Annotated in this window: 44 protein-coding genes (2 of these 44 cut by a window edge); 22 read left to right on the top strand and 22 right to left on the bottom strand. The window is 67.9% G+C overall.

The features are described 5' to 3' along the window. The 3 genes in view from NR810_RS27330 to NR810_RS27320 are tightly spaced (at most 36 nt apart) and all read right to left on the bottom strand, a layout consistent with a single transcriptional unit that may run on beyond the window. A protein-coding gene (locus tag NR810_RS27330; RefSeq protein WP_257456657.1) for a zinc-ribbon domain-containing protein crosses the window boundary here: on the bottom strand, nt 1-1,935 show its 5' portion. Its footprint begins 243 nt before the window's first position; the window shows 1,935 of its 2,178 coding nt (coding positions 1-1,935); the start codon lies at nt 1,933-1,935; the stop codon falls past the left edge of the window. 36 nt (nt 1,936-1,971) lie between these two features. Beyond that, nucleotides 1,972-2,355 carry a ComEA family DNA-binding protein gene (locus tag NR810_RS27325; RefSeq protein WP_257456655.1) on the bottom strand — a complete coding sequence of 128 codons (384 nt, stop codon included), beginning with the start codon at nt 2,353-2,355 and terminating at the stop codon, nt 1,972-1,974. Between the two features lie 3 nt (nt 2,356-2,358). Continuing rightward, nucleotides 2,359-3,588 carry an aspartate kinase gene (locus NR810_RS27320; RefSeq protein WP_257456637.1) on the bottom strand — a complete coding sequence of 410 codons (1,230 nt, stop codon included), beginning with the start codon at nt 3,586-3,588 and terminating at the stop codon, nt 2,359-2,361. Between the two features lie 161 nt (nt 3,589-3,749). Between NR810_RS27320 and hutH the strand changes: the two genes are divergently transcribed. Next, complete coding sequence (gene hutH, locus NR810_RS27315) at nt 3,750-5,276, top strand: histidine ammonia-lyase (RefSeq protein WP_257456635.1); 1,527 nt, start codon at nt 3,750-3,752, stop codon at nt 5,274-5,276. A 23-nt stretch (nt 5,277-5,299) separates the two neighbouring features. Here the strand turns inward: hutH and agmC are convergent, their stop codons facing one another. Then, entirely contained in the window at nt 5,300-7,051 is a 1,752-nt protein-coding gene (gene agmC / locus NR810_RS52220) for an adventurous gliding motility protein AgmC (RefSeq protein ID WP_306818542.1), read from the bottom strand. 172 nt (nt 7,052-7,223) lie between these two features. Between agmC and NR810_RS27305 the strand changes: the two genes are divergently transcribed. Both NR810_RS27305 and NR810_RS27300 read left to right on the top strand, forming a co-directional pair. Continuing rightward, entirely contained in the window at nt 7,224-7,358 is a 135-nt protein-coding gene (locus tag NR810_RS27305; RefSeq protein ID WP_257456632.1) for a hypothetical protein, read from the top strand. A gap of 1 nt (nt 7,359) precedes the next feature. Then, entirely contained in the window at nt 7,360-8,628 is a 1,269-nt protein-coding gene (locus NR810_RS27300; RefSeq protein WP_257456629.1) for a DnaA N-terminal domain-containing protein, read from the top strand. A gap of 8 nt (nt 8,629-8,636) precedes the next feature. Here the strand turns inward: NR810_RS27300 and NR810_RS27295 are convergent, their stop codons facing one another. From NR810_RS27295 to NR810_RS27280, 4 genes are all read right to left on the bottom strand, one after another. Beyond that, nucleotides 8,637-9,584: a threonine/serine dehydratase gene (locus NR810_RS27295; protein ID WP_257456627.1), complete on the bottom strand. Its 948-nt coding sequence runs from the start codon at nt 9,582-9,584 to the stop codon at nt 8,637-8,639. A 3-nt stretch (nt 9,585-9,587) separates the two neighbouring features. After that, nucleotides 9,588-10,814: a cytochrome P450 family protein gene (locus NR810_RS27290; protein ID WP_257456624.1), complete on the bottom strand. Its 1,227-nt coding sequence runs from the start codon at nt 10,812-10,814 to the stop codon at nt 9,588-9,590. 77 nt (nt 10,815-10,891) lie between these two features. Continuing rightward, nucleotides 10,892-12,550: a M14 family zinc carboxypeptidase gene (locus NR810_RS27285; protein WP_257456622.1), complete on the bottom strand. Its 1,659-nt coding sequence runs from the start codon at nt 12,548-12,550 to the stop codon at nt 10,892-10,894. Nucleotides 12,551-12,624: 74 nt separating this feature from the next. Further along, nucleotides 12,625-13,635 carry a zinc-dependent alcohol dehydrogenase family protein gene (locus NR810_RS27280; protein ID WP_257456618.1) on the bottom strand — a complete coding sequence of 337 codons (1,011 nt, stop codon included), beginning with the start codon at nt 13,633-13,635 and terminating at the stop codon, nt 12,625-12,627. A 155-nt stretch (nt 13,636-13,790) separates the two neighbouring features. Between NR810_RS27280 and NR810_RS27275 the strand changes: the two genes are divergently transcribed. Then, nucleotides 13,791-14,405: a TetR/AcrR family transcriptional regulator gene (locus NR810_RS27275; protein ID WP_257456616.1), complete on the top strand. Its 615-nt coding sequence runs from the start codon at nt 13,791-13,793 to the stop codon at nt 14,403-14,405. A 59-nt stretch (nt 14,406-14,464) separates the two neighbouring features. Continuing rightward, nucleotides 14,465-15,325, top strand: coding sequence for an SDR family oxidoreductase (locus tag NR810_RS27270; RefSeq protein WP_257456613.1), 861 nt, complete (start codon nt 14,465-14,467; stop codon nt 15,323-15,325). A gap of 229 nt (nt 15,326-15,554) precedes the next feature. Here the strand turns inward: NR810_RS27270 and NR810_RS27265 are convergent, their stop codons facing one another. Together NR810_RS27265 and NR810_RS27260 are read right to left on the bottom strand one after the other, a co-directional pair. Further along, on the bottom strand, nt 15,555-17,846 hold the full coding sequence (locus NR810_RS27265) for a Kelch repeat-containing protein (RefSeq protein ID WP_257456612.1): 2,292 nt from the start codon (nt 17,844-17,846) through the stop codon (nt 15,555-15,557). Nucleotides 17,847-18,200: 354 nt separating this feature from the next. Next, on the bottom strand, nt 18,201-19,034 hold the full coding sequence (locus NR810_RS27260) for an SIR2 family NAD-dependent protein deacylase (RefSeq protein WP_257456610.1): 834 nt from the start codon (nt 19,032-19,034) through the stop codon (nt 18,201-18,203). Nucleotides 19,035-19,384: 350 nt separating this feature from the next. Here NR810_RS27260 and NR810_RS27255 point away from each other — a divergent pair, with 350 nt between their 5' ends. Then, nucleotides 19,385-20,557 (top strand): hypothetical protein, encoded by a 1,173-nt coding sequence (locus NR810_RS27255; RefSeq protein ID WP_257456609.1) that lies wholly within the window; start codon nt 19,385-19,387, stop codon nt 20,555-20,557. Between the two features lie 19 nt (nt 20,558-20,576). Here NR810_RS27255 and nagA read toward each other — a convergent pair whose 3' ends face one another. Genes nagA through NR810_RS27240 form a run of 3 tightly spaced genes read right to left on the bottom strand, consistent with a single transcriptional unit; the run spans nt 20,577 to nt 23,597 of the window. Beyond that, the gene (gene nagA, locus NR810_RS27250; protein WP_257456608.1) at nt 20,577-21,740 is read right to left on the bottom strand and encodes an N-acetylglucosamine-6-phosphate deacetylase; all 1,164 of its coding nucleotides are present in this window, start codon (nt 21,738-21,740) and stop codon (nt 20,577-20,579) included. Continuing rightward, nucleotides 21,740-22,810, bottom strand: a complete 1,071-nt coding sequence (locus tag NR810_RS27245) for an SIS domain-containing protein (protein ID WP_257456599.1) — start codon at nt 22,808-22,810, stop codon at nt 21,740-21,742. The genes nagA and NR810_RS27245 overlap by 1 nt, the downstream gene beginning before the upstream one ends. Before the next feature lie 4 nt (nt 22,811-22,814). Beyond that, entirely contained in the window at nt 22,815-23,597 is a 783-nt protein-coding gene (locus tag NR810_RS27240) for a GntR family transcriptional regulator (RefSeq protein ID WP_257456598.1), read from the bottom strand. Between the two features lie 273 nt (nt 23,598-23,870). On the opposite strand from NR810_RS27240, the gene NR810_RS27235 reads away from it, so the two are divergent. From NR810_RS27235 to NR810_RS27205, 7 genes are all read left to right on the top strand, one after another. Beyond that, on the top strand, nt 23,871-24,776 hold the full coding sequence (locus tag NR810_RS27235; protein ID WP_257456596.1) for an N-acetylmuramic acid 6-phosphate etherase: 906 nt from the start codon (nt 23,871-23,873) through the stop codon (nt 24,774-24,776). Then, nucleotides 24,776-27,313: a phosphoenolpyruvate--protein phosphotransferase gene (gene ptsP / locus NR810_RS27230; protein WP_257456594.1), complete on the top strand. Its 2,538-nt coding sequence runs from the start codon at nt 24,776-24,778 to the stop codon at nt 27,311-27,313. Before NR810_RS27235 ends, ptsP begins: the two co-directional genes overlap by 1 nt. A gap of 32 nt (nt 27,314-27,345) precedes the next feature. Then, nucleotides 27,346-29,088 (top strand): N-acetylglucosamine-specific PTS transporter subunit IIBC, encoded by a 1,743-nt coding sequence (gene nagE, locus NR810_RS27225; protein ID WP_257456592.1) that lies wholly within the window; start codon nt 27,346-27,348, stop codon nt 29,086-29,088. Nucleotides 29,089-29,219: 131 nt separating this feature from the next. Beyond that, on the top strand, nt 29,220-30,605 hold the full coding sequence (locus tag NR810_RS27220) for a carbohydrate porin (protein WP_257456591.1): 1,386 nt from the start codon (nt 29,220-29,222) through the stop codon (nt 30,603-30,605). 54 nt (nt 30,606-30,659) lie between these two features. After that, nucleotides 30,660-33,398, top strand: coding sequence for a family 20 glycosylhydrolase (locus NR810_RS27215; protein ID WP_257456590.1), 2,739 nt, complete (start codon nt 30,660-30,662; stop codon nt 33,396-33,398). A gap of 341 nt (nt 33,399-33,739) precedes the next feature. Further along, on the top strand, nt 33,740-35,773 hold the full coding sequence (locus tag NR810_RS27210; protein WP_257456588.1) for a glycosyl hydrolase family 18 protein: 2,034 nt from the start codon (nt 33,740-33,742) through the stop codon (nt 35,771-35,773). 269 nt (nt 35,774-36,042) lie between these two features. Then, entirely contained in the window at nt 36,043-36,609 is a 567-nt protein-coding gene (locus tag NR810_RS27205; RefSeq protein WP_257456714.1) for an RNA polymerase sigma factor, read from the top strand. A 211-nt stretch (nt 36,610-36,820) separates the two neighbouring features. Here the strand turns inward: NR810_RS27205 and NR810_RS27200 are convergent, their stop codons facing one another. The 8 genes from NR810_RS27200 to NR810_RS27165 form a co-directional block, all read right to left on the bottom strand. Further along, on the bottom strand, nt 36,821-38,665 hold the full coding sequence (locus tag NR810_RS27200; protein ID WP_257456587.1) for a glycosyl hydrolase family 18 protein: 1,845 nt from the start codon (nt 38,663-38,665) through the stop codon (nt 36,821-36,823). 113 nt (nt 38,666-38,778) lie between these two features. Beyond that, nucleotides 38,779-39,390, bottom strand: a complete 612-nt coding sequence (locus NR810_RS27195) for an HAD family hydrolase (RefSeq protein WP_257456586.1) — start codon at nt 39,388-39,390, stop codon at nt 38,779-38,781. Between the two features lie 67 nt (nt 39,391-39,457). After that, entirely contained in the window at nt 39,458-40,693 is a 1,236-nt protein-coding gene (locus NR810_RS27190) for a sugar ABC transporter permease (protein ID WP_257456585.1), read from the bottom strand. Beyond that, complete coding sequence (locus NR810_RS27185; protein WP_257456584.1) at nt 40,690-41,478, bottom strand: ATP-binding cassette domain-containing protein; 789 nt, start codon at nt 41,476-41,478, stop codon at nt 40,690-40,692. Before NR810_RS27185 ends, NR810_RS27190 begins: the two co-directional genes overlap by 4 nt. An 18-nt stretch (nt 41,479-41,496) precedes the next feature. Continuing rightward, nucleotides 41,497-42,627: an ABC transporter substrate-binding protein gene (locus NR810_RS27180; RefSeq protein ID WP_257456576.1), complete on the bottom strand. Its 1,131-nt coding sequence runs from the start codon at nt 42,625-42,627 to the stop codon at nt 41,497-41,499. Nucleotides 42,628-42,829: 202 nt separating this feature from the next. Continuing rightward, nucleotides 42,830-44,263, bottom strand: coding sequence for a glycosyl hydrolase family 18 protein (locus tag NR810_RS27175; RefSeq protein WP_257456575.1), 1,434 nt, complete (start codon nt 44,261-44,263; stop codon nt 42,830-42,832). A 112-nt stretch (nt 44,264-44,375) separates the two neighbouring features. After that, on the bottom strand, nt 44,376-46,190 hold the full coding sequence (locus NR810_RS27170) for an RICIN domain-containing protein (RefSeq protein WP_407653840.1): 1,815 nt from the start codon (nt 46,188-46,190) through the stop codon (nt 44,376-44,378). A gap of 201 nt (nt 46,191-46,391) precedes the next feature. Then, nucleotides 46,392-47,849, bottom strand: coding sequence for a beta-1,3-glucanase family protein (locus NR810_RS27165; protein ID WP_257456571.1), 1,458 nt, complete (start codon nt 47,847-47,849; stop codon nt 46,392-46,394). 242 nt (nt 47,850-48,091) lie between these two features. On the opposite strand from NR810_RS27165, the gene NR810_RS27160 reads away from it, so the two are divergent. The 7 genes from NR810_RS27160 (at nt 48,092) to NR810_RS27130 (ending at nt 55,402) form a co-directional block, all read left to right on the top strand. Then, nucleotides 48,092-48,646 (top strand): hypothetical protein, encoded by a 555-nt coding sequence (locus NR810_RS27160; protein ID WP_257456569.1) that lies wholly within the window; start codon nt 48,092-48,094, stop codon nt 48,644-48,646. A gap of 137 nt (nt 48,647-48,783) precedes the next feature. Continuing rightward, nucleotides 48,784-48,948 (top strand): hypothetical protein, encoded by a 165-nt coding sequence (locus NR810_RS27155; RefSeq protein WP_257456566.1) that lies wholly within the window; start codon nt 48,784-48,786, stop codon nt 48,946-48,948. 78 nt (nt 48,949-49,026) lie between these two features. Beyond that, nucleotides 49,027-51,186, top strand: a complete 2,160-nt coding sequence (gene ppk1 / locus NR810_RS27150; protein WP_257456563.1) for a polyphosphate kinase 1 — start codon at nt 49,027-49,029, stop codon at nt 51,184-51,186. A 135-nt stretch (nt 51,187-51,321) separates the two neighbouring features. Beyond that, on the top strand, nt 51,322-52,236 hold the full coding sequence (locus NR810_RS27145) for a hypothetical protein (RefSeq protein ID WP_257456554.1): 915 nt from the start codon (nt 51,322-51,324) through the stop codon (nt 52,234-52,236). 49 nt (nt 52,237-52,285) lie between these two features. Next, nucleotides 52,286-52,783 (top strand): type IV pilin protein, encoded by a 498-nt coding sequence (locus NR810_RS52215; RefSeq protein ID WP_306818541.1) that lies wholly within the window; start codon nt 52,286-52,288, stop codon nt 52,781-52,783. A gap of 95 nt (nt 52,784-52,878) precedes the next feature. Next, entirely contained in the window at nt 52,879-53,580 is a 702-nt protein-coding gene (locus NR810_RS27135) for a YebC/PmpR family DNA-binding transcriptional regulator (protein WP_257456552.1), read from the top strand. A 22-nt stretch (nt 53,581-53,602) separates the two neighbouring features. Beyond that, nucleotides 53,603-55,402, top strand: coding sequence for a tyrosinase family protein (locus tag NR810_RS27130; RefSeq protein WP_257456550.1), 1,800 nt, complete (start codon nt 53,603-53,605; stop codon nt 55,400-55,402). Nucleotides 55,403-55,414: 12 nt separating this feature from the next. Here NR810_RS27130 and NR810_RS27125 read toward each other — a convergent pair whose 3' ends face one another. Continuing rightward, the gene (locus tag NR810_RS27125) at nt 55,415-55,981 is read right to left on the bottom strand and encodes a hypothetical protein (protein WP_257456549.1); all 567 of its coding nucleotides are present in this window, start codon (nt 55,979-55,981) and stop codon (nt 55,415-55,417) included. Nucleotides 55,982-56,026: 45 nt separating this feature from the next. On the opposite strand from NR810_RS27125, the gene NR810_RS27120 reads away from it, so the two are divergent. Next, a complete protein-coding gene (locus tag NR810_RS27120) occupies nt 56,027-57,262 on the top strand; it encodes an MFS transporter (RefSeq protein WP_257456548.1) in 1,236 nt (411 codons plus the stop codon). Between the two features lie 70 nt (nt 57,263-57,332). Beyond that, nucleotides 57,333-57,671, top strand: partial view of an SgcJ/EcaC family oxidoreductase gene (locus NR810_RS27115; protein ID WP_257456546.1) — the 5' portion only. The gene runs 210 nt beyond the window's last position; 339 of the gene's 549 nt are visible here — the first part of the coding sequence; the start codon lies at nt 57,333-57,335; its stop codon lies beyond the right edge, outside the window.

The following is a 57,671-nucleotide window of genomic DNA, read 5'->3' as shown; positions in this document are numbered from 1 at the left end:
GGCAATCCGCGCCCCCAGCACGTAGGCCCTCAGGAAGGTCTTGTCCGACTCCCTCATGTGCTCCAGCGCGGCAACGGTCTCGGACACCTGGTTCGGCGAGGCGGTGGGGTTGTTGAGCACATACACGGCCAGCGCCAGCGTGCTCCAATCCTGCTGCCCTGTCTGGGCCAGCTGCACGGCCAGGTTGAGCGTCTCGTTCACGCTCATGGCGCCACTCAACATGGCTCGGGCCCGGAGGCGCAACAGCGCAACCTCCTTCTCCTCCTCCTTGCTCTTCTCGGGAGCCCCCGACAACCGCTTCAACACCTGCGCGGCCTCCTTCGCCAGGTGGGTGCCGCGCTCCTCGAGCGGAGTCAGCTCCCGCTGCGTGGCGGCCAGCTCGTCACGCATCGTGTTGACCCGGCTCTGCCAGTCGGCCGGACTCTGGGCCTCCGTGAGGGTGCGGATCTGCTCCTGCAGACGCGCCATCTTCGCCTGGAGCGTGGCCACCAGCACGCGCGTATCGTCCACGTACGTGGCGAGCGCGATTCCCTCCTCGGCCAGGAGCTCGATGCTGTCGGGGTGCGCTCCCGCCAGGGACTTCAGCCGGGAGAATGCCTCTTGCTGGGAGGCCATGTCGTCCCGCCGCAGCATCGCCACCGCCTCGTCCCTGGCCACCAGCGCCGCGTGCGGCACGGCCTTGGACTTCGAGCGCCAGGCCGGCGAGGTGAGGAACGCCGTCAGCGCGAGCACCAGCACGCCCGCCGCGATGAGCAGACCCTTCCCCCCTCGTCCCGACCTGGGGCGCTTGCGGCGATCCCCCGCTTCGATGCTCTCCACGGCCTCGTCGAGCAGTGCCGGTGGCAGCTCGAGCGGCTTGGACAGCGTCGAGCCGGACGCGCCCTGCAACGAAGACAACTCCGGCGGCAGCTCGAGCGGCTGGGACACGGTGGGCGGCAGGCCCCGCGATGGAGGCGGCTCCTCGAGCGACTCGAGAGAAACTCCCGTCTCCTCCTCCAGCAACTCCGCGATCGGCCGCATCGGAGTCCTCGGGATCGGCACCTCGTCGGGGAGCTCGATCGTCGTCGACGCCGACACGCCCACCACCGGGGCGGGCTCGGGCCGCACGGGGGCGGAGGACTCCTGCACGGTCCGCGGTGTCAGGCCCGGAGGCTGCGAGGTGGGCCCCACCGCCGTCTGCCCGGGCCTGCCGAAGGGCTGGGTCATCTCGGGCCCCGGAGCCGCACCGGGAACGGGCTGCGGCCCACGCGCACCGCCCGACTGAGAGCCGGGAACCGGAACGCCGCCAAACGCCTGGGTCGTGGACGCGGTCGACGGAGTCCCCGCCGGAGCCTGCCCCATGGACGGCACCTGCTGCGGCACGGCTCCAAAGACCTGCGTCGTCGACGTGGCGGGCGCGGCACCGGCCTGGGGCCTGGCGACAGGAGCCATCTGCGGCGCGGCGGAGCCGAAAGGCGGCGTACCCGACGCGGAGGGCGGCCTGGACGACTGGCTCTGCGCCCCCGCCGGTTGAGGCACCGCTCCGAATACCTGCGTCCCCGTGGCAACGGGTGGCCCCCCGGCCTGCTGGGGCTTGTTGGCCACGGGCGGCGGCTTGCTGGCCACGGGCGCCACGGGCGGCACCTGGGGCACCGCTCCGAACACCTGCGTCGTCTGGGCCGACGGTTGCTGGGCGCCCCTGTTCGCGCCATAGAGCAGCGTGGAGCCCAGACCCGGGTTCGCCTGGGGCGCGGCGGGACGCGGCGCGGCCTGAGCGGGTGCGGCCTGCGGCACCGGGCTCCCGAACACCTGCGTCGTCTGGGGCGTCGCCTGCTCCGGTGGTGCGGCGATGAAGACATGGCTACAGCGGGTGCACTGTACCGGCACTCCCCCAGGCGGAAGCAGCCTGGGGTCGAGCGCATATTGCATGGAGCACTGAGGGCAGGCGATCTGCACAGACGGTGCTTATCACACGCCTCGGGGCCCTGGCTCCTACCGTAGCTCCGTTGTCGCCTGGAGGGTCCCCAACCGGGCAGCACCCACCCCGGGCACGTCCGCCACCTCGGTCCAGGACACGAATCGCCCCCGCACCTCGCGCTCCCGCACCAGACGCCGGGCCAGCGAGCGCCCTACCCCGGGTACCCCCGCGAGCTCGGACTCGGTGACGACGTTGAGATCCAACTTCTGGCCCAGCATCAGGCGCTGCGGGGCGGAGAGCGCATCCCCCTCTCCGCACACCGCCACCCCTTCTACCACACGCACCGCGCCGGGCTCACAGCCCAACGCGGGCGAGGACTCCGGCCAGCGCACACGAGCCACCACGCCCAGGCCCAACAGCCCGAGCGAGGCCACCGCGAGCGCACCGGTCCGGTTCATGGCTCAGCTCGCCGCGGGAGCCTTGTCCAGACCGAACGCCGTGTGCAGCGCCCGGACGGCCAGCTCCGTGTACTTCGACTGGATGAGGCAGGACACCTTGATCTCCGACGTGGAGATGAGCTGGATGTTGATGCCCTCGCTCGCGAGCACCTGGAACATCTTCGCCGCCACGCCCGAGTGGTTGCGCATGCCCACGCCCACGATGGACACCTTGGCCACATCGCCATCCGTCTCCAGCCCGCCCGCGTGGATCTCCTTCGACACCCGCTCCACGATCTCCTTGGCCTTGACCAGATCCGTCTTGCCCACCGTGAAGGACAGATCCGTACGGCCATCGCGCGAGGCCGTCTGGACGATCAGATCCACCACGATGTTCTGCGCGTCGAGCGCACCGAAGATCTTCGCGGCCACACCCGGCGTATCCGGCACGCCGCTGATGGCGAGCTTCGCCTCGTTCTTGTCGTAGGCGATGCCGCTGACAACCACGTTCTCCATCGACTTGTCCTCCTCGCACACGAGAGTGCCCGGGTCGTCCGTGAAGGAGGACTTCACCCAGAGCGGCACCTTGTACTTCATCGCGAACTCAACCGAACGAATCTGCAGCACCTTGGCGCCCACGCTCGCCAGGTCGAGCATCTCCTCGTAGGAGATGCGATCCAGCTTGCGCGCCGCGGGGCACACGTTGGGATCCGTCGTATAGACGCCATCCACGTCCGTGTAGATCTCACAGGCATCCGCCTTGAGTGCCGCGGCCAGCGCCACCGCCGTGGTGTCCGAACCGCCGCGCCCCAGCGTGGTGACGTTGCCCTGCTCGTCCTGTCCCTGGAAGCCAGCCACCACCACGATGTGTTTCTGTTTGAGCGCCTCGAGGATCTTCTCGGCGTCGATGCGTTTGATGCGCGCCTTGGAGAAGACGTTGTCGGTGACGATCTGGACCTGGTAGCCGAGGAAGCTGGTGGCCTGGCCTCCCTGCGCCTGGATGGCCATGGCCACGAGGCCGATGGACACCTGTTCGCCGGTTGCCACCACCACATCCTGCTCACGCTCGCTCGGTCGATCCGTGATCTGGGAGACAAGCTTCAAAAGGCGGTTGGTCTCTCCCGACATCGCGGAGACGACCACCACCACGTCGTGTCCGGCGGCCTGGGCCGCGATGCAGCGGCGGGCCACGTTCTTGATCCGCTCGATGTCGCCGACCGAGGTGCCGCCGTACTTCTGGACGATCAATGCCACGTTGGCTGGTTCCTCCTGGAACGGTGCGTCACCGTAGTGAGGTGCCCCCCCGCTGTCAAAAGCTCTTGGACACTCCCGGAGCGGACGGGCTGCGCTCGGCCACCTGTTGAGATATACGGTGCCGCCTCTGGCTGTACCGCCGCATTCTTTGGAGCTCCCACATGTATCGTCCCCGCCTTCTGATCGATGGTGACACCCTCCGGTTGGAGGAGATCCTCCAGGTCGCCCAAAACGAGGTGCTCGTGGAGCTCTCCCCCGAGGCCCAGGCCTGCGTTCGCGCCTCGCGCGAGCTGGTGGATCGTGTCGCTGCCGGGGATACCCCCTCCTACGGCATCAACACCGGCTTCGGCACCCTGGCCGAGGTGCGCATCGACAAGAAGGACCTGCGCGAGCTGCAGCGCAACCTCATCCTGTCCCACGCGGCCGGCGTGGGCTCGCCCATGCCCATCCCCGAGGCCCGCGCCCTGCTGCTGCTGCGCTGCAACGTGCTCGCCAAGGGCTTCTCCGGCATCCGCCTGGAGACACTGCAGCTGGCGTTGGACATGCTCAACAAGGACGTGGTGCCCGTGGTGCCCGAGCGCGGCAGCGTGGGCGCCTCCGGAGACCTGGCCCCGCTGGCCCACCTGGCGCTCGTCTTCATCGGCGAGGGCGAGGCCTTCTACCAGGGACACCGCATGCCGGCCCGTCAGGCGCTCGAGCGCGCCGGGCTGACCCCGGTGGTGCTGGAGGCCAAGGAGGGCCTGGCGCTCGTCAATGGCACCCAGGCCATGTGCGCCGTGGGCACCCTGCTCCAGCTGCGCGCGGAGATGCTCTCCCTCGTGGCGGACATCGCCGGCTCCATGACGCTGGAGGGCCTGCTCGGCAGCCACAAGCCCTTCATCCCGGAGATCCAGGACGTGCGCCCCCATGAGGGCCAGAAGGCCTGCGCCGCCCACCTGCGAAAGCTGCTCGCGGGCAGCGATCTGGTCGAGACGCACGTCAACTGCAGCAAGGTGCAGGACCCCTACTCCCTGCGCTGCATGCCCCAGGTGCACGGCGCCGCGCGCGAGGGGCTCGCGTTCGCCCGGCGCATCCTCGAGGTCGAGGTCAACAGCGCCACCGACAACCCGCTCGTCTTCGTCGACAGCGGCCGCATCGTCTCGGGCGGCAACTTCCACGGCCAGCCCATCTCGCTCGCCATGGACGTGACCGCCATGGCCCTCACCCAGCTGTCCTCCATCAGCGAGCGCCGCGTGGAGCAGCTCGTCAACCCCGCGCTGTCCAACCTGCCCCCGTTCCTCGCGAAGAACTCGGGCCTCAACTCGGGCTTCATGATCGCCCAGGTGACGAGCGCCGCCCTGGTCGCCGAGTCGCGCGTGCTCTGCCACCCCGCCTCGGTGGACTCCATCCCCTCCTCCGCCGGCCGCGAGGACCACGTCTCCATGGGCATGACCGCCGCCCTCAAGGGCCGTCAGGTGGCGGACTTCACCCGCACGTGCCTCGCCATCGAAATCCTCGTGGCCAGCCAGGCCCTGGATTACCGGCTGCCGGTGAAGGCCGGCCGCGGGCCTCGCGCCGCGCACGAGCTGGTGCGCAGCCGCGTGCCCACCATGGAGAAGGACCGCGAGCTCCACCGCGACATCGAGGCCGTCTGCCAGCTCATCGACTCCGGCGAGCTGATGCGCGTCGTGCGCGCCGCCACGGCGTAGGACTCCACGGGCCCGGGGAGGCGCTAGCGCCTCCCCGCTGGCATCGTCTGCTTCTTCCTGGCAACGAGGCGGGCTCCCAGCAGCACGCCCCATCCGGCCCACAGGCCCATGCCTGGAGATGCCCCGCATCCACAACCCACCTGCAACACCAGGGGCAATCCCCCGTCTCCCTCCTGGGGCACGACCTCGAAACGGATGGGCGCGGAGACAGGACTCCGCACCCCGAGCGTCTCCGCCGAGGCGTGCAACTCGTGAGACCCCAACGTCAGCTCCGCGGGGGCCTCGTATGAGAATGTGCCATCCGCGGACGGCGTGAGCCGCGCATAGGGCGCTCCGTCGAGGAAGAGATGGACGTACTGAGCACCCGGCTCGGCCGACCCCGTGATGCGGGGTCTCGGGTGCACCCCGGTGGCGCCGTCCACCGGAGACGTCAACGCGGGCGAGGCGGGTACCCGGAACGGGCTTTCGACGACCTGCCCGACACCTGGCGCGGTCCCTTCTCCCACGCTGACGGGACCCGCTCCATGCGCGTTGCCAGTCGCCGCTGACTGGCCGGGAGCCCCCGCGAGCACCGAGGTCGAACACTCGAGGCTTCCGCCTTGAAGGAACACCACGCCCCCGCCCCCTCCCCCACCCGGACCCACCGGAAAGGACGCCTCCGTGGTGTCGCCTCCCGCGCCGCCCGATGCGTCCACCGCACCGCACCGCAATTCCTGCTCGACCCGGAGGGAAATGGCTCCACCACCACCTCCACCTCCCGCCCCATCGCCCCCAGCGGTCGGCGGAGGGGTCTCGCCCACCGCGCTGAAACGTCCCTCGCCCCGCACCTCCCTGGCGCGAATGAGCATCAGCCCTCCTCCGGCCCCTCCCCCTGTCCCCTCCCCGTTGTTGCCCTCCCCCGCTCCACCGCCACCACCCAAGACGAGGCGCTCGTAGGGCACATACGCCAGCGGAGCTCCACCCAGGCCGCCCGCATCCTGCTCGCCGTCGGCGGGCGCGGATCGCCCTCCCAGTCCACCCGTTCCTCCGTGGCCGCCACCTCCGCCACCCGCGTTGTGGCAGTTGCCGCCCCCACCGCCATGCGACAGGTTGCCGCGCCCGGACGCCGTACCGAAGCGCTCGGCCACCAGGCCCTCTCCTTTATAGGAGCCACCACTGGCCACCGGCTCATCCAGGCCCGTGCATCCCTTGAGGTCGTCGTGGGTGAGGAAAGCGCCGCCGCGAAAGCCCAGGCCGTCCACGGAGATGCGGCCATCGTTGCGCAGCCTCCCCGTGACCAGCACCGCGAGGATTCCACCCGAGCCTCCATCCCAGGGCTTCGCACTCAGTGAGGCTCCGGCGCGCACCTCCAACTCGGTGTACTCGGGCACCCACACCACCTGCGACAGGTTCGCCGCATAGCCATACAGCAGCGGCGCCGAGAGGCGCAGCGCTCCGTCCGACACCGCGGAGATCCGCGCGTACTCGAAGCGGCCCACGGAGCTCCCCTCGAGCGAGAGGGGACGTTGATCTCCAGAGGCAGGCACGGACGCGAGGCCCGTGGACTGGTGCACGAGCACCAGCTCCCCCACCGCGAAACCCTTCGCACTCGCGACCGTCAGGACACTCGAGCCCTCGGCCGCATCGGCGGTGAGGCGGGCGTAGCGATTGATGACGACTCCGGCGCTCTCGACCCGGAGAGAACCGTTCCTTCCGGTCCCCAGTCCGAACGTGTCGGGTTCGGCCAGTGCACTGCCAGTCACGAGGAGTCCGAGCAGGAAGGAGCTGATCCGCATGACGTCCATGCTGCCCGAGCCACGAGCGCCGGTCGATCCAGCGGCACAGGCCGCTACAGGCCTGTTGAACCCTGTAGCGAAAACCGCATGGAGCACCGGTATTCCGGCTCCGGACGTCCGCCGGGAACCGAAGCCCGCCGGGCCGAAGTGATCGGGGGTAGACGCTTCGGGAGTGGCGACACAGATCGCGCTCGTGGATCACCCCAAGACTTCCAACACCCAGGCGCTCACCGCGCCGGTGTGGGGCTCTGTCCGCACGATGGTGGGGGCCTGGCGTGCCACGCGCCTGGCCCAGGGGAGGCGGTGAGATGGCCGGGTTGGACTGGGTACAGGTGGACGTGGGCTTCCCGATGAGCCTCGCCGTGGTGTGTGCCGCGCGCACCCTGGGGATGGAGCGGCGGGCCTTCCTGGGCGCCATGGTGGAGCTGCAGATCTGGGCGGTGCAGGCCCTGCCCTCCGGACGCTTCGAGCCCTTCGCCGCGTCCGCCGGACATGCACCGGACGCGTCCGCGGACGAGGACGTGTGGCGCGAGGCGGTGGAGAGCGCGGTCCGGTGGACGGGCACACCCGGGGCCTTCTGGAACGCGCTGCTGCGCGCGGGAATCCTGGTGCGTGAGGACGACAGCGTCCGGCTCACCCTCTGCGACCGCTACGTGCAAGTCCTCGAAAAGAGGAGGAAGGAGGCCGAGCGCAAACGCCGGGAGCGCGCCAACAAGGCCTCGACGGCGTCCGCCGGACGTCCCGCGGACGCGCCAGGGACATCCTCCGCTAGAAAGAGAAGAGAGAAAGAGAGTGAGAAGAAGACTCTTTCTACTGCTGCAGGAGCAGAGAGCTCGGTGTCCGCGGGACGGCTCGCACCCGTTCCCCTGCTCCCGGACGAGGACGTGTCCGCGGACGTCACCCCCGTCCAGCTTTCCCTCCCTGGCACGCACCTCGTGCCCGTCACGCCCCCTCCCGAGGAGCGGCACCCGCTCACCGCGACCACCGCCCCGGAGCCCCAGGACACTCCGGCCCAGCAGGCAGCGGCCTTCTTCGAGTCCTTCCAGGACGAGCGCTCCAAGGCCTTCCGGGGCGTGCCTCGCGAGGACATGCCCGCGGGGTGGGCGGACTGGTACGCGAAGGCCTTGTCGAAGGTGGGCGGTGACGAGGAACGCCTTCTGGCGGCATGCCGCGGCTACCTCAAGTCCGACTGGGGCCGCTCCCGTCAGCCCGTATGTACCGCTCTGGCCTTCTGCTCTCCGAAGGTCTGGGTGCGCTACATCCCGCCCCAGCAGTCAGAGCCAGCCGAGGAGTCCGGGCCGCCGTCCGTGGACGTGACCACCGAGGCGGGCCGCACGTGGCAGGAGTGCCTCACCCGGCTGCATGACCAGGGAAAGCACTACGCCCTCACCTGGCTCACCCGCGCCCGGCCCCTGGACGTGCGGGACGGGCACCTGATGCTCGCCGTGCCGGACCTCTACTTCCGCCAATGGGTGGAGGAACACTATGGCCAGACGGTGGAGCTACTGGTGCGGGACTTCGGCCTCCTGGGAGTGCGCTGGGTACTGCCCGCGCAGGCGGCGGGTGCGGAGCGGTAGCGCCGGGATCAGATGATCTCCGCGAGCTTGCTCAGCTCCACGTTGGCCCCGCAGAGGAGCACACCGACCCGCTCGCCCGGCCGTGGACGGTACGCCCCGGAGCTCAGGGCGGCGAGTGCCGCCGCGCCACCTGGCTCCGAGGCGATGCGCCAGTCCCGCCAGAGCGTCCGTTGCGCCTCGCGGATCGCCGCATCCGTCACGAGCGCGACATGGTCGACCGCGGCACGGGCAATGGAAAACACGAGCTCACCCGTGTTGCGTGCGCCGAGCGAATCCGCCGCGATCGACTCGACCGTCACGTCCACGGGACGCCCCGCTTCGAGTGACGCATGCAGGGCCCGCGAGCCCTCGGGCTCGACGCCGACGACCTTGACGCCTCGCCCCGCCCACCAGCTCGCGATGCCGGAGATCAATCCTCCCCCACCGACGGCCACGAGGACCGTATCCAGCCCCTGTCCATCCTCTTCCCATTCCAGGGCCACGGTCCCCTGGCCCTCGATGGTGGACAGCGCGTCATAGGCGTGGACGGACAGCGCGCCCGTCTCGGCGATGTACGTGCCACAGGACCCGAGCGCATCGGCGTAGCGCTGCCCCCCGATGACGACCTCGGCACCGAGGCGGCGGATGACCTCGACCTTCGCGGGGCTCGAGATCTCCGGCACGAAGATACGGGCCGGAATGCCAAGCTGCTTCGCCGCGTAGGCGACCGCCGCACCGTGGTTGCCTCCCGAGGCCGCGGCGACGCCCGCCTTCGGAATCGGCTGCTTCAGCAAGGTATTGAAGGCTCCGCGCGACTTGAACGAGCCCGCGTGCTGGAGGAACTCGAGCTTCAGGCTCACCGGGCCGTCATGGCCCAGCGTTCCCCTCGGCAGACTCCAGACGGGCGTACGGCGAATATAGGGACGGATGCGCTCGTGGGCGGCGCGGATGTCTTCACGCGAAAGAGGAAGGGTCACGGCTCACGGGGTATCGAAGGACAAGGGCAGACGCAACAAGCCTCGCACCTGGGCGCTCGAGCGCCACTGGAGCTGCTCGGGTGGCACCGCCAGCCGCAGGTGCGGGAGCCGCTCGATGATCACCTCGAAGGCAAGGGTCGCCTCCAACCGGGCCAGGTTCGAGCCCAGGCAGAAGTGGATCCCCTGACCGAAGGCCAGGTGCTTGTTGGGCGAGCGCTTCACGTCCAGCCGCTCCGGGTCGGGGAACTGCTCGGCGTCGTGATTGGCGGCCAGGATGTTCATCCGCACCGCGTCGTGAGCCTTGATGGGCTGGCCACACAGCTCGAAGTCCTCCAGGGCGAAGCGCGCCATGGTCAGCTCCACCGGGCCGCAGAAGCGCAGCAGCTCCTCCACCGCCGAGGGGATGAGGGAAGGATCCTCGCGCAGCATCTGGAGCTGATCCGGGTGGCGCAGCAGCTCCAGTGTCCCGTTGCTCAGCACATGCACCGTCGTCTCGTGACCGGCGACGAGCAGCAGGTAGACCATGCTCAGCAGCTCCCGGGTGCTGAGCCGGTCCCCCTGCTCCTCCACCGCCAGCAGGGCGGTGACCAGGTCCTCCTGGGGCTGCCGCCGGCGCAACTCGATGAAGCCCTCCAGATAAGCCAACAGTCGATCGAGCGACTCGCGGATCCGCTCCATTCCCCCCTGCGCGGGAGGGGTGAAGAACACCTCGATCCAGGTGCGGAACTGGGCCCGGTCCTCCAACGGGACGCCCAGCAGCTCGGAGATGACGGTGATGGGCAACGGGAAGGCGAACGCCTCGACGAAGTCCGCGGAGCCACGGGCCCGCATGGCCTCCAGCAGCTCGGCGCACAACGCGGTGATGCGCGGACGCAGCGCTTCGATCCGGCGAGGGGTGAAGGCCTGGGTCGCCAGCGAACGGACCCGGGTGTGGTCCGGCGGATCCATCACCAACAGGTGCCGGTTGAGCGTCTGGGAGCCCCCACCCCGGAACTTCTTGCGGAGCTCCTCGGGCAGCTTCTCGACGTCGTTGGTGAGACGGGCATCCTTGGCCGTCTCGACCACATCCTGGTACCGCGTCAGGAGCCAGAAGGGCATCTGCCGGTGGGGATCCATGACCCGGGCCACCGGATCCTTCTCACGCAGGTGCTTGTAGAGCGGAAAGGGATTGGCACGGACCTGCGGAGCCCACAGGTCATAGGAGGGAGCGGTCGAAGTGTCAGGGGTCATGGTGGTTTCACTCGCAGTGTACCACAGATACCCTCGACCCTCGGCCGCTCGCCTCGTCAGGCGCTGTCAACCGCCCGTCACTCGGCCTTCTTCGGAGCGCTGGCCGCGGCCACCACGCGGTGGACCGGGTAGAGCTCACCCACCGAGATCATCCCGTCGAGGAACTGCCAGCGGCAGAAGCCATCATCGGAATGCGGCTCGAGCAGATACACGGCCAACGTTCCGGCGCGCTGCGCCGTGGGGACGTACAGGGTTCCCGCGGGGAACTCGCGCGTGGACCGCTCGGGCGCCACGGTGAGCACGGTCTCGAAGCGCACGGGCTTGGGCTTCTGGCTGAGCGGCACCTCCGCCTGGCCGGGCGGCGGCACGTTCGCGGCCACGTCGGGGCTGAACGTCTCCTCGCGCCGGGCCACGTGGTAGCTGTCGACCGTGAAGCGCCGCGGCGCCTGAAGCCGCTCGAAGCGGATGCCGTGCCCTTCCAGACGCGAGGCGAGCGCCTCCGGCACGAGATACGCCTCCGGCGTGCTCACCGCCTGCGTGGGCACGAACGTCCGGTAGTGCGAGCAGAGATACTGGCGCTGGCGCTTTCCCGGGTAGCGCCGCGCGGCGATGCTCGCCTCGTCGAAGGCCAGGATGTGGGCGACGTCGTCCGGCTTCGCGTAGGCGGGGTACTCGAACACGAGCGCGCCCTTGTCGTCGCGCGTGGCCACTCCGTAGTTGATGCCCACGAGCGCCTGCACATCGGGCGACCTGCCGCGAGCGATGATGCGCTCCTCCTCGGCCTGGGTGATGGCGAGATAGGCAGTGGCGTTCTTGGCGGCGTCGCGGAACAGCTCGAGCAACCACGCCCGCATCACCGCGCAGCGGCGCGGGAAGTCGATGTAGCTGTAGGTCTCGAGCAGCACGTCGATCCGGCCGAGCAACCCGCGGTAGTGGCTGCCGAAGCGCGGGAGCGCCGGATAGGTGTGCCAACCGGAGAGGGGATCGCCCTCGACCTTGTAGTTGCCATACCAGAAGCTGTCGAAGTCATGGCGCGTCTTCACCGCCTTCGCCACGCGCTCGAGCATCACGCGGTTGAACGTGCGCAGCTCCGAGAAGAGCGGCTCGTTCGAGTGCGACGTGTCGAAGGTGAGATCGAAGGCGTGAATGCTTCCATCGGTGGTGTGGCAATCGATGAAGACGTGCGGCCACCACGTCTGATGAAGCTTCGCGAGGCAGCGCGTCTCCGGCGCCTCCTGCTTCATGTTGTCCCGATTGAGATTCCACCCCTCGCCCGTGTAGCGCGTGCCCACGCCGCCCTCGGGGTTCACCTGCCCCTCGAGCTCCTTCAGGTTGAGCTTGCGGTTGTTCGGGCTGATGCGGTCGTTGCCATCCGGATTGAAGTTCGGGATGAGCACGAGGCACAGCTTGTCGAGCAGCTTCTGCCCGAGCTTCGTGAGCGTCAGATCTCGCGCGAGCGCGAGCACGGACTCCTTGCCCTCGACCTCGCCGGCGTGGATGTTGGCCTCCACCATCACCACGACCTTCTTCTGCTTGCGCGCGAGCTCGGGCGTGAAGCAGCCCCGGTCGCTCACGACGAGCGCCACCATGGGCTGTCCCTCGCCGCTCGTGCCGAACTCCACACGTCTGGCGAGCTTCGTGCGGCGGCAGAGCTCGTCGATGAAGGCGAGCACGTCGGCGTGACGGGAGGTTTCCTTGTAGTTCGAGGCCTCGGCGCGGGTGAGCAGCTCGGTCATGGGGGCGCATCCGAGCGCCCCCATCACCCAGCGTCAAGCCACTTGTGACGTGTCCGAGGCCGGAAGACCGGCCCTCAGAGCGTGATCACCACCTTGCCGAAGTGGGCCCCCTCCTCGAGATAGCGCAGGGCGTCGCGCGCCTTCTCGAAGGGGAAGGCGCGGTCGATGACGGGCTTCATCCGGTGCTGGGTGATGAGCCGGTTCATGTCCTCGAACATGACGCGGCTGCCCACGAAGACGCCCTCGATGCGCAGCTTCTTCGGCTCGGCGAGGGAGGGATCGGGCTTGCCAGGAGCACCACTCAACAGACCGATCAGGGAGATGTGCCCACCGGGCCGCGTGGCGCGGGCGGACTTCGGGAGCGTCTGCGCGCCCCCCACCTCGAGGACGTGGTCCACGCCCTGCCCGCCCGTCAGCTCCAGGACCTTCTCCTCCCAGTCGGGATGTTTCTTGTAGTTGACGGTGCCATCCGCGCCGAGCGCCTTCGCGCGCTCCAGCTTCTCGTCATGGCTGGAGGTGATGATGACGCGCGCCCCCAGCGCCTTGGCGAACTGGAGCGCGAAGACGGAGACGCCGCCCGTGCCCAGTGCCAGCACCGTCTGACCGGCCTGGAGCTTGCCCTGGGGCACCAGCGCGTTCCACGCCGTGACCGCCGCGCAGGGCAACGTGGCGCCCTCCTCGAAGGAGTAGTGCTCCGGCAGGTGCACGAGCCCCTCCGCGTCCAGCACGACGTACTCCGCCAGCACGCCGTCGACGCTCCCTCCGAGGGACTTGCCCACCTTCTCCGGCGTCGCATCCCCCTCCGTCCACGTCTGGAAGAAGGTCGGCGCCACGCGATCCCCGGGCTTCACCCGGGTAACGCCCTGCCCCACCGCGACCACCTCGCCCGCTCCGTCCGATACGGGGATGACAGGCAGGGAAACAGGCATCCGGTAGCCTCCCCGCGCGATGAGCAGATCCCGGTAGTTCAGGGACACCGCCCGGATCCGCACCAGGGCCTGGCCGGGTCCGGGTTTCGGCTCGGGCCGCTCCACCTGCTCCCATCCATCGACACTCCCCGCCTTCTTCAGCTCATAGGCCTTCATGGAACGCTTGCCTCCGTTCGCGTGGAAGATGTGCGCGGCTGCTCAACCAGGGCAACCGGGCGCCGCTCCCCCTTCCTCCCCCTTGACCTGGCGGGCCCCAGGGCTCATAAGGGAACAGCAATCGTGAATGGCCTGTTCACTGATGGGGAGCACGCATGGCCCAGCAGCTCAAGGACGAGGTCCAGGAAGCCATCGCGTCCGCCGCGCTGGAGATCTTCGCGCGCAAGGGATTCCGTCAGGCCACGATGGCGGAGATCGGCAAGGCCGCGCGCATCTCGACGGGCAACATCTACCGGTACTACGAGAACAAGGAGGACCTGTTCCACGCACTCCTCACCGAGGAGTTCGTCGCCTCCTTCGTGGACCTGGTGCGCCGCCGTGTGAAGTCACTCGATGGCATCGAGGACATCCGGGAGCTCGCGCCCACGGCCCCCTTTCATGGCATCTCCCAGGAACTGCTCGCCTTCTGTCTGGCCAACCGGCAACGCGTCGTCATCCTGCTCGGCCGCTCCCAGGGAACCCGGTACGAGACCTTCTCCGAGGAGCTCGTCGCGACCCTCGTGAAGCTGGCCATCGCGCACTTCCGCGCCCTCCACCCGGAGCTCAAGGTCACGAAGACGATGCGCTTCAATCTCGACCGGCTCTACCGGAACTTCGTGGGGATGATGGTGGACATCCTCACGCACTTCCACGAGGAGGCAGACATCCGGCAGGCCATCGATGATTACTCGCGCTACCACCTGGCCGGCCTCAAGAGCTTCTTCGGCTGAGCCTCTTTTTTTTGCCCGATAAATGAACGTGTCATTCACGCATCAACCAGGAGGAAGTCATGGCAGGCAGGATTCTCGTGATCGGAGCCACGGGGACGGTGGGAGGCCACCTCGTGGCGCAGTTGGAGCAGCTCGGTGAAGAGGTGCGGGCCGCGACCCGGGAGCCGGGCCGCGCCGCGAGACGCACCGGCGGCAAGACGCAATACGTGTCCTTCGACCTCGAGCGGCCGGAGACCTTCGCACCAGCGCTCGACGGCGCCGACCGCGTGTTCCTAATGGCCCGCCCCGGAGACGAGCAGGCGGACCGTGTCGCCCTTCCGCTCATCGACGAGATGAAGCGGCAGCGCATCCGCCACGTCGTCAACCTGACCGCCATGGGCGCGGAGCATCGGGAGGACTTCGCGCTCAGGAAGGTGGAGCGCTACCTGGAGGCCTCCGGGCTCGGCTTCACCCACCTGCGTCCCAACTTCTTCATGCAGATCTTCTCCGGAGGCCCGCTGCTCCAGGACCTCGAGACGACCGGTGCGCTCCACATCCCGGCCGCCGATGCGAAGCTCTCGTTCGTCGACGCGCGAGACATCGCCGCGATGGCCGTGGCCGCACTCACCGGGCCGGGCCACGCCGGCAAGGCCTACACCCTCACCGGCGCACGGGCCCTCGATCATGCCGAAGTGGCGCGCACCCTCTCCGAAGTGGCGGCGAGGTCCATCCAGTACGTCCCCCTCGGTGAAGAGGAGGCACGCCAGCTCCTGGCGCGCTCGGGACTGTCTCCCGAGCGCATCGAGCGGTTGATCGGCTTCTACCGGCTCGTCCGCCAGGGCTTCTGCGCCCCCGTCTCCTCCGACATCGAGACGGTGCTCGGCCGTCCGCCCATCTCCTTCGAGCGGTTCGCCAGGGACCACGCCTCCTGCTGGATCTGACCTCGGGAGACCGGGGCGGGCCTATGAGAGTATCTCGGTAGGAGCGTAGGAAGCTCGCTGCCTGGGAGGGGAGGCTGCGGAGCGCGATCCCAGCATGCTATCGGGCGCTCAGCAGCAGGGGGTGTACCGTAACCTGTACGCCCCAATTTCAACACCTTCCAGGGAAGCGGCGTGACCCATACGCCCAACCACGCCGCATGCCTGTCATCAATTCTGACTGCGCCTCAAGTCAGGGCGTGTACAGTTCCGTAGTCGTGAGATTGTCCCATCCCGCCGCGACGAGCACCTTGCCATTCGGCAGTAGCGTTGCTGTGTGTTCATCACGTGGGAAGTTCATGGTGCCACCATCGCTCCATGAGCCTGAAGCTGGGTCATAAACCTCCGCTGACGCGAAAGTAATTCTGATATCATCAGGAGCAAACCAAGCGTATCCGCCTGTGATGAGCACCTTCCCATTGAGTAACAGTGTTGCCTGGCTTCCGTAGCGAGCCAGTGCCATGGAGCCAACAACAGTCCAGGAGCCCGAAGCCGGGTCATATATCTCCGCAGCCGTGCTGCTGGTATGCCCACCTGCTATCAGCACTTTGCCATCGAGCAACCGTGTTGCCGTGTGTCCAGAGCGAGGGAAGCTCATGGGACTGGTGGCGCTCCAGGTGCCCGAGTCTGGATCGTAGAGTTCTGCCGTCGGCATGTAGGTGGTGTTGTTGAATCCACCTGTGACAAGCACCTTGCCATTGGATAGCAACGTCGCGGCATGGAATATGCGAATCACGGACATAGAGCCGGTAGGACTCCACGTGCCCGAGGTCGGGTCATACACTTCAGCCGTTGAGATATACCCGCTGCTACTCTGGCCACCCGCGACAAGTACCTTGCCATTCTTTAGGAGTGTTGCCGTGTGGTACTTTCGAGGCGTGACCATGGAACCAGTAGTGCTCCAGGCGTTTGAAACCGAATCGTACAACTCCGCCGGAGCGGTCCAACCACTGCTATTGATGCCCCCCGCGATGAGAACCTTGCCGTTATTCAGCAGCGTTGCCGTCGCTAGGTCGTTATGCTGCGCCGCCATCGAGCCTGTTGCGCTCCATCTACCCGTGGACGGATCGTACAACTCCGCCGCGCGAGGGGAATACCCAGCGACGAGTACCTTGCCGTTGGGCAGCAACGTCGCCGTGTGCCTGTAGCGAAACTCAGCCATGGAACCCGTCAAGGCCCAATTCGCGGTGGGGCACGCCGGCAGGCCCGCCACTACGAAACTCCTAGTGGCTGTCTGTTTGAAGGCGTTTGAAACCGTGGCAGTGATAGTTGGAACCGTAGCGCCACTTACACAAGAAGCCGACCACGTCACACGACTACTGGTTGTGCCATGTGACGGCGTGCCTAGGGAACCGGAATTGGCTGCCCAAGAGAAGGTGAGTGCTGAATTTTCTGGGTCGCTGGCAACCACCTCAAAGGTTAGCACCTGCCCCGCCCTTGCTTGGCTGGAGGAGCGGTAGGAGCGAATAATGACGGGATTAAGGTGATTAGTGGGAGCTGTGCCACTGACGCACATGGCCATGCTACCAGTGCTCTGCCCCCCGCGCCCATCCGAAATCGTGACCGTCAATCGGCAGTTATTGCATGCGCCATCAGGCAGAACCGAGGGGGTGAATTGCGCGGAATTGGAGGAGGCATTACTCCAGGAACCGCTGCAACTGGCACCCCACGAATAGGAAAGACCGTTGCCGTCCGGATCAGCAGCCGTTACGGACACAGCAGTTGCCTGACCAACCACGAGCTGCCCGGGCGTAGCGCGGATGGAGGTTACACGAGGTGAATTATTGAATGTGATGTACATCCATGCACTGCCCTCGCCTCCCGCTTGGGTAACGTTGACGACCAGGGAAATGCTGGTGGACAGGCCACCAGGGTCCTTTACGGTCAAGGTGACCGTTTGAATGCCGGTGGAATGCGGAGCCGTCCACGAAGTAGAGGCTGTAGAGGTGGAAGAGAAGGTGCCAGCGGTGGAGGACCACGCGTAGGAGAGGGTGTCACCCATGTTGGGATCATGGGCGTTTGCCACAAAGGAGAGGGAACCACCTGCCAGCACGGAGGAGGACGAGGCTACCAGTGAATCAATGAGCGGGGCCTCGTTCTCGAAAGGAGGCGGAGCATCGACTTGCTGGAGGGCAATGGCCACCGAGGTACTGCGGCCTGCGTAGATGGTGATACCAGAAGCCGAGCCCTCGAAGAGTTTGGCGCCTGAGGCATCAAAGGCCTGCGCGAGGAAGGTGCGGTTCGAACCAGCGGGGATATTGCCGATGTAGCCCCCCCAGGTACCGCTGGAAAGTACCAAGTCGGTGGTAACACTGGGGAAATCGGCTGCGCTAGAGGTGACAGCGACACGGGAGATACCAGACGCAAGGTCCTGCCGTACAGCTGCAGTAAACTGGACTGAGCCGACGTCTGACGAAGGAGTCGAGCACCCCGCGAACAACACCAGCGTCAGTGCTATCAGCAGACGAATAGAAGCTTCTTTCATGATTGTTTTCAATGTTGGCTGAAGAAGTGATTCACAGACCCTTTGGAAGAACCGCCAAGCGATGATGAATGACTTGACGCTCAGAGCCAATTCCACATAGGGCCTTGCTACTCTCTCCCTTGAGCAGCAATCAGCCAGGGATTACTCCTACCGAAGCAAACTCTTAGTACTACAGCGGTACTTCGCCTCAATCAGGGCAGGTGTTGTGGTCCGTTGCCCAACTGGCAAGCGCAACATGTTGGGCCCTGAGAGCGATCTACTACTGTAGTATTAGAGCCTGTTTCGGTAGGAGCCCCCCAAGGCTCTCCCTTCCCAGGAGTAGGCAGTCAGGAATGGGGTCTAGCGAGATAGGCTCTATGCCCGCTCCATCTCCTCGGCGATTCCACTCAAGGCCTCCAGCGCTCGCAGGGGGAGGCTGATGCCGCCTGCGGGAACCTGGGGCTCGCGCACGTTGATGCGGATCAGCATCCCCTTCCGGGCCGCCGCCACGGACTCGCAGAAGTGCCGCACCGAGGGGATGGCTGTCCCCGCGCCGCACTCGATGACCGCCAGGGTGCCGGGCTCCACCGTGGCGAGCCACTTCTCGAGCCGCTGATCCTGGGCCTCGGTGCGCGAGGAGTCCCAGCCTCCGTCCCCGAACATGAGGATGTTGGGCCGGAGCAACGAGCCGCAGCGCGGGCAGGTGGGCAGCGGCGGCCTGGCGCGGAAGGTCTCCGGGTCCACGTCCACCGAGTACGGAGCGGCGGAGGAGATCTCCGTGCAGGGGCGGAGGCACTGGACGTGGTGGATGGAGCCGTGGACCTCGAGGATGCGCTCGTCGGGGAAGCCGGCCTTCTGGAACTGGCCGTCGACGTTGGAGGTGAAGACGAAGGCGCCGTGCCGCATGCGGGAGGCCCAGGTGCGCAGCAGCGCGAAGCCGGGGTGGGGATTCGTCGCGCGGTACAGCCCGAGCCGGTGGCCGTAGAACCCCCAGGCGAACTCGGGATCGCGCTGGAACCACCGCGGGTTGGCCATGGACGCGAAGTCGAGCCCGAGCTTCGCGTAAGCCGGATAGGCGCGCCAGAAGCCCTCGGTGCCGCGGAAGTCGGGCAGCCCCGAGTCGACGCCCATGCCGGCCCCCGCGCCGATGATGAGTGCATCCGCCGAGCGGAGGACGTCGGCGGCACGGCGGAGCTCCTCGCGTGTCATGGTCACCTCATGGGGAAAGGGGTCCAGAACCCCGAGCATAAGGGACGCGCACCGGGAAGAGATGCCCCACGTCGGGCGTCCTCAGGCTGGTGGTCTTCTTCCGTATCCTCTCCCGGTTGCTCCTGTGCGCGGCCTGCCTGGTATGGGCCGCGGCACTTGGCTTCGTCGCGCTCTGGCCGCGACACCCCACCGGTGTGCGCCAGATGCGGTGGTTGGACGCGGCCGGGCAGCCTCTCGCCTCGGCGCCTGCTGGCTGCGGCCGCGACGTGCGCTTTCCCCTGATGGAGGATGAGAACCGGGTATGGGTCCCCTGCACCTCCTCTCCGGACCTTCCGGGAGGCGCCCTCGCCATGCTTCAGCCAGCACGCGGGGAGGCTCGCCTCCTGGCCCCACTGCCAGAGCGGCTGTCGCTCGATCGGGTCGAGGGTCTTCTCCCAGGGCCCGATGGCCTCGTGGGAGTCGTGTACCGGGCGAGCACCCATGCGTCGGCACCGGGTGGAGTGGTCGACGTGCTCGTGACGGCCGTGGCGGACACCGGGGGCTGGCAGGTGCCACCTCAACGCCTTCCAGGTGGGGCCGGCAGCCGGCTGCTGGGACTGGGCTGGTCGGGCAATCGGCTGGAGGTGGCGCTCGCACCGGCTCGCGGAGAGGACACCCGGGCGGAGTCAGCGGATGCCGTGCTGGTACGGGTGGGCGACACGGACTACCCCCGCATCCTCACCCGCGAGGAGATGTGCCTGGACGTCACGGTCTGCATCGTGCGCGTGGCCTGGCGCGCGGTCCACACGCGGGCGTGGAGCTTCCTCGTCGAGGAGGGGGACTTCCTGCGCGAGGTGCAGGAGAGCGGCGTCGGCGAGGCCGTCGGACAGTCCGTCCAGATGCTGTCCGGGCTCGACCTGCGCGTGGCCGGGCGCCTGCGCTCACCGAATGCCCCGGCCACCCATCGGCTCGAACCGGACGGCAGCCTCCTGCCCTCCGAACCCCCTCCCTCCGGGCTGCGTCCCCTGAGCTCGCCCTCGGTGGCCGATGGCAACCGGCTCGAACCCCTCCCCCGCTTCGTGCCGGAACAGGGCCCGGGCGTCGTCCATGAATGGCGGGGCCAGAGGTGGCACACGGTGGCCGGGGCGGATGGCCTGGTGCGCGTGGGCGGAGGCACCGGGGAGATGACCGCCGTCGCCCGGCTCGATGGCCCCTGCCCCGACATCGCCTCCGGCTTCCTCGTTCCCTCGCGCCGGGGCCTCACGCTGCTGACACCCGACGGGTGCCACGTGGGCCTCACCGGGTCCGGACGGCGCGCCGACCCGCTGGGGCTCATCGAGCACCTCGAGCGCGGCCGGGTCCCCTACGCCGTGCCCGGGCTGCTCTGGATCCTGCTCGGGTTGCCGGCGCTGCTCTTCCCGGCGGGTCTCTCGCGCTGGCCCCGCTCCGCCGAGCGCCGGCTCCTCGCGGGCGGACTGCTCGCCTCCTGCTACCTGCTCAGCGCCCTGCCTCTCATCCCGTGGCTCCTGCCGCTCCTGGCCTGAGCCACGGGCCGGAGCGGGTTCAGTTCCACAGCTCCTGTCCACCCACCCAGGTGGCGAGCACGGACAGGTCCGAGCGGAGCAGCGTGAGATCGGCACGGTAGCCCGGCGCCACCCGGCCCACCTGGTCGTCCAGTCCGAGGTAGCTCGCGGGATAGAGCGAGGCCATGCGCAGGCTCTCCTCCAGAGGCAGCTCCAGGAGGTGGACACAGTTGCGCACCGCCGTCGCCATGTCGATGTCGGCTCCGGCCAACGTTCCGTTCTCCGTCACCAGACGGCCATCCCGGCGCAGGATGGTGTGGCCATAGAGCGTGAACGAGGAGGCCTGGGTTCCCACCGGAGGCATGGCGTCGGTGACCAGGAACACCTTGCCGCGCGGCTTGATCTTCAAGAGCATCCGCAGCATCGCCGGGTGGACGTGGATGCCATCGACGATGACGCCGCACCACGCCTCGGTGGACATGAGCGCGGCCACTCCGACACCCGGCTGGCGATTCTGGGCCGGAGGCATGGCGTTGAACATGTGCGTGAAGCCCCGCACGCCCGCCGCCATCGCTTCTCCCGTCCGTTCGTAGGAGGCCGCGGTGTGACCGGCCGAGAGCACCGCGCCCGCCGCGGCGAGCCGCTTGATGAAGGCGTCGTCGACCCGCTCTGGCGCCAGCGTCAACACCATGCGGGCCTTCTTGCTGGCCAACCGCTCCGGCAGGGCCACGAGGAGCTCGAGATCCCTGCTATCGGGCGCGCGGATGAAGCGGGGATCATGCACCCCGGGCCGCTCGCCGCTGATGAAGGGGCCTTCCAGGTGGATGCCGAGCACACCACTGGCGGGATGGGAGAGGGCCTCGAGGACGGCATCGCAGGCCAGGTGCATCCGGCTCTGGTCGTCGGTGATGAAGGTGGGCAGCAGCCCCGTCGTGCCGGAGCGCCGCACGGCCGCCGCGATGGCGAACACCGCCTCGGCCGTGGGCGTCTCGTTGAACAGCACGCCTCCAGCCCCGTTGACCTGGGCGTCGATGAAGCCCGGCACCAGCAGCGCATCCTCGGGCAGACGCTGCTGCTGGGCATCCGCCGGCGCGGACGACTCGGGAACCACGGCGGTGATGCGCCCCTCGTCGACCACCACCGCGTGGCCGTCGAGCATGCGCTCGCCGTCGAAGAGTCTTGCCCCTCTCAAGACGCGTCTCATCACACCGTCTCCGTCACCTTGCGAAGGTGCACGGGCGCGTCGGGATCCAGATCGAGCGCCGCCGCCAACCGGTGCACCGCCATGTAGAAGCTCTGGATCTGGCACAGGGGCGCGATGGCGCTCGGCACCCCGGGGACCGACGGCAGCGGTCTGGCGCCCGGTACATCCAGCACCGAGTGCACCTCCGCGCCCAGCTCCACCATCCGGCGCACGATGCTCCGGGTGCTCTCGGCCGAGTTGTCCTCCTGCCCCAGGGCCAGCACGGGGAAGCCGGGGCGGATGAGGGAGAGCGGACCGTGGCTCACCTCGGCGGTGCTGAAGGCCTCGGCGTGCAGCCGGCAGGTCTCCTTGAGCTTCAGCGCCATCTCGAGGGCCGCGCCGAGCCCGCTCCCGCGCCCGAGCACGAACAGGCTGCGCGCATCGGTGAGCCGCGAGAGCGCCGGCCACCAATCCAGCTCGCGCGCGGCCTCCAGGGCCGCGGGCAACCGCGAGACCGCATCATGCAGCGCCGCCTCTCCCGACCAGTGCGCCACCAGCTGCAGGAACGCGAGGCCGGAGAGGATGTAGGACTTCGTGGCGGCGACGCTCTGCTCGGGACCGGCGCACAGCGGAAAACCAATCTCGCACAGGGCCTTGAGCGGAGAGTCCTCGCTGTTGACGAAGCCGATGACCAGGGCGCCACCAGCGCGGGCCGCCTCCGTGAGCCTCAGCAGGTCCGGGCTGCGGCCGGACTGGGACACGGCGATGAAGAGCGAGTCCCTCAGGTCCAGGCCCCGGGTGTTGTAGACGGACGCCACGCTGGGCCCCACCGAGGCCACGGCCCGCCCCAGCGTGGTCTCGATCAGATACTTGCCGTAACTGGCCGCGTGGTCGGAGCTGCCGCGCGCGCAGGTGACGACGAAGCGCGGAGGCCGCTGGCGCAGCCGCTCACCGAGCTCGGCGAAGGAGCTGGAGCACCGCTGGATCTGCTGACGGGCGACGTCCGCGGACTGGAAGGCCTCGCGCGCCAGGGCGGGAACGGGAGCGGCGGAACCAGGAGCGACGGGAGCGGGATGGGGGCCAGGGTTCATGATCTCACCTCTGTTGCCCGGTCGGGCCGGACAGGTTCAATTCAACGATGAAGTCGTAGGCATCGCCGCGGTAATGGGACCGGACGAACTCCAGGGGGGTGCCGTCCTCCAGCAGGGTCCGGCGCTCGATATAGAGGGCCGCCGCACCTTCCGGCACACCCAGTTGCTCGGCGGGCTCCGCGGTCAGCTTGACCGCCGCCAGGCGCTGCAGGGCCCGGTGGGGCGTGTAGCCCCGGCGCCGCAACGTGTCGTAGAGCGAGCCCTGTACCTCGTGGGGATCCGGCAGGAAACGGGTGGGGATCACCGCCAATTCCAGCGCCATGGGCGTGTCATTGGCCATGCGCAGCCGCTGCAGCCGGCTGACCATGGCCCCCGGGCTGATGCCGAGCGCCAGCGTCTCCTCGGGAGTCGCCACCGAGACCATCCGGTGCAGCCACCTCGAGCTCGCGGACAGCCCGCGCGAACTCATGTCCTCGGAGAAGCTGGTCAGCGTGGACAGCCGCTGCTCCACATAGGGGCCACGGTTCACGAAGGTGCCAGCGCCCTGGCGCTGCTGCAGCAGCCCTTCGTCCAGCAACTCCTTGAGGGCCTTGCGGACCGTGACCCGGGACACCTCGAACCGCTCCGCCAGCTCACGCTCGCTCGGCAGCGCGTCGCGATGACCGAACTTTCCGCTGGAGATCAGCCCCCGCAGATACCGGGCCAGCTGAAGGTAGAGCGGCAGCGGCAGGTCACTCGACAGCGCCTGCTTGTCGAACGCGTCGGCTCCGCTCGGGTGAATCGACATGGCTCCTCCGGATCCTACCGGACCACTGTGATACCAATCTAGTACCATGATACCAATCTAGAACCACGGCGCAAGCGAAATTGAATCTCACTATGTAAGAATTTCCGACTAACCCCCCGGAATCACTGGTTTTTCGCGATGTGTCAACCGTGTATCAAGATGGAATTCCCCGTCTTGCCAGAATGCACGCGAAAAATTCGTTGAAAGCGATGCTCAAAGTGGTATCTTGCGCCAGTCCAATTTAATACCAGTGGGTCCCGAGGGGAGGGCCGCATGGCGAAGGACACGGAGGGGGCTGCTCGCCGGTTCCAGGGGTTGGATACCTGGGGTACCGGAGAGGTCCTCGAAGCGCTGTGGAGCAGTCAATCGCGCGCGGCGGCGGCATGCCTGCCGGCGTTGCCCATGCTCGAGCGCGCCGTGGACGCGGCGATCGCGCGTCTGCCCTCTGGCCAGGGGCGGCTGGTGTACGCCGGGGCTGGCTCCTCGGGCATGCTCGCGGCGCTGGATGCCCTCGAGCTCGGACCGACCTTCGGCTGGCCCACCAGCCGCCTCTCCATCCTGCTGGCCGGGGGGCTGGACCTGGTGCGTGGCATCGATGGTGGCGCCGAGGATGATGAAGGAGCGGGACGCACCCGCGTCCGGGACGCCCGGCTCGGTCCTTCCGATGTGGTACTGGGTGTGTCCGCCAGTGGTGGTAGCGCTTTCACGGTGGGGATCGTGGACGAGGCCCGGCGGCTGGGCGCCCTGACGGTGGCCGTGGCCAACCGGGCGGAGTCGCCGCTGGTGCGTGCCGCGGAGCACGCGGTGGTGGTGGACACGGGCGCGGAGGTCATCGCCGGCTCCACCCGGCTCGGCGCCGGCACGTCGCAGAAGGTGGTCCTCAACCTCTTCTCGACGGCCACCATGGTGGGCCTCGGGCTCGTCTACGACAATCTGATGTGCCACGTGCGGCCGGAGAACGCGAAGCTGCGTCAGCGCTGCACCACCATCATCTCCCGCATCTCCAACGTGGGAGAGGACGTCGCCGCCGACGCCCTCGCCCGTCATGGAGACATCCCCCACGCGGTCCTCGGACTGGCCGGCCTCTCCACCGAGCAGGCCGATGCCGCCCTGAGCCACGCCGGTGGGAACCTGCGCGTCGCGCTCTCGTCGATCGTACCCAATCGGAGGAACGGCTGATGTCCACGCTGAGGCTCGTGTCACCCGTCGCCGGTTGGGCGACCGGTCTGGAAGAAGTACCGGATCCCGCCTTCGCCCAGCGGATGGTGGGAGATGGCATCGCGGTGGATCCGACGTCGCCCGAGCTGCGGGCGCCCTGCGACGGCGTCATCGTCTCGGTGCATGCCTCCCGCCATGCCTGCACGCTCCGCTCGGACAGCGGCGCGGAGATCCTCCTCCATATCGGTGTCGACACGGTGGACCTGCGGGGCGAGGGCTTCACGGTCCGCGTCCGCGAGGGCCAGAGCGTGCGGACGGGGGAGCTGCTGATCTCCTTCGACATGGATCTGCTGGCCCGTAAGGCGCGCAGCCTGGTGACCAGCATGGTGGTGGTCAACGGTGAGGGCTACACGGTCACCGACCGGGTCCAGGACCGCGCGGTGGCGGTCGGAGATCCGCTCCTGTCGATCGCGGGCCAGGCGCCGGTGGCCCAGGTCCTGGTGAGCACCGAGACGGCGGAGCAGCGGGTGCGCCTGCTCATCCCCCACGGCCTCCACGCCCGCCCCTCCGCCGCCTTCTCGCGGCACGCCCGACTGCACGCGGGCACGGTGACGCTGAGCGGCAAGGAGCGATCGGCCAACGGCAAGAGTGTCGTGGCGCTCATGGGGCTCGGCGCCCGTCACGGGGACACGCTGACGATCACCGTGCGCGGCGAGCAGGCCGAGCGCGTGGCGCGGGAGCTGGCGGAGCTGGTGATCAGCGGGCTGGGAGATCCGGTCCACCCCATCGCCGAGCAGCCGGCCGCCGCCGAGCAGACGCGGGCAACCGAGTCCTCCACCCTGCCCTTCGCTCCCGGCACGGAGGTGCTGCTCAAGGGCACCATCGCGGCCCCGGGCATCGCGGTCGGACACGCCGTCAGGGTCGTGGAAGAGCAGCCCGAGCTCTCCGAGAGCGGCCGGGGCGTGGCGGAGGAGCAGCGCCGCCTGGGTGAGGCCCTCGCCAGCGTGCGGCGGGAGCTCGAGGCGCTGGTCGAGAAGGAGGGGGCGGGTTCCGCGGCGCGGACGGAGATCTTCCGGGCCCACCTCTCCCTGCTGGATGACCCGGAGCTCACCGACGCCGCGAGCCAGCAGATCTCCGCGGGCCGGAGCGCCGCGTGGGCGTGGCGGGCGGCGGTCGAGCAGCATGTGAAGGTGCTGCACGACCTGGACGATCCCCTCCTGGCGGAGCGCGTCGGCGATCTGCGCGACATCGGACGCCGCGTCATCGCGCGGCTGACGGGCAAGGGCGGCTCGCGGGTGCCGGCGGAGCTGCCGCGGGACGCCATCCTGGTCGCCGACGAGCTGCTGCCGTCCGACCTGGCGGCGGTGCCTCCGGAGCGGCTGGCCGCGCTCTGTACGGCGCGCGGAGGCCCGACCTCGCATGTGGCCATCCTGGCCGCGGGCATGGGCATTCCGGCGGTGGTGGCGGTCGGCGACGCGGCCCTTCGGGTACCGGATGGAGCGGCGATGATCGTCGACGGTGACCGGGGCGAGACGCGCGTCTTCCCGCCCAACGAGACGCTCGAGGCCACCGTGCACGCCATCGCCGCCCGCACGGCGCGCCGCGAGGCCAACCTGGCGCATGCGCACGAGGGCTGCCGCACGGCGGATGGCGTGCGCATCGAGGTCTTCGCCAACGTGGGCCGTCCTGGCGACGCGGCGGCGGCCACCGCCAAGGGCGCCGAGGGCTGTGGCCTGCTGCGCACCGAGTTCCTGTTCCTGGAGCGCGTCACCGCGCCGAGCGAGGCCGAGCAGGCCGCCCAGTACCAGGAGATCGCCGACGCCATGCGGGGCCATCCGGTGGTCATCCGGACGCTCGACGTCGGAGGCGACAAGCCGCTGGCCTACCTGCCTCTGCCGAAGGAGGAGAACCCGGTGCTCGGCCTGCGAGGCGTGCGCGTCTCGCTGCGCCACCCCGACCTGCTGCGCGCGCAGCTCCGCGCCATCCTGCGGGTCAAGCCGGTGGGCGTCTGCCGCATCCTCGTGCCGATGGTCACCTCCGCCTCCGAGATGCGCGCGGTGCGGGAGATCATCGAGGAGGAGCGCGAGGCGCTGGGCATCACCGAGCGGATCTCCGTCGGGGCGATGATCGAGGTGCCGGTCGCGGCGGTGCTGGCGGACCGGCTGGCGGCCGAGGCGGACTTCCTCTCCATCGGCACGAACGATCTCACGCAGTACGCGCTCGCCATGGATCGCGGCAATCCGCACGTGGCGGCGCAGCTCGACGGCCTGCACCCGGGTGTGCTGCGGCTGGTGGGGCAGGCGGTGGAGGGGGCACGCAAGCACGGGCGCCCGGTGGCGGTGTGCGGTGGAATCGCCTCGGATCCCCGGGCGGCGCCGCTGCTCATCGGTCTGGGCGTGACGGAGCTGTCGGCGACGCCCGCGGTGGTTCCCGATTTGAAGGCATTCATCCGGACGCTCACCCTCCCCCAGTGCGTGGAGGTGGCGCGGACGGCGTTGCGGTTCGAAAGCGGTGACGAAGTACGAGCTCTGGTGACGAGCACCTGGCCGGGCCTGTGAGGGGCCGTTCTCGAGAAAACGGAGGCACAGTCGTGGTGACAAATACCAACAATAAATTCGCGGGAGTGCAGCAACTTGGGCGCGCGCTCATGCTGCCCATCGCCGTCCTACCGATCGCGGGTCTGCTCCTCCGTCTGGGACAGCCGGATCTCCTGAATATTCCCTTCGTCGCGGCCGCTGGTGACGCCATCTTCTCCAACCTCGGACTCCTGTTCGCGGTGGGCGTGGCGGTTGGCTTCGCGAAGGAGAACCACGGTGCCGCCGGACTGGCGGGCGCCGTGGGTTTCTTCATAACGATCAAGGGTGTCGATGCGCTCGTGAATGTGCCGCCGGAGGTGGTGGAGAACCTCACCGGGGCGGCCAAGGACCTGGCCGTCTCGGGTTACAAGGCGCGCCTGGCCTCGAAGATCAGCGTCCCGGTCGGCATCCTGTCCGGCCTGATCGCCGGCACGATGTACAACCGCTTCAAGGACATCAAGCTGCCGGAATACCTGGCGTTCTTCGGTGGCCGGCGCTTCGTGCCGATCATCACCGGCCTGGCCTGTCTGGTGCTCGCGCTGGTGTTTGGCTTTGGCTTCCCCGTCATCGAGGCGGGCCTGGATGGCATCAGCCGCTCGGTGTTCGCCGCGGGCAAGTTCGGCCTGTTCATGTACGGCCTCTTCAACCGCCTGCTGATCGTCACGGGCCTCCACCACATCATCAACAACATCGCCTGGTTCCTCCTGGGCGACTTCAATGGCGTGACGGGTGACCTGAAGCGCTTCTTCGCCGGGGACCCGACGGCCGGCGCGATGATGGCGGGCTTCTTCCCGGTGATGATGTTCGGTCTGCCGGCGGCCTGCCTCGCCATGTACCACGCCGCGCCCAGGCACAACCGCGCCAAGGTGGGCGGTGTGCTGCTGTCCATGGCGCTGACGTCCTTCCTGACGGGCGTCACCGAGCCGATCGAGTTCGCCTTCATGTTCCTGGCGCCGCCGCTCTACCTGCTGCACGCGGTGCTGACCGGTGTGTCGCTCGTCATCATGGACGCGCTGAACGTGAAGCTCGGCTTCGGGTTCTCGGCCGGCCTGTTCGACTACGTGCTCAACTACGGCAAGGCGACCCAGCCCATCCTGCTGCTGCCCGTGGGCGCGGTCTACGGCGGCATCTACTACGGCGTGTTCCGCTACTGCATCGCCCGGTTCAACCTGAAGACGATGGGCCGGGAGGACGAGACGGCGGCCTCCGCCGACGTGGCCATCGGCGATGGCATCTCCGCCCCCGCGCTGGCCCGGGGTGCCGCCTACCTGAAGGCGCTCGGTGGTACCGCCAACGTCCAGGCCGTCGACGCCTGCACCACGCGGCTGCGGCTGACGGTCGCCGACAACAACCGCGTCGATGAGGTGGCGCTCAAGGCGCTCGGTGCGCGCGGCGTCATCCGCCCGGCGGCCGGCAGCGTGCAGGTCATCATCGGGCCCCTCGCCGACCAGGTGGCGGGTGAGGTCCGGGAGGCGATGCAGAGCGCCTCCTCCGCGGCCCCGGCCGCCAGGGATGACAAGTCGCTGGCGCGCGCCATGCTCGCGGCCCTCGGCGGCTCCGCCAACGTGCGAGAGATTGGGACCTGCACCACCCGCCTGCGGCTGATCGTCGTCGACGACAAGCTCGTGGATGAGGTGGCGCTCAAGGGACTCGGGACGCGCGGCGTGGTCAAGCCGGCGGCCGGAGCCGTCCAGGTCATCATCGGGCCCACCGCCGAACGGGTGGCGGACGAGATCCGCTCACTGATGGCGGCCTGACCCCATCAAAAGCTTCCAATCGTGAGCCAGCCTGGGGGATGGGGCAACCCATCCCCGACAGGTATGGGCTGGTGTTGTCTTCAACAACCCCAAACAGCCGTCAACCCCCCGCAGAAGACCGAGGTTCGAACATGAAGTCTCACCGTTTCGCCTCATTCTCCCGTCCGTCCTGTTCCATGCGCTCGCTGACGGCCGCCCTGACCCTCCTGTCCGCTGGCACGGCCAGCGCGGATTCCCTGTCGGACCGGCTGAGCTTCTCGATGTACGGCCGCGTTGGCGTGGCCTGGGCTCCCACCTCCGGTGATTACATCCAGGGCAGGTCGTTGAACCTCACGGGCAACTCCCTGGGTGGCCGCCTCGAGGAGGGCGACTATCTGGAGCCCACCCTCCGGATCCACCTCCTCAAGCCCACGGCGGAGGAGCTGGCGGTAGACAAAGACGCTCCCTATGCCAACGCGGTCATCACCCCGGCGATGTGGGCCAACAACGGCCTGTTCATCGCCCTCACCAGCAACCGGGGCGCCCAGACGCTGACCTTCGAGCTGGGTGAGGCCTACCTCGAGGCGGGCAACATCCTCGCCCCGGGCCTGAAGTTCTGGGCCGGAGCCCGCTACTACCGCGGCACCAACGTGTACCTGGCGGATACCTTCTACTTCAACAACCTCTCCTCGCAGGGCGTGGGTGTCCAGTACGGCGGGCTGGACGTGGCGGTGCTGCTGCAGACGTCCATCAACGGCTCGCAGTACAACTTCGACTCCAACGGTGACGGCGTCCTGGACATCCGGCGCCAGCGCAGCCTCCTGGTCGGCCAGTACAAGCAGCAGTTCGGGTCCGGTCACTACGCCCAGGTGCTCGGCGAGCTGCACGCGCTGCCGGAGACGAAGGCGCGGCTCCCGTCGGACACCACCGTGCTGCCCTCCGACCTCGGCTGGGTGGCGGGCATCAAGGGCTACCTGAACCTCGGCAATGACAGCTTCAACGAGCTCTCGGTGCGCTACGGCAGCCGCATCGCCAACGGCGGCTCGGCTGGATCCCAGTCCTGGGTGACCTTCGGCGCCCCGGCCGCCAACGGCAAGTACGGCAACGCGCGCAGCCTCGAGGTGGTGGAGCACATCCTCTACAACGTCAATCCCCTCCTGAGCCTCAACGGGTACGGCATCCTCCACCTCGGCCAGGGCGCGAGCGGGGCGGCGACGGACAAGTTCATGGACTTCTCCGTGGGCGCTCAGAGCACCCTGTACCTGCACAAGAACTTCCACCTCATGAACGAGGCCAGCTTCCAGGGCGTGCGCGATGGCAGCGACCCGCTCAACACCGCCACCAAGCTGTCGCTCGTGCCGACCCTCGTCCCCACCGGGCAGAGCAGCCCCTTCGCCCGGCCGCACCTGCGTCTGTTCTACACCATCGCCTTCTACAACCAGCAGGCGGTGGACAAGCTCCACTCCCCCTACCTCCAGACCGTCGGTGCCAGCTCCATCGGCCACTTCCTGGGGGCTCGCGTCGAGTGGTGGATCTGAGTCACTCCCGGTAACCGTCTCTGACGTCCCACACCGAAGCTTCGGAAAGACATCATGAAACGATTCCTCATCTCCCTTCCCGTCATGGCCGTCCTCGCCTCTGGCTGTCAGGATCCGGACAAGAATCCCCCCTCGAACGGTGGCTCCACCCCGGAGCTCCCCGCCGAGCTCACGGTCCAGTGGCAGCCCATCGACAACTCGGTGGGCAGCTGGAAGTTCTTCCGCTCCGAGTTCACCCTCGAGAACAAGGGTCCTCGCGAGCTCGGGAACAAGGGGTGGAAGCTCTATTTCAGCATCATCCGGCGCGCGCTGAACGAGGGTGAAGGCGACGAGACCGGCATCCAGAACCTCACGGCGCAGGGCCTCAAGCTCTCGAAGGGCGACGCGGCCGGCAGTGGCGACTATTACGTCCTCGAGCCCCTGCCCGACTTCAAGCCGCTCGCGGTGGGCGACAAGCGCGTCATCAGCGTGCTGTTCCAGGACTGGGCCATCCTGAAGACGGACGCGCCGGCCGGCTTCCACATCACGTTCGAGGGAGAGGGGTTCGACCCCAAGGTCGCCTTCGCCGTGCAGTCGACCGTCAAGATCGACCCGAACGACCCGAAGCAGACCACCCGCTGGGAAGGCGACGTGATGCCGGTCCAGAACCCGGCGCTGCGCTATGACGAGAACCCGTCCCAGCAGGACCTGGACCTCGCGGGACGGCTCCTGCCCACCCCGCGCACGGTCGAGGCCGGTGCCGGACAGGTGACGCTGCGCGGCGGCACCGTCATCGGCTATCCGTCGGCCCTGAAGAACGAGGCCGCCTACCTGTCGTCCGCGCTGGGCGACGTGCTCGCCGGCACGGTCTCGACGCAGGTGGCGAGCGGGAACGAGCAGATCTCCCTGAGCATCGACGCCAACCTCGACATCGACGGGGATGGGGCTCGAGACGCGGAGGGCTACGTCCTCGACGTGAAGGATGGCAAGGTGGCCATCAAGGGCGCGGACGCCGCGGGCGTGTTCTACGGCATCCAGACGCTCCGCCAACTCGTGCCGGTGGAGGCGTACACCGCCGCGGCGCAGATCGCCCAGCGCCGCCCGGAGCTGACGCTGCCGGAGGTGCACATCTCCGACAAGCCGGGCTTCGTCTACCGCGGCATGGCGCTGGACGTGGCGCGCCACTTCCAGACCAAGGAGACGGTCAAGAAGCTGCTCGACGTGCTCGCGCACTACAAGATCAACAAGTTCCACTTCCGCCTGACCGATGACGAGGGCTGGCGCCTGGAGATCCCCGGCATCCCGGAGCTGACGAGCTACGGCGCGCGCCGCGGGTTCGACCCGGCCGAGTCCGAGATGCTCCACGCGGGCCTGGGCTCCAGCAACGACCTGGGGGGCGACGACTTCGTCAGCCTCAAGCCGGGCTCACAGAAGCTGGCCAATGGCAATGAGACCTGGCCGGTCTTCCAGGGCTTCGAGACGGCGACGCTCAACTTCGTGGGCAAGGGCAGCGGCTTCTACACGACGAAGGATTTCGAGGAGATCCTCGCCTACGCCACGGAGCGTCACATCGACGTCATCCCGGAGGTCGACGTGCCGGGCCACGCGCGCGCCGCCGTGATGGCCATGGAGTACCGCTACCGCAAGTACAAGGATTCGGACCCCACGAAGGCCACCGAGTACCGCCTGCGTGACCCCCAGGACACGTCCAAGCACAAGAGTGTGCAGGAATACACGGACAACTTCCTGAACCCTTGCATGGATAGCACGTATGCCTTCCTCACCAAGGTGGCCAATGAGCTCAAGGCCCGCTACGACGCGGTGCCCGGCGCCCGGCTGATGGCCATCCACGGCGGTGGTGACGAGCTCCCGAACCCGGCCTCGAACGTCTGGTGGACGGACTCTCCCCTGTGCAAGAGCAACGCCGAGACGAAGAACCTGACGGACACCCAGCTGTTCAACCACTTCTTCACGAAGTGGAGCCAGATCATCCAAAAGACTGGCACGAAGATGACGGGCTGGGATGACATCATCCACTACGGCCTGCAGCTGGATGGCTTCATTCCCATGCCGTGGAGCAACGTGTGGGGCTGGGGCCGCGAGGACGATGCCTACAAGTACGCCAACCAGGGCTACCAGGTCATCCTCTCCCACTCGACGAACCTCTACATGGACCTGGCGTACAACAAGGATCCGGACGAGCCGGGCTACTACTGGGCCAACTTCGTCGACGAGAAGAAGACCTTCGAGTACCGGCCGTTCGACATCTATGCCAACGCGACCCACGACCGGATGGGCAACCCCCTGGCCCCCTCCGCCATGGAGGGCAAGGTGCGGCTCACCGAGGTGGGCCGCAAGAACATCCTCGGCATGCACGGTCTGCTCTTCGGTGAGAACCTGAAGTCGGAGGGCGTGCTCGAGTACCTCGCCTTCCCGAAGATGCTCGGCGTCGCGGAGCGCGCCTGGAACCCGGAGCTGCCGCCGGTGAGCGAGATGCCCGCGCTCTGGGGCCGCTTCACCAACAGCCTGGGCCAGTACGTGCTGCCGCGTCTGGGTGCCTACCGCGCCGTGGATCTGCGTGACGAAATCCCCAATGGCGTGGGCGTGAACTACCGCATCCCCCTGCCCGGCGCGCGAATCATTGACGGAAAGCTCAACGCGAACGTGCGCTACCCCGGCTTCGCCGTCGAGTACTCCACCAACGGTGGCTCCAGCTGGAAGGTGTACTCGGCGCCCGTGCCCGTCTCGGGCAAGGTCCTGCTCAGGACCCGAGCGAGCGATGGCCGTTACAGCCGCGTTGCCGAGCTCAACTGACCTGGTAATTGGGTGAGTGATAGACGCGCGTGTGAGCCCTTGCGCCTCACACGCGCGTTTCTATTTTGATGCATGAGTCCTTCTCCTCTCGTGTGGAGTAATCCCTACAGATTCCGGGATAACGGGCGAGACCCGGGATAAGTTACAAAAAACAAATCACCGCTTAATCCTCTTGACCCGGATCCGGACCTTTGAGACTCTTTGAGCGCGAACCCGCAAGTGATTGCAGCAAAGAGACACATGCGCGCGGCTCGCCGGGGGGTTCTCTCGAGCAGGTCCCTCTGGACGGTGCCACCGCGGGTCGCGCCATGAACCGTTTTCTTGCAACTGAGAGGTCGAGAATGCGTCGCAACAAGTGGGTCGTCGGCATGGTCGTGTCCGCCCTGTCGCTCGGGGCTTGTGGGCAGGAGACCGGTTCGCCAGAGGCGGAGGGTCCTGGAAGTGTGATGAAGGCGCCCCTCGCCGCCGCCTGGGCGCCGAACACCGCCTATGCCACCGGAGCCCAGGTCACTTACGGAGGCCGGCTCTATCAGTGTCTCCAGGCCCACACCTCCCTGACGGGCTGGGAGCCCCCGAACGTCCCCGCCCTGTGGAAGGACCTGGGCACGTCGTCGGGTGGTGACACCACCGCGCCCACCGTGAACGCGAGCGCCAACTCCACCAGCTTCACCGCCGCCGGCACGCTCACCCTCACCGCCAGCGCCACCGACAACGTCGGTGTGACCAAGGTGGAGATCTTCGAGAACAACACCCTGGTGATCACCGGCTCCAGCTACAGCCGGAGCTTCAGCGGCCCGGCCCAGAACGGTACGTATACCTATACCGTGAGGGCTCATGACGCCGCGGGCAACGTGGGCACCAAGACGGTGACCGTCACGGTGAACATCGTCAGCTCGGGCGGCGACACCATCGCGCCCACCGTGAACGCGAGCGCCAACTCCACCAGCTTCACCGCCGCCGGCACGTTCAGCCTCACCGCCAGCGCCACCGACAACGTCGGCGTGACCAAGGTGGAGATCCTCGAGAACAACACCCTGGTGGCCTCGGGCCCCAGCTACAGCCGGAGCTTCAGCAGCTCGGCCCAGAACGGCACGTACACCTATACGGTGAGGGCCTTCGACGCCGCGGGCAACGTGGGCACCAAGACGGTGACCGTCACGGTGAACATCGGTGGCACGGGCGGTGGCGGCAAGCACCGCATCGCCTACTTCACCGCCTGGGGCATCTACGGCCGCAACTACCAGGTCTCCAACATCCCGGCCGCCAAGCTCACGCACATCAACTACGCCTTCTCCAACGTCTCGCCGGATGGCAAGTGCATCCTCGGCGACCCCTTCGCCGACATCGACAAGGCCGGTGGTTGGGCGGGCGAGTGGGACGCGGGTCAGCTGCGCGGCAACTTCCGCGCCCTCAAGGAGCTCAAGAAGACCCACCCGCACCTCAAGCTGCTCATCTCCGTGGGTGGCTGGAGCTGGTCCAAGTACTTCTCGCAGGTGGCCGCCACCGCGGCTTCCCGTCAGGCCTTCGCGAAGTCCTGCGTGGACCTGTACATCAAGGGTCAGTACCCCGGTGTGGATCCGGTCAACGGCGCTGGCGTCTTCGACGGCATCGACATCGACTGGGAGTACCCCACGGGCGGCGGCCTGCCCGACAACATCAGCAGCCCCGCGGACAAGCAGAACTACACGCTGCTGATGCAGGAGTTCCGCAACCAGCTCAACGCCGTCACCGCGAGCACCGGCAAGCCGTACCTGCTCACCATCGCGTCCCTGGCCTCTCCTGACGGCCTGGTGAACAAGCAGGAGACGAAGAACCTGTCGAACATCCTCGACTGGATCAACGTCATGACCTACGACTACCACGGCGCCTTCGAGAGCACGACGAACTTCCAGTCGGCGCTCTACGCCGTCCCCGGCGACCCGGCCGCGAGCACCGGCTTCTGGAGCGACGCGACCGTGTCCAAGATGCTCGAGCTGGGCGTGCCGGCGAACAAGATCGTCCTGGGCGTGCCCTTCTACGGCCGCGGCTGGGGCAACGTGCCGAACATCAACAACGGTCTCTTCCAGAGCGGCGTGCCCACCAAGGGCACCTGGGATGACGGCCAGTCCGGTCTGACGGGCGTGTTCGACTACAAGGATCTCAAGAACAACTACGAGCGCGCCGGCTCCGGGTACACCAAGTACTTCCACCCGCAGGCGCAGGAGGCCTACGTCTACAACCCCTCGACGAAGATCTGGATCGCCTACGACGATGTGCAGTCCATGAACGCCAAGGCGAACTACATCCTGAGCAAGGGCCTGGGTGGTGCGATGGCCTGGGAGCTGAGCTCGGATGATGGCTCGCTGGTGGACGCGCTGTACCAGAAGCTGAAGTAGCCCCCTGGTCCGGCCACGCAGAGCACGCGCGTGGCCGGACTTCCAAGCATGAGCGGTAGTCGCAGCACCTGACCGGTGGGGACGAAGGCGTCCCTGCCGGTGCCGGTATTGCCGTGGCCGAGGGGCGGGACTCGTCAGGGTCCGGGATTGGGGCTCGAACCTGGAGAGTCCCGCCCCCCGCAGGCCGGCGTACCGGGGATGAGAACCCCCCTACCCCCCTCATACCCATGCAAACGATCAGAACCCACAGCACGTGCAATCGCCCGATGATGGTGCCAACCGAGGAGCCGCGCATCCGCGCGGCAATCGAGGGACGGCGTGATGCGGCCGAGTCCCTGCTGGCGGAGCTGCTACCACGGGTGCGCAACCTCGTCCGGTACTCGGTCCACGGAGACTCCGAAGTGGATGACATCACCCAGGAGGCGCTGGTCGCCATCCTGCGCGGACTGCCCAGCTACCGCGGCGAGGGCGCCTTCGTCTCCTGGGCGGACCGGGTGGTGGTCCGCGTGACCTTCGCCGCCTCGAGGCGGGCGCGCGCCGAGCGCAACCAGGTGGACGTGGACGAAGAGGCCGTGGAGTCGGCCACGGTATGCTCGGACGACGAGGTACCGGATGACTGCCTGCTGCGCGAACACATGGCGCGGCTGCTGGAGCAGCTCTCCGACGAGCAGCGGCGCGCCCTGCTCCTCCACCATGTGATGGGAATGAGCGTCCCGGAGATGGCCGAGGAGCTGGAGGTCCCCTTCGAGACGGTCCGGAGCCGGCTGCGCCTGGGCCGGGCCCACCTGCGCGAGCTCCTCTTCCAGAGGGTCGGGCAGGACGCGGCAATGCTGTGAAAGGCCTTTCAAGCCGTCTGGTGGTCTCGCCGTCGAACTCGTAGCGCCAGAGCTGGCCCCGGCAATCCCCCACTGCCGTCGAGTCCTCTAGCGCCCGCGAGCACCTGCCCCCCGGTCACCCCCACTGCTGGGGGGCCTGGCGGCGGAACCACCCGAGTCGCCACCGGGTGCGAGCCAGCACTGCTCGCACCCGGTGGTGGCCCGCCTGTTCCTAGTACTTCGGGAGGTTGGGCAGGCTCTGGTTGCAATTGCTGGTGATGCCCAGGAGCTGGCAGACGAGCTGGCCGGTGGAGTTCACCGACGCGGCTCCGGCCGGGGCCGGCGCGTGGACGCGCTCCTTCCAGATCTGCCACACCATCATGCCGTCCGTCGGCTTGCCCTTGTTCTTCAGGTACGTGGCGAGCGTCTCGACGTTGTAATACTTCGTCGCCATGTTGTTCTGCCCGGTGAGCATCTCGGCGTCGTACACCGTGCCGGGCTCCGCGTTGAGCTTCAGCGTCGCGCCACCCGCGCCCTCCGGGGCGATCTCCAGCCCCATGGCGATCGGCCCGCTGTAGATGGCCCGGTAGGACTCATAGCCCTCGCGCGGGTCGTAGTAGTCGCCGCCGTCGTAGGACATGAGGTTGATGTGGTGCAGCTTGTTCCCGTGGTTCTTCACCACGGTGTACATCGTTCCACCGAAGGGAGAGCCCCACTGCACCTTGCCCTCCTCGAACGGCGTGCCCTTCACGTAGTAGGCGCCCGTGGACCAGCCGGCGATCGAGATGCCCAGCGACAGGCCCCGGCTCTGGATGGTGTTGTAGAGGCTGGTGATGATGTGGGAGATCTCACCGTCCTTGGTGCAGCTGAACTGGTCCGCCGTCAGCTTGTTGCAGCTGCTGCCGCTGGACTCCCAGTCGATGTCGATGCCGTCGGCGCCGAGGTCCTGCGCCAGGTCGACGACACGGGCCGCGTTGAAGTTGGACCACTGGCTGCCCTGGCTGTAGCTCCAGCCGCCGACGGAGATCCACACCTGCGTGCCGCGCTGGCGCAGCGCCTTGATGTTGTTGATGAGCGTGAGCGCCTGCTCCCGGGTGAACTTCTTCTGCCCGGTGTTCGTCGTGGCGCCCTCGAAGAACTCGAAGCCCGCCACGGCCTGATCGAACTCGTACGAGCCCTTCACGTACGCCATGTCCGGCCGCACGAAGGAGAGGTTCACGTGCGTGTAGTAGCTGGGGATGATGGCGGGGGTGAGATCGTTGATGCTCGTGTTCCAGCTGCTGGCGTAGCCGATGTACATCCTCCCGCCCGGAGGAGGAGGCGGCGGGGTGTCGGAGATGCTGACGGTGACGCTCGCCACGCTGGAGGTGGCGGTGTTCCCCGCGGCGTCATGGGCCTTGGCCGTGTAGCCGTAGGTGCCATTCTGGCTGAAGGAGCTGAAGGAGTCCGACGCGGTGAATGGGCTGGAGGTGTCCGTGCTCAGGAGCACCCCGTTCCTGTAGAACTCGACCTTCGTCACGCCCACGTTGTCGGTCGCCGGCGCGGAGAGGCTCACGCTGCCCGGGCTCGTGAGGTTGGCCGGGCTGGCCGAGAGGCTGACCGTCGGAGGCGTGGGATCCACGGGAGGCGGCACGCTCCCTCCGCAGGAGTACCCGTTGATGGTGCAGGAGCTGATGCCGCTGTAGGTCCCCGTGCCTCCGAAGGTGACGGTCACGGAGCCGTTGGCGGGCACGATGTTGCCGCCCCAGGTGTTCGGCAGGACGGTCCACGTCCCATCGCCCGCCTTGGTCGCGGAGCCTCCGGCGCCCCAGGGAGAACCGCTGATCGCCGCGTTGCCGTTGAACTTGAAGGACACCGCCCAGTCGGAGATCTGGCTGCTCGTGGTGTTCTTGATGGTGATCACCCCGTTGAAGCCACCCTCCCAGCTCGAGCTGCTGCTGAAGGTAGCCGTCAGCCCGGCGGCGTTGGCAGCGAGCTCGAGCCCCTGGGAGCCCACCTGCTCCTGCGGTTCCTGCCCACCACATGCGGCGAGCGTGCCCAACAGACCGGTGATGAGGAACTTCCGCGTCCTGCTCATGAGACCTCCGAGGAATGTGACGGGGACGAAACGGCCCGAGTAAGAGAGGGCCGGACCCGGCTTTTCGGGTCAGCATGTCCACGTCCGCGTCCCGGAGGAGCGGCCCGGGCGGGCTACGTCAGCATTCCGCGTGCGACCAGCTCAGCGCGCAGCTGCTCGGGGCTCTCGAAGCGCACCGCCTGCATTCCCACCGCGCGCGCCCCGTCGACGTTCTTCTGCACGTCGTCGATGAACAGGCAGCGCGAGGGCTCGAGGCCGTACTGCTGGCAGAGCCGCCGGTAGATCGCCGGATCCGGCTTGAGCATCCGGCACTCCCCCGAGACGACACAGCCATCGAAGCTCGCGAGGAACGGCCAGCGCGTCTTGGCATACGCGAACTTCTCCGCCGAGAAGTTGGTGATCGCATACACCGGACCCCGGGCCTGCAAGGCTCTGAGGAGCTCGACCGTACCCTCGAAGACACGCGGGATCATCTCCTCCCAGCGCGTGTCGTAGCAGCGGATCAGCTCGGCATGCTCCGGGAAGCGCCCGGACAGCTCGGCGATGGCCTCGGCCCAGGTGCGGCCAGCATCCTGCAGCACGTTCCACTCCGACGTGCAGACGGTGGAGAGGAAGTGTTCCATCGCCGCCTCATCGGTGAACAGCTTGCGATAGAGGTAGCGCGGGTTCCAGTCGAGGAACACACCGCCGATGTCGAACACGGGCAGGAGCGGTTGGGAATTCATGGTGTCGGGAGAAACGGAGAGTGGCCGCCGGACGGAGTGCCCGGCGGCCACCGGTATACAACGACTCTCAGGCCCGGCCGGAGGCCTGACGGCCGCGCCGGGAGATGGCGTCGATGGAGGCGGCCACGAGCAGCACCGCGCCCGTCACCATGAACTTCACCGACGAGGACAGCGCCAGCAGATCCATCCCGTTGGAGATGGAGCCGATGACCAGGGCCCCGAGGATCGCCGACCAGGCCGAGCCCCGCCCACCGAAGAGGCTGGTGCCGCCGATCACCGCCGCCGCGATGGCGTTGAGCAGGATGTCACCGCTGCCCGACGACTGGTTCACCGCCAGCAGTCGCGAGGAGGCGAGGATGCCTCCCGCGGCCGCCAGGGTGGAGCCGAGCGTGAAGACGGCGACCCGGATGCGCTCGACCCGGATGCCGGAGCGCCGCGACGCCTCCATGTTGCCGCCCACCGCGAAGACGTGACGGCCGAAGCGCGTGCACACCAGCACCGTCTCGAGCAGCAGGACGACGCCCACGAGGATCAGCGTCCCGAGCGGCAGGCCGCGATCCTGCGTGAAGATGGCGGTGGCCGCCACCAGCGCACCCGAGGTGAGGACCACCCGCATGGCGGTGGAGCGGATCCGTGGCAGCGGCAGCCCCGCCGCCGCCCGCCGGGCCCGCTCGAGGGCGACGGTCGCCAGATCCACGATGACGATCAGGATCACCAGCGGCCAGGCGATGGACGGCTCGAAGAACGTGCCGGTCATCCCCGTGATGAGCCGGTCGTTCAGGTTCACCGTGCCCGTACCGCCCAGCACGTAGAGCAGCGCGCCCTGCCATCCGAGGAACCCGGCCAGGGTGACCACGAAGGAGGGAACCCGGAACCGGGTGATCCAGATGCCCTGGAACAGCCCGATCGCCGCGCCCGTGCCCAGTCCGGCCAGCAGCGAGGGCACGGCCCCCCACTGCAGCTTGACGTTGAGGATCGCCATCACGGCGGCGGCCAGGCCGCTCACCGCGCCCGCCGACAGGTCGATCTCCCCGAGCAACAGCACCAGCACGATGCCCGCGGAGATCATCCCCATGGCGGCGATCTGCAGCATGAGGTTGGTGAGGTTGACGGCGGAGAGGAAGCGCTCATTGGCCAGGTAGAAGGTCACCCAGATGGCCACCAGCCCGATGAGAACGGGCAGGCTCCCCAACTCCCCCTGAGAGATACGGCGGCGGAAGCCCTTGAGGGCTCCCATCAGCCCCGGCTCGTCCTGGATCAGGCGAGGGTCGATCGCTGGCATGGCATTCGGAGCAGCGCTCATGGCTGCACCCCCATGGATTGGGCCCTTTCGCCCGATGGAATGGCGCCGGTGATGGCGGAGACGACCTCCACCTCCTTCGCCGCTTTGACATCGAACGTCGCCACCCGCCGGCCGAGGCGCATCACGATGATGCGATCGGCCACGGAGAACACGTCCGCCAGGTTGTGACTGATGACCACGACCCCCAGGCCCTGCTCGCGCAGCCGCCGGATGAGATCGAGCACCTGCCGTGTCTGCGCGACACCGAGCGCCGCCGTGGGCTCGTCCAGCAGCACCATCTTCGGCGAGCCCATCATCGCGCGGGCCACGGCGATGGACTGACGCTGGCCACCGGACAACGCGGCCACCTGTGTGCGCGCGCTCGGAATGCTCACCGCGAGCCGCTGGAGCAACTCGGCGGACTGGCGTTCCATGGTCGTCTCGTCGAGCCAACCCAGCAGCCCGCCCACACCCTTGGCGGCCAGCTCGCGCCCGAGGAACAGGTTCCCCACCACGTCCAGGTTATCGCAGAGGGCGAGATCCTGGTACACGGTCGCGATTCCCAGCGCGGTGGACTTCTGGGGCATGCCCAGCGTCACCGGCTTGCCATCGAAGAGGATGTCTCCCTCGTCGATGGGGATGATTCCCGAGATGACCTTGATGAGGGTCGACTTCCCTGCTCCGTTGTCTCCAACGAGGGCCACCACCTCACCCGGGTAGACCTCGAAGTCCACCTTGGTGAGCGCCTGGACGGCCCCGAAGCGCTTGGAGATGCCTCGGAGCGATAGCAATGGGGTCTGGGACATCAGAAGAACCTCGAAACGTCAGGGGGCCTGGATCTGCGCCACGGCGCAGGCATCCTTGTAAGCCCCGACGCACAGCTGCTCGGGGGTCCAGAACCCATCGGCGACGATGGTGCTCTTGACGTTCTCCTTCGTCACGGCCACCGGCTTGAGCAGGATGGACGGCACGTCCTTCTGGCCGTTGTTCACCTTGCCGTTGACCAGGCCCGGGGCCGGCGTGCCGCCGCGCACCAGGGTGACGGCCAGCTCGGCGGCGGTCTCCGCCTCCGGCTTGATGGCCTTGTAGACGGTCATGAACTGCTCACCCGCGAGGACGCGCTGGATGGCGGCCAGCTCGGCGTCCTGACCGGTGACGGGCGGGAGCGGCGAGACACCGGCGGCCTTCATGGCGGCGATCGCGCCACCCGCGGTGCCGTCGTTGGCCGCGTACACGCCGACGATCTTGTCCTTGCCGAGCGAGGTGAGCGCCTGCTCCATCTGCTGCTGGGCCTTGTCCGGGCTCCAGTCCGGGGTGTCGTACTCGGCACCCACCTGCAGGCCGCTGCCGTCGATCACCGAGTGCGCGCCCGCCTTGAAGAGCTTCGCGTTGTTGTCGGTGGGCGAGCCGTTGATCATCACGATGGTGCCGCTGCCCTTGCCGTCCGCCTTCAGCTTGTCGACCAGCGCCTGGCCCTGGAGCTTGCCCACCTTCTCGTTGTCGAACGAGATGTAGTAGTCCACGTCCGCGTTGACGATCAGGCGGTCGTAGCTGATGACCGGAATCTTGGACTGCCGGGCGCGCGTCACGATGGCGGACGCCGAGGCCGAGTCCACGGGATCCAGCACCAGCACCTTGGCCCCGTTGGTCAGCGCCGCCTCGGCCTGGTTCTGCTGCTTGGAGGCGTCCTGATCGGCGTTGCTATAGATGATCTCACACTCGGCACACAGCTCCTTCACCTTGCGCTCGAAGTGCACGCGGTCATGAGACTCGTACCGGGCGGTCTTCGACTCGGGAAGCAGCAGGGCGATCTTCCCGCCCGCGGCAACTCCCGACTTCGCGGCGGTCTCACCGCCCGCGGCCGTCTCCTTCTTCTCACTCTTGCAGGCCGACGACAGGAGCATCAGGGCGGCCAGTGCTACGGGGGTACCTACACGTGTGAACGAAGAGCGCATCTAGAATCTGCCTCCCTGTAGAAGTTGGATCGGGTGCTGAACCTGGGAAGGCGCGAATCCTGCTTGGAGAGGCGCAATCGTGCAAGCGCTACCAAGACCATCCCGGTGGACGAGAACCCAGGGAACCGCAGCTGCCGCGCTTGCCGCGGTGCGTCTAACGGACAAGCGCGTTCAGCAGCTGACAGTCACCACGGCCCTTGCATCAGCAGTTGGTGACCAGGGCCCAGGGACCCCACTCGGCGCCGGAGGGGACCTCGTTCTGGGTCCACCACCTGGCGCGCCACAGTTTGCCGCCGTAGGTGGCCTGATCGTCCTTCACGTACACCTTGGAGGCGCTCCACGCGGCCACGCCGGCGCAGGAGCCGCCCCCCGTGCCGGTGACGGAGATGGAGACCGCGGCGGAGGTGGTGTTGGCGGCGCCGTTGTCCGTGGCGCGGGCCGTCAGCGAGTAGCTCCCGGCCGCCACGTTCGCCCAGGAGATGCTGTACGGCGCGGTGGTGTCCTCGCCAATCTTGGTGCCGCCCGCGAAGAACTCCACCTTGGAGATGGAGCCGTCCGCGTCGGAGGCGTTGGCGCTGACGGTGATGGTGCTGCCAGCGGTGAAGGACGTCCCGTTGGCGGGCGAGGTGAGGCTCACGGCTGGAGGCTGGTTGGAGGAACCGCCACCGACCACCTGGTAGATGGCGAGCAGCAGCGAGGTCGCGGTGGTGGTGTCCTGGGAGAGCTCCCAGATCATCACACCGCCGCCCTGCTGAAGCGCCAGCCGGGCCTTGGCCTGGATGGTGGAGATTCCGTTGTAATAGACGTCGCCGACGTTGTCCTTGTAGGGCGCCTGCGAGTCCTGCGCGACGAGCTGGGCATATGTATAGGCGCCCGACGGGGAGCGGCCGTAGAACGGCACGCCCAGCACCGCCTTCGCCTTGGGGAGACCGCGCCCGAGCCAGTAATTGAGCGATTGGACGGCGAGGTCATACGTCGAGTGGGGATAGCCGGCGTCGTAGGCCATGATGTTGAGGAAATCCACGTCGCTGAAGGAGGACGTGGGGATGCCCTCGCCGCCGACGGCCAGGACCGCCGCGGTGAGCAGCTTGCCGCGGGCGTGGAGCGCGACGCCCAGCTCGCGCATCAACAACCCGAAGTTGTTGGCCGAGGCCCCGGCCTCCGGCCACTCCCAGTCGATGTCGGCGCCGTCCAGCCCGGCCTGCTCCACGAAGGCCACCACGTTGTTGACGAAGGCCGTGCGCGTGCTCGCGTTGGCGGCGAGCTGCTCGAAGGGCGAGTCATTCCCATCCATCCAGCCGCCCACCGAGATGAGCACCTTGACGCCCCGGGAGTGCGCCGTCTGGACCAGCGACCGCAGCCGCGCGTCCCCGCTGCTCAACCCCGTGAGGCCACCCTGCGCCGTGGGGAGGACGAAGGCGTAGTTGATGTGGGTGAGCTTGTCGTACTGGATGGCGTTGATGTCGCCCGACCACGTGGGGACGTAGCCGATGACCTTGGTGGAGAGCGCTCGCTCTTCCAGGGTGGCCACCGGCTCGTCGGCGGCCGCGGCATCGGGTTGTCCGGAGCACGCCACGAGGGTGGCGAGGAAAGCGGCCCCAAGGGCCAGGGTCTTGAGCTGGAATGCGGTGCGCACGCGAGAATCCCTCCTGTCTCGTGTGCACAGAGGGAGCGCTCGCTCATTCAGGGTCAAATGAGCGAGCGTTCCAGATACTTTTTCACCTCGAGTACGAGTTCCGTACCGGGACCTACAGCTGCTCGAGCCGGAACTGCTGGCAGTCGTTGTTGGACCAGGTCCACTGCTGGATGTTGGCCCCGTCGCCGCTGCTCGTGCAGTTGGTGACGTCGATCACCTTGCCACTGTGGCGCGCCTCGAGCCGGTAGTAGCCATTGCCGAGCGACACGGGCTTGAACTGCTGGTTGGTGGCGTTGAAGGACGTCCACTGGTGGATGTTGGCACCATCGGCGGTGCTCGGCCCGGCGACGTCGAGCACCTTGCCGCTATAGCGCGAGACGAACCGGTAGTAGCCGCTGTCGGTGGGCTCCATCGACCACTGCTGGCTGGCGCCGGTGTGGCAGGCCCACTGGTGGATGTTGGCGCCATCGGCGGTGCTCGGCCCGGCGATATCCACGCACCTGCCCGTGGCCTTGTTCACGATCCGGTAGGCGGTGGGGGTGCCGCCACCGCTGCCGCCCCACTTGAACGAGGCCACCGAGCGCGGCGGCAGCGTGTAGTCGAAGGACTGGCCGCTCCAGCGCACCTTGAAGGTGATGGTGCTGGTGTCGTTGGTATTCAGCGCGACCAGCGCCAGCGAGCCATCCGGGTTCTTGAAGGCCACGGTCTGGATGCCGCCGTCGGCCTGGAACGTCGAGGCGATGCGCACCGCGCCGGAGCGCACCACCTTCGCCAGCTGCGCCCAGACGTAGTAGTCCTCGTTCTTGGTGTAGGTGCCGTTGCCGTTGTTCACGGTGATCATGCCACGGCAGTCGACACAGCCCCCCACGTAGGGGCCATTGTTCGGATCCAACGCGATGTTCCAGTACAGCGAGCTGCGAGCCCAGTTGCGCAGCGGGCCGAAGACGTTGTGCTGTAGTTCCCACTCCAGGTTCGCGGCCTGGTTCGTCGCCCAGCGTCCGCCGGTGCACTCGGTGAAGTGGATCTCCTTGTCGGGAAAGGCGTTGTGGAAGTCGGTCTGGACGCCGTAGGCGTCCTGGGGGCTCTCGTAGCAGTGATAGGCCACACCCGCCACGGCCGAGCGCGCCTGGCCGTTGTTGTGGCTCATCACCTCGTGAGGGAAACCGGCGGGGCCGCCGCCGTCGTGCCAGTTGTGATCCCAGGCGATGATCTTCACCGAGCCGAACCCGGCGTTGTTCAGCGCGGGCCGGAGGTTCTGGGCCGCGAAGTTCGACTGATCGCTCGACTCCATCTGCATCGTCGCATAGGTGCCGTTGGCGTTGTGCGGCTCGTTCTGCATGCTGATGGCGTGGATGGGCACGCCGTAGCTGTTGTAGGCCTGGACGAAACGCACGAAATAATTGGCATACATGCCATAGAGGTCGTTGCGCAGGTACCCGCCCCCCGTGAAGGAGTTGTTGAACTTCATCCAGCCCGGAGCGCTCCACGGCACGGCCAGGACCTTGACCTCGGGGTTGAGCTGCCGCGCCTGCTGCAGGAGCGGGATGATGTAGGCCGTGTCGTGGCCCACCGAGAAGTCATTCAGATCGCAGCAGGTGTCGTCGTAGGAGTAGTTGTTCCTCGCGAAGTCGGAGGCGCCCATGGGCAGCCGGATCATGTTGTACCCGGCGCCCGCGCCCACGCTGAACAGCTCGTTCATGATGCTGTTGCGCTGGGGCGAGTTGTAGATGAGCCACGCGGACGAGTCGGTGAGCGCGCCACCGAAGCCATCGATGGTCTGATAGGTGGTCGCGGGGTTGACGTCGATCACCGTGGAGGTGTTGCTCTCCGGACCGAAGTTCCGGGTGGGCTCGGCGCTGAGCCTCTTGGAGAGCGAGCTGCCCGAGGTGGTCGTCACCCAGATCTGCACGGACTCTCCGGCGGCCATCGCACTCGCCGGAGGAAGCACGCTCGCGAGGAGCGAGGCGGTCGCCAGCCCGCGCCACACACTCCGGTTCCAGAACAGGTCCAGCTGCATTCGAATCTCCTGAGACATCGAAAAGGTCTGGTTCGACAATGAACCAGGCCCGGACCCCTTGGAAGGGATCCGGGCACGGGGTGCTGCGTGGAGGGGTTCTTCGCGGGGAACTCAGCCCGCCGGGCAGAACGTCACCTCGAGCTGCTGCCCGCCGGTGCACGTGTAGAAACCAGCCTGGTTGGCGGCCATCGGGTAGTCGTCATAGGCGAACCCGTAGACGGCGCCGCACTGGTCGTGGACCCACTTGGAGTACTGGTTGTAGGGCTTCCCGGTGTTGTAGTACTGCGACACGGTGGTGCTGTCGGGCGCGTCCAACATTCCGCGGTTCAGCGCGGCGCACCACTTCGCGCTCATGTCGAAGAACGGCGGCGAGCAGGCGTAGACCTGCGCCGACTTCGCCGTCCCCGGGGTGCAGACGCCGGGGTACTTGCTGGCGCAGCGGGCGATCTCACCATCCAGCCGCGTGCAGACGGAGGCGCGGCGCGGATCGCTCGCGTACTCCCCATCGAGGCAGAAGGAGCGCGGAGCCAGGCAGATGGTGCCGCCCCCCATGGTGTAGCGCAGACCATCCGGACACTGGTTGGCGATGGCCGTCTGGATGGCGCTCGCGGACTTGTTGCACTGCACCTGGACACAGCTGGAGCCGGTGCCAACACCCCTGATCTGCATGGGCAGGCCCACGTGGTCCACGTACGTGAGGTTGTAGTGCAGCAACTGCGAGCCGCCGCTGGGCTTCTCCAGCGTGAACTCGGCCTTCTCCAGCTCGCGGGGTGACGAGGGCGACGGAAGGGTCCTATACGCGCTCACGCGGCCGCTGGGGTAGTTCGCCGGAGTCGCATAGGTGTAGCTCTGGCCGGTGGCGAGGTTGCGGTAGACGGGGTTGCCCGCCGCGTCCTTCTCGAGCGGGATGCTGTACACGCCCGTCAACGTCACGTTGAGCGGGAACGGGCACCTGTTGGTCACCTTGACCGGGACGGTGCCCGGGGGAGGAGGAGGCGGCGGCGGCTGGGTCCCCCCGGTGTCGTGCATCTCGAACCAGTCGAGCTTGAACAGCCAGTCACCACCCGTCGCCACGCCCTTGAGGTACAGCGAGTGGGTGCCGCTGATCTCCGTGATGCTGACGGTCCGGGTGATGAAGCTGTTCCAGTCGGCGCCAGTGGCGGAGGTGAGATCCACCGTCCCCACCTTCGTGCCGCTGCCCACCGCGCCGGCCCAGATCTCCGCCCGGCCACCGCCATAGGGCGCCGCGAGGCGGAACTGGATCTGATCCACCCCGGTGAAGTTCACCGAGGGGTAGTGGATCTGCTCGTTGACCTGGAAGCCCGCGACGGACTGCCCCTCGCCACCGCCCTCGTTGAACACCCCGCCGGCCGTCGTCCCACTCGAGGACCAGTTCTCCGCCTGATACCGGCTGCCGACGATGACTGGCTGCGTGGCACTCTCCAGGGAGCCGTCCTCTACGAGCTCGCTCTGGCTGTCGCAAGCCACTCCCGTGGTGAGCATCAACCCCGCGGCGCCCACGCGCCACGCGGCCTTCCAACCCGCGTTCCGCATTTCCGTGATTGGCATGTCGTTGTCCTCACAACGTGGAAGTCGTGAAACGAGGTGATGGAGCGACGAACCATTTTTTTCGGGTTTTCTCGTACAATTTGATTTTCCAACAGATCGAGACAGGCCCGAGACGTCAACATGACGACGTCCTCCCCCCCTCACTCGTCCAGGATCCGACGTCTCACGTGCCCGCGGGGCTTCGCCCCGTAGTCCAGTCACAGCTGATGTTTACGTTTCCCCTCCACACAGGAGGCCACCCCATGAAGCCGCTCCCCTCGAACCGTCCGGTGCTCTGGAAGACGCACCGCAGTGCTTGTTTCCTGGAGGTGTCCCGAGCCGAGCTCGAGCGGCGCCTCGGGCCTCCGCACGTGCGGAACGCGGATGGAGATGGTCTGGGTCCCAAGGACCGCTGGAGCTTCCGCTGCGACTGCGGCCTGGAGCTGATCGTCGAGCACGCGCGCCAGTCCTCCACCGCCCTGGTGTGGATGGCGCACCTGGAGGTCGAGCACGCGCTCGCGCACCTGGGGATCTCCACCGACAAGGTGACCTGGCGCGCGGATGTGGAGGAGCCGCTGCCCCTGGCGGGCTGGACCGTCGTGCGCCAGGACGAGGATGGCAACCGCTTCGACATCTGCGTGCTGTCCGTCCAGGCCCACGCCGAGTGCTTCGCGGCACAGAAGGCGGCGCACGCCCCGGAGCAGTTCTACTTCGTCGAGCCCCGGGGCATGCTCCCCCGGGAGGAGCGGCCGTCCCGGAGCCCGAAGCGCTGGGCCCGCCGCCAGTGGGAGTCCGAGCCCGTCGCCGCGCAGCTCTGAGGACCGCGCCCGGGCGCACGGCGGCTGGGGCTCACGCTCGCCCGCCCCGTCTGCGTGCGCCCTGCCGTCCCCTCCGGGCCCGTGCCCACGCACTGTCCAGTACCCACCTTCCTGGAAGAACCCAGGAGGTGAGTGACATGGCAGGAGTTCGTGGATCCAAGGCCGACAAGATGCAGGCCGAAGCCTCCAAGGCGACGGACCGCAGCCGGAAAGGCCGCAACAAGGTGCCCAAGGTGCCGCGGCAGGACAAGAAGAAGGGCAGCGAGACGAGAAGGATGCCCAAGGGGAACCGCAGCGGGTGATGGGGGCTTCTCGCCAAAGTTTCACACAGCCCCGGGCCCGTCTTGCTACACCGCTCCTCCATCACCAAGTGAGCGGATATGCCCAAGCGCGCATCCTCCAACCGGAACACCCCCAGCAAACCCATGGAGCGGGACGTCATCCCGCCTGGAACGGACGTGCCGGACAGCGACCTGTTCTTCAACCGGGAGCTGTCCTGGCTCGCCTTCAACAACCGGGTGCTCCAGCTCGCCGAGGATGCGTCGGTGCCATTGCTGGAGCGGGTGAAGTTCTGCGCCATCTACGCCCGCAACCTCGATGAGTTCTTCATGATCCGTGTGGCGCGCCTGCACGAGCAGGTGCGCGGCCGCGTGGCCCGGCTGGTCCCGGACGGCGCCACCCCGGGGAACACGCTCGACAGGCTGCACGAGTGCATCCTCGAGCAGGGCCGGCGCCACAACGACTGCTTCGAGCGCCAGCTCCGCCCCGCCCTGGCCGACAAGGGCCTGCGCATCCTCTCCATGAAGGAGCTCGACCCGGAGGCGCGCACGCTGGTGGAGCAGCGCTTCCGCGAGCAGATCTTCCCCGTCCTCACCCCGCTGGCCATCGGCTTGGGGCGGCACTTTCCCTACATCTCCAACCTCTCCCTCAGCCTGGCGGTACTGCTGAGGGATCCGGTGACGGAGACGGAGAACGTGGCGCGGGTGAAGGTGCCCAAGGAGCTGCTGCCGCGCTTCGTCCCGCTCAAGGGGGGCACATCCTTCATCCCGCTCGAGGACATCATCGCCCACCACATGGGCGCCCTGTTCCCCGGGATGGAGGTGCTCGACCATGGGCTGTTCCGTGTCACCCGGGACGCGGACTTCACCGTCTCCGAGGACGCGGAGGATCTGCTGGTGGCCGTGCAGACCGAGCTGCGCCAGCGCCGCTTCGGGGACGTCATCCGCCTGGAGGTCCAGGCGGGAATGAATCCCAAGATGCTCGAGCCCCTGGTGGAGGCACTCGGGTTGGAGCCGCGGCAGATCTACGAGGAGCAGGGCCTGTTGGACCTGGCGGACCTGATGGCCGTGGTGTCCACGCCGGGCTTCGCCGAGCTGAGGGATCCGCCGTGGACGCCCGTCACCCAGCCCCGCCTGAAGGCCGAGGGGGATGGGGGTGAGGTCGGCACGGTGATGTCGGCCATGCGCCGGGGCGACCTGCTCGTACACCACCCCTACGAGTCCTTCACCACCTCGGTGGAGCGCTTCGTAGCGGAGGCGGTGGAGGACCCGGACGTGCTCGCCATCAAGCAGACCGTCTACCGCACGTCGGACAAGTCCCCGCTGGTGCCCGCGCTCATCCGCGCCACCGAGCGCGGCAAGCAGGCCGTGTGCATGGTGGAGCTCAAGGCCCGCTTCGACGAGCGCACCAACATCCACTGGGCGCTCGCGCTGGAGGAGGCGGGGGTGCACGTCGTCTACGGCATCCCCGGGCTCAAGACGCACGCCAAGGCCATCCTCATCGTCCGCCGCGAGGGCGAGCGGGTGCGCCACTACGTCCACGTCGGCACCGGCAACTACAACCCGAAGACGGCCCGGCTCTACACGGACCTCGGGCTCTTCACCACGGATCCGGACATCGGCGCGGACGTGGCGGATCTCTTCAACTTCCTCACCGGCTTCGCCCGCCCCAAGTCCTTCCGCAAGCTGCTGGTGGCCCCCATCAACATGCGCGAGGGCCTGCTGGAGGAGATCCGCCGCACGATCACCGCCCACTCGGCCGAGCGACCCGCGCGCATCCAGATGAAGATGAACGCGCTGGTGGACCCGGCGATGATCCGCGCCCTCTACGACGCCTCGCGCGCCGGGGTGAAGGTGGACCTCAACGTGCGCGGCATCTGCTGCCTGCGCCCCAACGTCCCTGGCGTCTCGGAGAACATCCGCGTCGTCTCCACGCTCGGCCGCTTCCTGGAGCACTCGCGCATCTACTCCTTCGAGCGCGCGGGCGAGACGCGCTGCTACATCGGCTCGGCGGACATCATGCCGCGCAACCTGGACCACCGCGTGGAGGCCCTCGCCCCGGTGGAGGATCCCCAGCTCCTCGCCCAGGTGCGGGAGCTGCTCGACCGGTGCCTCGCGGACAACACCCACGCCTGGGTGCTCGACGCGGACGGCGCATGGAAGCGGCGCGTCCCCGAAGGTGAGAGACGCTGGGCCCAAGGTGAGATGATGGAGCGCGCGGTGCGCATGGCCCAGGCCACCAGCGGCCGTCCCCTGTCCTGATTCTTTCGTCCTCTCGGGTAGATCGTGGCTCCGTTGCAACTGCAAACATCCACGCGGACAACGCGCTCCGAGAGCCGATTGTATTGAGGCCCCCACCGATCGGATGATGGGAGCACTCGTCAACCCGCGTGGCCCATGTCAAACGATCAGGATCCCCAACTTCCCTCGACCCCGGATGAGAGCGCGGTCGCCGCGCAGGCCCCCGCCCCCAGGAAACGGGAGCAACCGGCGATGTGGCCCGGCAACGTGCCCTCGCAAGCCCAGGCGCTGGAGGTGCTGCGCGGAAGGCTGTCGTTGGCGGTGTCGCTGCCCGGAGCCCGCAAGCTCCTGGAGAAGCTCACCCAGCCCGAGCGCGAGGCCCTCCTGGTGGATGGCCAGGCCGACGCGCTGCGCGAGGCGCTCGTGGCGCGCTGGCGCCTGGCGGCGGCGAGGGATCTGCTGCTGACGGCTGGGGGCAAGGTGGACTCCGAGGCGCTCAACGCGCTGCTGGCCGAGGTGGACCATTCCCTGGAGACGCTCCGGGCGGCGACCCCCTCCACGCCAGAGCTGGGGCTCGCCATCGATCGCACCTGGGAGACGCTGACCCAGGAGGCCGTCGACTTCTCCAGTGACGTGAAGGCGGCGTCAAACCAGCCGGAGCCCCCCGCCCCCGCTCCCGTGGCGCACCACAAACCCGCCGCCACCGGCAAGGTGTCGTTCGATACGGAGAGTCAGGAGCAGGCCAGTCGCAGGAAGAAGGTGCAGCTCCTTCAGATCTCCGCCCTGGCCGTGGTGATGCTCGCGGTGGGCGCGTACCACTTCACCAGCATGCCCAGGAGCCAGCCGTCCAACCAGACGGGCGCGCCGAACAACACGCTCATCACCACCGATGCGAAGACCGGCACCCAGGTGGTGCGCTCGACGCTCGTGGGCCCGGCCTCTCCAGAGCTGCGGGCGTGGCTCGAGCAACAGAAGGCCAAGGGTCTGGAGGTGAAGGAGCTGGATCCGGGAACCTGGCTGCTCAGTCCCGCGCCGAAAGCTCCGGCCACCGCCGACACTGGCAGCCCCTGACCCACCCGCACCTCTTCACCACGCCTTCCACCCTTCAAGGGGGTATGTCATGGCTCACCCGACGCTTCACCGCCGCAAGCACCAGGGCTTCACCCTGATCGAGCTGATGATCGTCGTCGGCATCATCGGCCTGTTGGCCTCCGTGGCCATTCCGCAGATGCAGAGCTTCCAGATGCGCACGAAGCGGGCCGAGCGGGATGCGATGATCACCTCGCTCATCCGCACGGTGTCCGAGTACTGGTCGGTCCACAACTCGTTGCCGGGTGGACTGACGAGCCTGGCGCAGAACCCCGCGGGCACGGAGTACGGCACCAAGAAGCCCTTCGACAAGACGTTGCCCGGGTGGGCGACGCTGGGCTGGCAGCCCGATGGCCTCCTCTACTACACCTATGACGTCACCAAGCCGCAGGACGACGTCCTGGAGGTGACCGCCAAGAGCGATCTGGATCATGACGGGGTGCTGAACGTCCGGATCGTCCGGTACAAGCTGCGCGATGGCCTGTGGCAGTGGGACTCGGAGATCGTGAACGACGACATCACGTTCTGAGCCGCCCGGCCGCTCCTCCCGGGGCCCGGCTGCCAGGCCCCGTCCCGGTCGAAATCGTGTGAACCCGGACCCCGAATGAGGTAGGAGCGCACACCATGGGCGCGCAGTGGAAACACAAGGGCCGCACCGAGCATGCGGCCGCGAAGGGCCGGCTCTTCACCAAGCTGGTCAAGGAACTCATCGTGTCCGCCAAGGCGGGGGGAGCCGACCCCTCCACCAACCCGCGGCTGCGCATGGCCGTCGAGCAGGCGAAGAAGGCGTCGATGCCGCGCGACACGCTCGAGCGCGCCATCAAGAAGGGCGCCGGGCTGCTGGATGAGCCGGTGAACTACGAGCTCGTCACCTACGAGGGCTTCGCCCCGCACCAGGTGCCGGTCATCGTCGAGTGCCTCACCGAGAACAAGAACCGCACCGCCACCAACATCCGGGTGCTCTTCCGCAAGGGGCAGATCGCCACCAGCGGCGCGGTGTCGTGGGACTTCAACCGCCTGGGCGTCATCGAGGCCACGCCTCCCGAGGGCGGTGCCGATGCCGAGGCCGCCGCCATCGAGGCGGGCGCGCAGGACCTGGAGGCCGCCGAGGAGGGCGCCACCCGCTTCCTCACCGCCGCGACGGACCTCGACACGGTGAGCCGGGCCCTGACGGGGATGGGCTGGACGGTGAGCTCGCAGAACCTCGCGTGGATCGCCAAGAACCCGGTGCACCTCGAGGGTGAGGCCCGGAGCGAGGTCGAGTCGTTCCTCGAGGCCATGGACGAGGACGACGACGTCCAGAACATCTACGTCGGCCTGAAGTGAGGCCCGTGGCCGGAGGAGGTTGATGGTGGAGCTGCACGCCCGGGCCCGGGCCCTGCTGTGTCGGGAGTCCCCGCTTCCTCCGCTGCCGATGACACCCCGAGGGGAGCTCGCGCCGTTGGTGCCCCCCTCCCCCGGCCAGCGCTTCCTCCCCTTCCTGCCTTCCCACCAGGAGCAGGCGGTGTCCCTGGCGGCCCGCTTCATGGAGCTGGCCAATGCCCGGCCCGGAGAGGCGGGACTGTCGGCGGTACTCGACGAGGCCGAGCAGCAGGCGCGGCAGGGAGACGCCGAGTGGGTGAAGTACGCGCTGCGCGTCTTCATCGCCCACCACCCCGAGGGCCGCGTGCTGTCCGTGCCCCCCTTGCAGGAGCGCGCTCCGCGGCTGGTGGTGCCCTCGCAACGCCAGGAGCTGCCCCGGAAGGGAAACCCTGGCACCCCCGGCGCGGAGGTCTGGCTCGACTACTTCCGCGAGGACACCGGGCTCAACGACCACATCGACACGTGGCACGCGCATCACCCGGCGGCCGGATACCCGGATCCCACGAACCCTCAGCGCCGCCTCCTCCCGGACCGGCGCGGCGAGCTGTTCTGGTACACGCACCAGCAGCTGCTGGCCCGTTACGACACGGAGCGGCTGGCGTTCGGCATGCCCCGCGTCGTCCCCCTGAGCGACTACGCCTCCCCCATCAACGAGGGCTATGACCCGCAGCTCCCGGGCTTCGCGCCCCGGCCTCCGGGCCTGAGCCCGAGGGGAATCCCCGGCTACGGCATCACGGATCACGCCACGCGCCGCGACCGGCTCTTCACCGCGGCCTCCTCGGGGCTGCTGTGGCACGGGGACTCGCCCATCCTCCTCGACAGCCTCGAGCAGCTCGCCGACACGGCCGAGTCCAACAGGGGCTCCGTGGATGGCGAGGCCTGGGCGGATCCGCTCGGCCCCTACGGCTCACACCACCACCTGGGGCACGTGCTCCTCGCGTGCCTGACGGGCCCCCGGGACAGGACGGGCCTTCCCGGGGTCATGGCCTCCCCGGCCACCGCGGCGAGGGATCCGCTCTTCTACCGCTGGCACCGCCACGTGAACGACATCCTCGACGCGTGGCAGAGCGCCCACCTGCCACCGCACGACCTGTCCGACGCGCCCCAGGTGCGGATGCGCAAGTGGCTCGGCGATGGAACGGCTCCGGCGCACCAGAGCCCGGACATCCTCCTGTGCATGCACCGGGACATCCCCGGCGCCACAGCACCGGACTTCGACGGACAGCGTTGGGGCGAGGCCCTGTTCGGCGGCGAGAACTGGGACAGCCCTCCTCCGGCCTTCTCCGTGACGACGCACACGCTGCGCACCCACATGGCACGGCAACCGGTGCGGCTCCCGGACGGACGGGAGCTCCTCAAGCCGCACCTCGATCACGACCCGTTCCACTACTTCTTCCGGGTGGAGAACCCGCTGCCCCGCGAGCAGACGGTGACGGTGCGCATCTACCTCGCGGCGGACGCGTTCGCCGAGGATCGCCGGATGTGGATGGAGCTGGACAGGTTCGCCCACACGCTGGGGCCCTCGCGGCGGGAGGTCATCCACCGGCCCTCGCGGCTGTCCTCCGTGGTGCACGAGCGCGGCTGGCCCGCCCACCTGCTGCTGCCTCGCGGCCGGCACGAGGGCCTGCTCGTGCGGTTGATGGTGCTGCTCACCGACCCGGAGTTGGATCCCGAGCCGGGCTACCCGTTCAACCGGCCCTTCCCTCCGGGACAGCGCATCGCGGACCTCTCCGCGCGGCCCCAGGTCGCGACGCGCAACCTGTGGCTCCACCACGCCTCGACCTGAAGAGGACCCGGCTCAGAAGCCCTTGCGCCGGACCTGGAGGATCATCGCCTCCACCCGCTTGAACAGCTTCTCGCGCTCCTGGGAGAAGAGCTCGCGGGCCCGGGGCTTCTGCTCCTCGCGCAGCAGCGTCTCCGCCTCGAGATAGGCCCGCGTGTCGTTGTCCTGCATCTCGCGCAGCGTGGACTGCATCTGCTCCAGCCGCTGGCTCCTCGCGCGCCGTTGCTGATCCTCCGCCTCCCCCGGCGCGGTCGAGCTTCCGCCCCTCCCGCCATAGACGTCATGGGTGCCGCCGCCCTTGTAGCCTCCGTGCCAGGACTTCTCGGCCACCTTGTGCTGGGCGCGCAGCTCCTCGAGCCGCTGCTGGAGCAACACGTTCTTCTCGTGCAGGGTGAGCTCCATCTCCCCGAACCGCTTCACCTGGTCCTCGTCGAGGGCCAGCTCGCTCCGGTGGTCGAGCAGCACCGACAGCGAGGACTTGAGCTCCATGTTCACCGGCGCGTCGTCGCGCTGGGAGGCCGTGGACCGGGCACAGGCGACGAGCGAGAGGGACACCCACAACATCAACAGCTTCCGAGTCATGAGCCCATGGTGCCACCAACCCGGGCGGATGCAGAATGCGCGCCCATGCCGACCGACTCGGACGCTCGCCTGGGCTCCAACATCTGGAAGCTCCAGGCCATCCGGCTGCTGTTCTACATGCAGTTCTTCTCCGCGGTCCTCGTGCCGTTCTTCACGGACTGGGGCGGCATCTCCCTGGCGCAGGTGCTGTACCTCAACGCTTGGTTCTTCCTCTGCAACTTCCTCTTCGAGGTCCCCACCGGCACCGTGGCGGACTACCTGGGCCGCAAGGTGTCGCTCGCCCTGGGCAGCCTGGTGGCCATCGGCGCCGCGCTGCTCTACGTGTCCCGGCCCGCCTTCCCCGTGTTCATGGCCGCCGAGGCCGTCTTCGCCATCGCCTACACGCTCCACTCCGGCGCGGACGAGGCGCTCGCCTATGACAGCCTCAAGGCCACCGGGCACACGGAGCGGGCGGCGCACGTCCTCGGCCGCATGGAGTCCTTCAAGCTCGGCGGCATCATCACCGCGACGCTCATCGGGGGCTTCATCGCGAGCGCCTTCGGCCTGAGCGCTCCCATGCGGGCCTATGTCCTCCCTGCCACCCTCGCCTTCCTGCTCGCGCTCACCCTGCGCGAGCCTCCCACGTCCAGCCAGGAGCGGCGGACCCGGACCGGCTACGTGCGGATCCTCACCCAGGGAGGCCGGTACTTCCTCGGCCACAAGGTCGTCCGGCTGCTCGCCATCGAGCTGGCCCTGACCAACGCGCTGGCCTGGGGGCTCATCTGGTTGTTCCAGCCGCTGCTCGAGCGCAGTGGGGTGCCCCTCCGCTTCTTCGGCGTGGTGCATGCCCTCTCGTGCGTCGGGCAGATCCTCTTCCTCGGCAACGTGGCGCGAATCGAGCGGTGGATCGGCTCGATGAGGAGGCTCCTGCTCGGGGCCACCGTCCTCGCCGGGGTGAGCTTCCTCATGCTCGGGGCCACGCGGTGGACCCCACTCGTCATCGTGGGGATCATCCTGGGCTTCACCTTCAGCCTGCCGCGCATCCCCCTCTTCAGCGCCTACATCAATCACCACATCCCGTCCAACCAGCGGGCCACGGTGCTCTCCTTCGTCTCGATGGTGCGCACCCTGGCGATCGTGGTGATCAACCCCCTCATCGGGCTGCTCGCCGAGTGGTCGCTGTCATGGACCATGGCCATCCTCGGCACGGGGTTGATCGCGTTCGCGGCGGGCTCCCGCATCGAGGAGCGTCACCTGGCCGCCGCGCCAGCGTCCTCCGATGACGCTGCCGGCGGACCGTAAGCGGACGGAAGCGCTCCAGGAAACGCGCTCCCCGTGCTTTGCTCACCCCATTCCATCCAGGAGATTCCACATGAAAGCCTTCTTCCATCTCATGACGACCGCGGCCGTGGCCCTGACGTTCGTGCTCGTGCCGCCAGCCACCGCCGAGTCGGCCAAGGCGCGGGGCGCGGATGAGGCCGCCATCCGCAAGCTGGTGGCGGATCAGACCGAGGCCTGGAACCGCTCGGACGCGGCCGCATGGAGCAAGGACTTCGCTCCGGATGCCGAGTTCATCAACATCGTCGGAACGGTCTTCAAGGGCCGGGCGGAGATCGAGACGCGGCACGCCTTCGTCTTCGACAAACTCTTCAAGGGCAGCCGGACCCAGGTGACGGTGACCGGAGTGCGCTTCCTCGGTGGCGACGTGGCG

The sequence above is a fragment of the Archangium lipolyticum genome (genome assembly GCF_024623785.1).
Taxonomy (GTDB): domain Bacteria; phylum Myxococcota; class Myxococcia; order Myxococcales; family Myxococcaceae; genus Archangium; species Archangium lipolyticum.
Note: the sequence above shows the minus strand (reverse complement) of the source record. Positions and strands in the feature narration are given on the sequence as shown.

What these genes read in the sequence shown, in the direction of transcription:
- NR810_RS27325 (WP_257456655.1), bottom strand. Translation starts at nt 2,355, where the DNA reads ATGAACCGGACCGGTGCGCTCGCGGTGGCCTCGCTCGGGCTGTTGGGC.
- hutH (WP_257456635.1), top strand. Translation starts at nt 3,750, where the DNA reads ATGTATCGTCCCCGCCTTCTGATCGATGGTGACACCCTCCGGTTGGAG.
- agmC (WP_306818542.1), bottom strand. Translation starts at nt 7,051, where the DNA reads ATGCGGATCAGCTCCTTCCTGCTCGGACTCCTCGTGACTGGCAGTGCA.
- NR810_RS27300 (WP_257456629.1), top strand. Translation starts at nt 7,360, where the DNA reads ATGGCCGGGTTGGACTGGGTACAGGTGGACGTGGGCTTCCCGATGAGC.
- NR810_RS27290 (WP_257456624.1), bottom strand. Translation starts at nt 10,814, where the DNA reads ATGACCCCTGACACTTCGACCGCTCCCTCCTATGACCTGTGGGCTCCG.
- NR810_RS27285 (WP_257456622.1), bottom strand. Translation starts at nt 12,550, where the DNA reads ATGACCGAGCTGCTCACCCGCGCCGAGGCCTCGAACTACAAGGAAACC.
- NR810_RS27280 (WP_257456618.1), bottom strand. Translation starts at nt 13,635, where the DNA reads ATGAAGGCCTATGAGCTGAAGAAGGCGGGGAGTGTCGATGGATGGGAG.
- NR810_RS27275 (WP_257456616.1), top strand. Translation starts at nt 13,791, where the DNA reads ATGGCCCAGCAGCTCAAGGACGAGGTCCAGGAAGCCATCGCGTCCGCC.
- NR810_RS27270 (WP_257456613.1), top strand. Translation starts at nt 14,465, where the DNA reads ATGGCAGGCAGGATTCTCGTGATCGGAGCCACGGGGACGGTGGGAGGC.
- NR810_RS27265 (WP_257456612.1), bottom strand. Translation starts at nt 17,846, where the DNA reads ATGAAAGAAGCTTCTATTCGTCTGCTGATAGCACTGACGCTGGTGTTG.
- NR810_RS27260 (WP_257456610.1), bottom strand. Translation starts at nt 19,034, where the DNA reads ATGACACGCGAGGAGCTCCGCCGTGCCGCCGACGTCCTCCGCTCGGCG.
- NR810_RS27255 (WP_257456609.1), top strand. Translation starts at nt 19,385, where the DNA reads ATGCTTCAGCCAGCACGCGGGGAGGCTCGCCTCCTGGCCCCACTGCCA.
- nagA (WP_257456608.1), bottom strand. Translation starts at nt 21,740, where the DNA reads ATGAGACGCGTCTTGAGAGGGGCAAGACTCTTCGACGGCGAGCGCATG.
- NR810_RS27245 (WP_257456599.1), bottom strand. Translation starts at nt 22,810, where the DNA reads ATGAACCCTGGCCCCCATCCCGCTCCCGTCGCTCCTGGTTCCGCCGCT.
- NR810_RS27240 (WP_257456598.1), bottom strand. Translation starts at nt 23,597, where the DNA reads ATGTCGATTCACCCGAGCGGAGCCGACGCGTTCGACAAGCAGGCGCTG.
- NR810_RS27235 (WP_257456596.1), top strand. Translation starts at nt 23,871, where the DNA reads ATGGCGAAGGACACGGAGGGGGCTGCTCGCCGGTTCCAGGGGTTGGAT.
- ptsP (WP_257456594.1), top strand. Translation starts at nt 24,776, where the DNA reads ATGTCCACGCTGAGGCTCGTGTCACCCGTCGCCGGTTGGGCGACCGGT.
- NR810_RS27220 (WP_257456591.1), top strand. Translation starts at nt 29,220, where the DNA reads ATGAAGTCTCACCGTTTCGCCTCATTCTCCCGTCCGTCCTGTTCCATG.
- NR810_RS27215 (WP_257456590.1), top strand. Translation starts at nt 30,660, where the DNA reads ATGAAACGATTCCTCATCTCCCTTCCCGTCATGGCCGTCCTCGCCTCT.
- NR810_RS27210 (WP_257456588.1), top strand. Translation starts at nt 33,740, where the DNA reads ATGCGTCGCAACAAGTGGGTCGTCGGCATGGTCGTGTCCGCCCTGTCG.
- NR810_RS27205 (WP_257456714.1), top strand. Translation starts at nt 36,043, where the DNA reads ATGGTGCCAACCGAGGAGCCGCGCATCCGCGCGGCAATCGAGGGACGG.
- NR810_RS27200 (WP_257456587.1), bottom strand. Translation starts at nt 38,665, where the DNA reads ATGAGCAGGACGCGGAAGTTCCTCATCACCGGTCTGTTGGGCACGCTC.
- NR810_RS27195 (WP_257456586.1), bottom strand. Translation starts at nt 39,390, where the DNA reads ATGAATTCCCAACCGCTCCTGCCCGTGTTCGACATCGGCGGTGTGTTC.
- NR810_RS27190 (WP_257456585.1), bottom strand. Translation starts at nt 40,693, where the DNA reads ATGAGCGCTGCTCCGAATGCCATGCCAGCGATCGACCCTCGCCTGATC.
- NR810_RS27185 (WP_257456584.1), bottom strand. Translation starts at nt 41,478, where the DNA reads ATGTCCCAGACCCCATTGCTATCGCTCCGAGGCATCTCCAAGCGCTTC.
- NR810_RS27180 (WP_257456576.1), bottom strand. Translation starts at nt 42,627, where the DNA reads ATGCGCTCTTCGTTCACACGTGTAGGTACCCCCGTAGCACTGGCCGCC.
- NR810_RS27170 (WP_407653840.1), bottom strand. Translation starts at nt 46,190, where the DNA reads ATGGCCGCCGGAGAGTCCGTGCAGATCTGGGTGACGACCACCTCGGGC.
- NR810_RS27165 (WP_257456571.1), bottom strand. Translation starts at nt 47,849, where the DNA reads ATGCCAATCACGGAAATGCGGAACGCGGGTTGGAAGGCCGCGTGGCGC.
- NR810_RS27160 (WP_257456569.1), top strand. Translation starts at nt 48,092, where the DNA reads ATGAAGCCGCTCCCCTCGAACCGTCCGGTGCTCTGGAAGACGCACCGC.
- NR810_RS27155 (WP_257456566.1), top strand. Translation starts at nt 48,784, where the DNA reads ATGGCAGGAGTTCGTGGATCCAAGGCCGACAAGATGCAGGCCGAAGCC.
- ppk1 (WP_257456563.1), top strand. Translation starts at nt 49,027, where the DNA reads ATGCCCAAGCGCGCATCCTCCAACCGGAACACCCCCAGCAAACCCATG.
- NR810_RS27145 (WP_257456554.1), top strand. Translation starts at nt 51,322, where the DNA reads ATGTCAAACGATCAGGATCCCCAACTTCCCTCGACCCCGGATGAGAGC.
- NR810_RS52215 (WP_306818541.1), top strand. Translation starts at nt 52,286, where the DNA reads ATGGCTCACCCGACGCTTCACCGCCGCAAGCACCAGGGCTTCACCCTG.
- NR810_RS27135 (WP_257456552.1), top strand. Translation starts at nt 52,879, where the DNA reads ATGGGCGCGCAGTGGAAACACAAGGGCCGCACCGAGCATGCGGCCGCG.
- NR810_RS27130 (WP_257456550.1), top strand. Translation starts at nt 53,603, where the DNA reads ATGGTGGAGCTGCACGCCCGGGCCCGGGCCCTGCTGTGTCGGGAGTCC.
- NR810_RS27125 (WP_257456549.1), bottom strand. Translation starts at nt 55,981, where the DNA reads ATGACTCGGAAGCTGTTGATGTTGTGGGTGTCCCTCTCGCTCGTCGCC.
- NR810_RS27120 (WP_257456548.1), top strand. Translation starts at nt 56,027, where the DNA reads ATGCCGACCGACTCGGACGCTCGCCTGGGCTCCAACATCTGGAAGCTC.